The organism is Desulfitibacter sp. BRH_c19, from assembly GCA_001515945.1.
GTDB lineage: Bacteria > Bacillota > DSM-16504 > Desulfitibacterales > Desulfitibacteraceae > Desulfitibacter.
On record LOER01000011.1, the window covers coordinates 1 to 57671 of the forward strand.

The 57671-nt window shown below is 35.8% G+C and carries 56 protein-coding genes, 1 tRNA gene, 2 rRNA genes and 2 pseudogenes (1 of these 61 running past the window's edge); 54 read left to right on the forward strand and 7 right to left on the reverse strand.

Annotated features, from left to right (window positions below; all coding sequences use genetic code 11):
* From APF76_14510 to APF76_14520, 3 genes are all read left to right on the forward strand, one after another.
* Positions 1 to 333, forward strand: a 23S ribosomal RNA gene (locus APF76_14510); the annotation flags it as partial.
* A 167-nt stretch (positions 334 to 500) separates the two neighbouring features.
* Positions 501 to 611 (forward strand): 5S ribosomal RNA (locus APF76_14515).
* Positions 612 to 662: 51 nt separating this feature from the next.
* Positions 663 to 737: transfer RNA gene (locus APF76_14520), tRNA-Asn, on the forward strand.
* A 184-nt stretch (positions 738 to 921) separates the two neighbouring features.
* On the opposite strand, the gene APF76_14525 is transcribed toward APF76_14520, so the two are convergent.
* Positions 922 to 1821 carry a diaminopimelate dehydrogenase gene (locus tag APF76_14525; protein KUO52839.1) on the reverse strand — a complete coding sequence of 300 codons (900 nt, stop codon included), beginning with the start codon at positions 1819 to 1821 and terminating at the stop codon, positions 922 to 924.
* A gap of 269 nt (positions 1822 to 2090) precedes the next feature.
* Here APF76_14525 and APF76_14530 point away from each other — a divergent pair, with 269 nt between their 5' ends.
* The 12 genes and pseudogenes from APF76_14530 (at position 2091) to APF76_14585 (ending at position 10653) form a co-directional block, all read left to right on the forward strand.
* Positions 2091 to 2339 (forward strand): hypothetical protein, encoded by a 249-nt coding sequence (locus APF76_14530; GenBank protein ID KUO52840.1) that lies wholly within the window; start codon positions 2091 to 2093, stop codon positions 2337 to 2339.
* Between the two features lie 55 nt (positions 2340 to 2394).
* A complete protein-coding gene (locus APF76_14535) occupies positions 2395 to 3120 on the forward strand; it encodes a PhoP family transcriptional regulator (protein KUO52841.1) in 726 nt (241 codons plus the stop codon).
* 6 nt (positions 3121 to 3126) lie between these two features.
* On the forward strand, positions 3127 to 4530 hold the full coding sequence (locus tag APF76_14540) for a hypothetical protein (GenBank protein KUO52842.1): 1404 nt from the start codon (positions 3127 to 3129) through the stop codon (positions 4528 to 4530).
* 111 nt (positions 4531 to 4641) lie between these two features.
* Positions 4642 to 5472 carry a hypothetical protein gene (locus tag APF76_14545; protein KUO52843.1) on the forward strand — a complete coding sequence of 277 codons (831 nt, stop codon included), beginning with the start codon at positions 4642 to 4644 and terminating at the stop codon, positions 5470 to 5472.
* A 181-nt stretch (positions 5473 to 5653) separates the two neighbouring features.
* Positions 5654 to 6097, forward strand: a complete 444-nt coding sequence (locus tag APF76_14550) for a hypothetical protein (protein ID KUO52844.1) — start codon at positions 5654 to 5656, stop codon at positions 6095 to 6097.
* Complete coding sequence (locus tag APF76_14555) at positions 6055 to 6234, forward strand: hypothetical protein (protein KUO52845.1); 180 nt, start codon at positions 6055 to 6057, stop codon at positions 6232 to 6234. The genes APF76_14550 and APF76_14555 overlap by 43 nt, the downstream gene beginning before the upstream one ends.
* Positions 6231 to 7004, forward strand: a complete 774-nt coding sequence (locus tag APF76_14560; protein KUO52846.1) for a hypothetical protein — start codon at positions 6231 to 6233, stop codon at positions 7002 to 7004. The genes APF76_14555 and APF76_14560 overlap by 4 nt, the downstream gene beginning before the upstream one ends.
* 162 nt (positions 7005 to 7166) lie before the next feature.
* A complete protein-coding gene (locus APF76_14565; GenBank protein ID KUO52847.1) occupies positions 7167 to 7403 on the forward strand; it encodes a hypothetical protein in 237 nt (78 codons plus the stop codon).
* 344 nt (positions 7404 to 7747) lie between these two features.
* The gene (locus APF76_14570; protein ID KUO52848.1) at positions 7748 to 8215 is read left to right on the forward strand and encodes a hypothetical protein; all 468 of its coding nucleotides are present in this window, start codon (positions 7748 to 7750) and stop codon (positions 8213 to 8215) included.
* A gap of 28 nt (positions 8216 to 8243) precedes the next feature.
* Positions 8244 to 9146, forward strand: coding sequence for a hypothetical protein (locus APF76_14575; protein ID KUO52849.1), 903 nt, complete (start codon positions 8244 to 8246; stop codon positions 9144 to 9146).
* Positions 9109 to 9534, forward strand: a pseudogene (locus APF76_14580). Before APF76_14575 ends, APF76_14580 begins: the two are co-directional and overlap by 38 nt.
* Before the next feature lie 369 nt (positions 9535 to 9903).
* Entirely contained in the window at positions 9904 to 10653 is a 750-nt protein-coding gene (locus APF76_14585) for a hypothetical protein (protein KUO52850.1), read from the forward strand.
* Positions 10654 to 10872: 219 nt separating this feature from the next.
* On the opposite strand, the gene APF76_14590 is transcribed toward APF76_14585, so the two are convergent.
* A complete protein-coding gene (locus APF76_14590; GenBank protein ID KUO52851.1) occupies positions 10873 to 12450 on the reverse strand; it encodes an MBL fold metallo-hydrolase in 1578 nt (525 codons plus the stop codon).
* 664 nt (positions 12451 to 13114) lie between these two features.
* Here APF76_14590 and APF76_14595 point away from each other — a divergent pair.
* From APF76_14595 to APF76_14630, 8 genes are all read left to right on the forward strand, one after another.
* Positions 13115 to 13318: a hypothetical protein gene (locus tag APF76_14595; protein ID KUO52852.1), complete on the forward strand. Its 204-nt coding sequence runs from the start codon at positions 13115 to 13117 to the stop codon at positions 13316 to 13318.
* Positions 13319 to 13417: 99 nt separating this feature from the next.
* The gene (locus APF76_14600; GenBank protein ID KUO52853.1) at positions 13418 to 14818 is read left to right on the forward strand and encodes a hypothetical protein; all 1401 of its coding nucleotides are present in this window, start codon (positions 13418 to 13420) and stop codon (positions 14816 to 14818) included.
* Positions 14819 to 14829: 11 nt separating this feature from the next.
* Positions 14830 to 15459 carry a hypothetical protein gene (locus APF76_14605; GenBank protein KUO52854.1) on the forward strand — a complete coding sequence of 210 codons (630 nt, stop codon included), beginning with the start codon at positions 14830 to 14832 and terminating at the stop codon, positions 15457 to 15459.
* A complete protein-coding gene (locus APF76_14610; protein KUO52855.1) occupies positions 15460 to 16305 on the forward strand; it encodes a hypothetical protein in 846 nt (281 codons plus the stop codon). It abuts the gene before it with no gap.
* Between the two features lie 43 nt (positions 16306 to 16348).
* Positions 16349 to 17158 carry a stage 0 sporulation protein gene (locus tag APF76_14615; protein KUO52856.1) on the forward strand — a complete coding sequence of 270 codons (810 nt, stop codon included), beginning with the start codon at positions 16349 to 16351 and terminating at the stop codon, positions 17156 to 17158.
* A 16-nt stretch (positions 17159 to 17174) separates the two neighbouring features.
* Positions 17175 to 17480, forward strand: a complete 306-nt coding sequence (locus APF76_14620) for a hypothetical protein (GenBank protein ID KUO52857.1) — start codon at positions 17175 to 17177, stop codon at positions 17478 to 17480.
* Positions 17477 to 18115 (forward strand): hypothetical protein, encoded by a 639-nt coding sequence (locus APF76_14625; GenBank protein KUO52858.1) that lies wholly within the window; start codon positions 17477 to 17479, stop codon positions 18113 to 18115. Before APF76_14620 ends, APF76_14625 begins: the two co-directional genes overlap by 4 nt.
* Before the next feature lie 29 nt (positions 18116 to 18144).
* Positions 18145 to 18984 (forward strand): hypothetical protein, encoded by an 840-nt coding sequence (locus tag APF76_14630; protein KUO52859.1) that lies wholly within the window; start codon positions 18145 to 18147, stop codon positions 18982 to 18984.
* 143 nt (positions 18985 to 19127) lie between these two features.
* Here APF76_14630 and APF76_14635 read toward each other — a convergent pair whose 3' ends face one another.
* Positions 19128 to 19379, reverse strand: a complete 252-nt coding sequence (locus tag APF76_14635; protein ID KUO52860.1) for an AbrB family transcriptional regulator — start codon at positions 19377 to 19379, stop codon at positions 19128 to 19130.
* 280 nt (positions 19380 to 19659) lie between these two features.
* Here APF76_14635 and APF76_14640 point away from each other — a divergent pair, with 280 nt between their 5' ends.
* The 6 genes from APF76_14640 to APF76_14665 all read left to right on the forward strand — a co-directional run bounded on the left by APF76_14640 (position 19660) and on the right by APF76_14665 (position 26185).
* Positions 19660 to 21603 (forward strand): methionine--tRNA ligase, encoded by a 1944-nt coding sequence (locus APF76_14640; protein KUO52861.1) that lies wholly within the window; start codon positions 19660 to 19662, stop codon positions 21601 to 21603.
* Positions 21600 to 22373 (forward strand): hydrolase TatD, encoded by a 774-nt coding sequence (locus APF76_14645; GenBank protein ID KUO52862.1) that lies wholly within the window; start codon positions 21600 to 21602, stop codon positions 22371 to 22373. Before APF76_14640 ends, APF76_14645 begins: the two co-directional genes overlap by 4 nt.
* A gap of 152 nt (positions 22374 to 22525) precedes the next feature.
* A complete protein-coding gene (locus APF76_14650; GenBank protein ID KUO52863.1) occupies positions 22526 to 23536 on the forward strand; it encodes a hypothetical protein in 1011 nt (336 codons plus the stop codon).
* A 216-nt stretch (positions 23537 to 23752) separates the two neighbouring features.
* The gene (locus APF76_14655) at positions 23753 to 24715 is read left to right on the forward strand and encodes a hypothetical protein (GenBank protein ID KUO52864.1); all 963 of its coding nucleotides are present in this window, start codon (positions 23753 to 23755) and stop codon (positions 24713 to 24715) included.
* 132 nt (positions 24716 to 24847) lie between these two features.
* Positions 24848 to 25696 (forward strand): hypothetical protein, encoded by an 849-nt coding sequence (locus tag APF76_14660; protein ID KUO52865.1) that lies wholly within the window; start codon positions 24848 to 24850, stop codon positions 25694 to 25696.
* Between the two features lie 15 nt (positions 25697 to 25711).
* Entirely contained in the window at positions 25712 to 26185 is a 474-nt protein-coding gene (locus APF76_14665; protein ID KUO52903.1) for a hypothetical protein, read from the forward strand.
* A 262-nt stretch (positions 26186 to 26447) separates the two neighbouring features.
* Here APF76_14665 and APF76_14670 read toward each other — a convergent pair whose 3' ends face one another.
* Positions 26448 to 27203 (reverse strand): hypothetical protein, encoded by a 756-nt coding sequence (locus APF76_14670; GenBank protein ID KUO52866.1) that lies wholly within the window; start codon positions 27201 to 27203, stop codon positions 26448 to 26450.
* Positions 27204 to 27399: 196 nt separating this feature from the next.
* Here APF76_14670 and APF76_14675 point away from each other — a divergent pair, with 196 nt between their 5' ends.
* The 7 genes from APF76_14675 (at position 27400) to APF76_14705 (ending at position 36803) form a co-directional block, all read left to right on the forward strand.
* Positions 27400 to 28275: a hypothetical protein gene (locus tag APF76_14675; protein KUO52867.1), complete on the forward strand. Its 876-nt coding sequence runs from the start codon at positions 27400 to 27402 to the stop codon at positions 28273 to 28275.
* 117 nt (positions 28276 to 28392) lie between these two features.
* Positions 28393 to 28668: a Veg protein gene (locus APF76_14680; protein KUO52868.1), complete on the forward strand. Its 276-nt coding sequence runs from the start codon at positions 28393 to 28395 to the stop codon at positions 28666 to 28668.
* Positions 28669 to 29109: 441 nt separating this feature from the next.
* A complete protein-coding gene (locus tag APF76_14685; GenBank protein KUO52869.1) occupies positions 29110 to 30594 on the forward strand; it encodes a trimethylamine methyltransferase in 1485 nt (494 codons plus the stop codon).
* A 29-nt stretch (positions 30595 to 30623) separates the two neighbouring features.
* Positions 30624 to 32084 (forward strand): trimethylamine methyltransferase, encoded by a 1461-nt coding sequence (locus APF76_14690; protein ID KUO52870.1) that lies wholly within the window; start codon positions 30624 to 30626, stop codon positions 32082 to 32084.
* A 166-nt stretch (positions 32085 to 32250) separates the two neighbouring features.
* Complete coding sequence (locus APF76_14695) at positions 32251 to 34221, forward strand: hypothetical protein (protein KUO52871.1); 1971 nt, start codon at positions 32251 to 32253, stop codon at positions 34219 to 34221.
* Entirely contained in the window at positions 34214 to 34879 is a 666-nt protein-coding gene (locus tag APF76_14700) for a hypothetical protein (protein ID KUO52872.1), read from the forward strand. The genes APF76_14695 and APF76_14700 overlap by 8 nt, the downstream gene beginning before the upstream one ends.
* Before the next feature lie 358 nt (positions 34880 to 35237).
* Entirely contained in the window at positions 35238 to 36803 is a 1566-nt protein-coding gene (locus tag APF76_14705; protein ID KUO52873.1) for a glycine/betaine ABC transporter permease, read from the forward strand.
* Positions 36804 to 36897: 94 nt separating this feature from the next.
* Here the strand turns inward: APF76_14705 and APF76_14710 are convergent, their stop codons facing one another.
* On the reverse strand, positions 36898 to 37458 hold the full coding sequence (locus APF76_14710) for a hypothetical protein (GenBank protein ID KUO52874.1): 561 nt from the start codon (positions 37456 to 37458) through the stop codon (positions 36898 to 36900).
* Between the two features lie 160 nt (positions 37459 to 37618).
* Between APF76_14710 and APF76_14715 the strand changes: the two genes are divergently transcribed.
* The 13 genes from APF76_14715 (at position 37619) to APF76_14775 (ending at position 50068) form a co-directional block, all read left to right on the forward strand.
* Positions 37619 to 37798 carry a hypothetical protein gene (locus tag APF76_14715; GenBank protein KUO52875.1) on the forward strand — a complete coding sequence of 60 codons (180 nt, stop codon included), beginning with the start codon at positions 37619 to 37621 and terminating at the stop codon, positions 37796 to 37798.
* 80 nt (positions 37799 to 37878) lie between these two features.
* Entirely contained in the window at positions 37879 to 38205 is a 327-nt protein-coding gene (locus tag APF76_14720; protein KUO52876.1) for a hypothetical protein, read from the forward strand.
* 17 nt (positions 38206 to 38222) lie between these two features.
* On the forward strand, positions 38223 to 38609 hold the full coding sequence (locus APF76_14725) for a hypothetical protein (GenBank protein KUO52877.1): 387 nt from the start codon (positions 38223 to 38225) through the stop codon (positions 38607 to 38609).
* Positions 38610 to 38734: 125 nt separating this feature from the next.
* On the forward strand, positions 38735 to 39736 hold the full coding sequence (locus APF76_14730) for a hypothetical protein (GenBank protein KUO52878.1): 1002 nt from the start codon (positions 38735 to 38737) through the stop codon (positions 39734 to 39736).
* A 150-nt stretch (positions 39737 to 39886) separates the two neighbouring features.
* Positions 39887 to 40750, forward strand: coding sequence for a hypothetical protein (locus APF76_14735; GenBank protein ID KUO52879.1), 864 nt, complete (start codon positions 39887 to 39889; stop codon positions 40748 to 40750).
* 143 nt (positions 40751 to 40893) lie between these two features.
* Complete coding sequence (locus APF76_14740) at positions 40894 to 41811, forward strand: hypothetical protein (protein KUO52880.1); 918 nt, start codon at positions 40894 to 40896, stop codon at positions 41809 to 41811.
* A 187-nt stretch (positions 41812 to 41998) separates the two neighbouring features.
* Positions 41999 to 43720 (forward strand): hypothetical protein, encoded by a 1722-nt coding sequence (locus APF76_14745; protein ID KUO52881.1) that lies wholly within the window; start codon positions 41999 to 42001, stop codon positions 43718 to 43720.
* A gap of 257 nt (positions 43721 to 43977) precedes the next feature.
* Positions 43978 to 44796, forward strand: coding sequence for an electron transfer flavoprotein subunit beta (locus APF76_14750; protein ID KUO52882.1), 819 nt, complete (start codon positions 43978 to 43980; stop codon positions 44794 to 44796).
* A gap of 13 nt (positions 44797 to 44809) precedes the next feature.
* Positions 44810 to 46075 (forward strand): electron transfer flavoprotein subunit alpha, encoded by a 1266-nt coding sequence (locus APF76_14755; GenBank protein KUO52883.1) that lies wholly within the window; start codon positions 44810 to 44812, stop codon positions 46073 to 46075.
* A complete protein-coding gene (locus APF76_14760) occupies positions 46072 to 47370 on the forward strand; it encodes a nitrogen fixation protein FixC (GenBank protein KUO52884.1) in 1299 nt (432 codons plus the stop codon). The genes APF76_14755 and APF76_14760 overlap by 4 nt, the downstream gene beginning before the upstream one ends.
* Positions 47367 to 47648, forward strand: coding sequence for a 4Fe-4S ferredoxin (locus APF76_14765; GenBank protein ID KUO52885.1), 282 nt, complete (start codon positions 47367 to 47369; stop codon positions 47646 to 47648). Before APF76_14760 ends, APF76_14765 begins: the two co-directional genes overlap by 4 nt.
* A gap of 458 nt (positions 47649 to 48106) precedes the next feature.
* Complete coding sequence (locus tag APF76_14770) at positions 48107 to 48856, forward strand: prolipoprotein diacylglyceryl transferase (GenBank protein ID KUO52886.1); 750 nt, start codon at positions 48107 to 48109, stop codon at positions 48854 to 48856.
* A gap of 408 nt (positions 48857 to 49264) precedes the next feature.
* The gene (locus APF76_14775) at positions 49265 to 50068 is read left to right on the forward strand and encodes a hypothetical protein (GenBank protein ID KUO52887.1); all 804 of its coding nucleotides are present in this window, start codon (positions 49265 to 49267) and stop codon (positions 50066 to 50068) included.
* A gap of 201 nt (positions 50069 to 50269) precedes the next feature.
* Here the strand turns inward: APF76_14775 and APF76_14780 are convergent.
* Positions 50270 to 51256: pseudogene (locus APF76_14780) on the reverse strand.
* Positions 51257 to 51397: 141 nt separating this feature from the next.
* Here APF76_14780 and APF76_14785 point away from each other — a divergent pair.
* From APF76_14785 to APF76_14795, 3 genes are all read left to right on the forward strand, one after another.
* Positions 51398 to 51748 (forward strand): hypothetical protein, encoded by a 351-nt coding sequence (locus APF76_14785; protein ID KUO52888.1) that lies wholly within the window; start codon positions 51398 to 51400, stop codon positions 51746 to 51748.
* Positions 51749 to 51933: 185 nt separating this feature from the next.
* Positions 51934 to 52320 (forward strand): hypothetical protein, encoded by a 387-nt coding sequence (locus APF76_14790; GenBank protein KUO52889.1) that lies wholly within the window; start codon positions 51934 to 51936, stop codon positions 52318 to 52320.
* A gap of 337 nt (positions 52321 to 52657) precedes the next feature.
* Positions 52658 to 53908 carry a hypothetical protein gene (locus APF76_14795; protein KUO52890.1) on the forward strand — a complete coding sequence of 417 codons (1251 nt, stop codon included), beginning with the start codon at positions 52658 to 52660 and terminating at the stop codon, positions 53906 to 53908.
* 10 nt (positions 53909 to 53918) lie between these two features.
* On the opposite strand, the gene APF76_14800 is transcribed toward APF76_14795, so the two are convergent.
* Complete coding sequence (locus APF76_14800) at positions 53919 to 55547, reverse strand: peptide chain release factor 3 (GenBank protein KUO52891.1); 1629 nt, start codon at positions 55545 to 55547, stop codon at positions 53919 to 53921.
* A gap of 262 nt (positions 55548 to 55809) precedes the next feature.
* Between APF76_14800 and APF76_14805 the strand changes: the two genes are divergently transcribed.
* Positions 55810 to 55992, forward strand: coding sequence for a DNA-binding protein (locus APF76_14805; protein KUO52892.1), 183 nt, complete (start codon positions 55810 to 55812; stop codon positions 55990 to 55992).
* Positions 55993 to 56348: 356 nt separating this feature from the next.
* Positions 56349 to 57671, forward strand: the 5' portion of a protein-coding gene (locus tag APF76_14810) for a hypothetical protein (protein ID KUO52893.1). 915 nt of this gene lie beyond the right edge of the window; 1323 of the gene's 2238 nt are visible here — the first part of the coding sequence; it begins with the start codon at positions 56349 to 56351; its stop codon lies off the right edge, out of view.

The following is a 57671-nucleotide window of genomic DNA, read 5'->3' on the forward strand; positions in this document are numbered from 1 at the left end:
GTACGTGAGCTGGGTTCAGAACGTCGTGAGACAGTTCGGTCCCTATCCGCCGCAGGCGCAGGAAATTTGAGAGGAGTTGTCCCTAGTACGAGAGGACCGGGGTGAACAAACCTCTGGTGCACCAGTTGTCGTGCCAACGGCATAGCTGGGTAGCTAAGTTTGGCAGGGATAAGTGCTGAAAGCATCTAAGCACGAAGCCCCCCTCAAGATAAGATTTCCCACTGGGTAACCAGGTAAGACACCTGAGAGAACATCAGGTAGATAGGCCGGAGGTGTAAGGGCAGTAATGTCTGTAGCCGACCGGTACTAATAAGTCGAGGGCTTGATCTAAAATAACAGAAGTCAGAATTCAGAAGTCAGGAGTCAGAATAAAATCGGACTTCGGACATCTGATATCAGACATCTAGTATTGCAGGTAGAATACGCTGTGTAGTTTTGAGAGAATAACGCAAGTTTTTAAATTCTAACGAATTTTAAAACTGCTAAAAACTCTATAGATTTTCGGTGGCGATGGCGGAGGGGTAACACCCGTTCCCATACCGAACACGGAAGTAAAGTCCTCCAGCGCCGATGGTACTAGGTTTTCCTGGGAGAGTAGGTCGTTGCCGAATTAATTTTTAAAAGCGAAGCTTAAATCTTAAATGATTTAGGCTTTACCATATTCCCTGGTAGCTCAATGGTAGAGCACTCGGCTGTTAACCGAGTTGTTGCTGGTTCGAGTCCAGCCCGGGGAGCCATTTGAATTTTAACTAGCTATGAGAGCTAGTTTTTTTGATTCTATAGCAGAAAGGGAACACATCGTCTAAGGTATGGGTGCGTACCTCAATTACAGATCAAATCTTTGAAGCTGAGGAATGTCCCAAAACTGATAAGAAAGGGTCTTACCTAAAAATTGAATTTAGGTAAGACCCTTCTGATTTTCTATACTAGTTTTGCAATTAATTCTTCTTTATTGCCATATAAATAATCAATTATAGGCATTTCTATCATTGTATAAGCACCAGGTTTTTGTTGAAAGCTAGCCCTTGCTGATGCAACCATAATTTGAGCAGTAAGGGCTGGATTGTTTATTCTCATTTCAAATGTAAATAATTGATTATGAGTATATCCTGAAACACCCTTACGTTCCATTAAAACACCATGACCCATATCTATAAGCTTGTTAACATCATTAACAAAGAAAACCTTTGTTTCATCATTTATAAAGTAAGGGTCATTTAAGATTGCTTCTTCTACAGCTTTTGAATCTGCATTGCTTTCTAACTCAACATAAACGAGTCTTCTATGAATGCCTGTCCCAACAGGAATTGTCATTGATAAAGCATCTTTAACACCGGAAATAGCTTTAACTACTACTGAGTGACCCATACTCATTCCTGGCCCGAAATTTGTATATGTAATTCCCTTGGGTGCTATGAATTCAAACATAGATCGTATCATGGAATCGCTCCCCGGGTCCCATCCTGCTGAAATAACTGCTACTGAATTACCTGTTTTTGCACTTTTTTGGAATGATGTGCGAAGATCAACAATTTTTTCGTGGATATCAAAACTATCCACAGTATTAATACCCAGTTCTAAAATGTCTTTACCATATTCCTCTACAGAACGTGTTGGTGTGCATAAAAGAGCTACATCTACTTCTTTAAGGTCTCTTATATCACTAACAATTGGAACGTTATTTAACTCTGGGGGAACAGGCTTTCCCACAGAACCAGATCTCCTTACTACACCAACTAATTGCATGTCTGGTGCAGCTTCAATTGCCTCATAAGCAAACTTACCAATATTTCCATAGCCTACTATAGCTACTTTGAACATAAATATTTTTCCTCCTTTATAATATACAAACTAATTCTTTAATAAGTTAACATTAGATGGTTTACAAGTCAATACTAAGATTGATTATTATTATCCTTCGGAATATGGGTAGAATATACATAAATAATAAAAAATACAATATTATAGGGTTTCTAACATAAAATATTAAAAAACTATCATAAAAATCTAAAGAAATTAACCGAGTACATTTATCTAGTATGTACATAATTTGCTTATAAAAGAAAATAATTATTGGGGAGTTGAAAAAAGTGAAAGTCTTAAAAAGTATATTCCGGATTAATAAAATGAGCAGAATATGTGATCAAGATGATCTTTCTAGATTGTTATATGAAATCAATGAGGCAAAGGATCAGTTTAACTATGCACAACAAAACTTAAATAATGCTGAGGAAATCTTTATTGATGTAGCTGCTAAAGAAGTAGATTATAGCAAAAGCAGGTTAAATGCACTTTTAAAAAAGTACAAGGAGGAGAGAATTAAAATGGATCAGGCATGAAGTTGTTCTTTCAATATGATAAAATAAGGTAAACTAATGATCTATGGGATGTGACATGGTGACTGATAAGATAGAGAAAATTCTTGTGATAGATGATGAGGTAACTTTTGTAAAAGGATTAAAGTTACAATTAGAAAATCATGGACTAAGTGTTGAAACTTCTCATAATGGTTTAGATGGATTAGATAAAATCAAAGAAAATGAATATAGTTTAGTTGTACTTGACCTAATGCTACCAGGAATGGATGGTATTGAAGTGTGCCGCAGAATAAGAGATTTTTCAGTAGTGCCTATCATAATGTTAACAGCTAAAGAAGATGAAATAGAGAAGATATTAGGGTTAGAAGTTGGGGCAGATGATTATTTAAATAAACCTTTTAATTTTAGAGAACTTTTAGCTAGAATAAAAGCATTGTTAAGAAGGGTATCTTGGGATGATACCGATAAGGAAGAAAAACAACAAATTAAAAAGTATACAACCCCTATAGGAAATCTGTCCATCCAATTGGATACAAGAAAAACCTTCCTAGATAGTAAAGAAATTATATTGAGTACAAAAGAATTTGAAATATTTACCCTGTTATCCCATTTCCCTGGCAAGATTTTTAGTAGGGATGAATTACTTGATAAGGTTTGGGGATATGATTACTATGGCAGTCCAAGGACTGTGGATGTCCATATGAGAAGACTTAGAGCTAAAATAGAGGCTGAGCCCGAAGAACCACAAATAATCTGTACTAAATGGGGAATGGGTTATTATTTTAATGGACAGCGCAGGTGATAGCATATGAAGTTTAGCTTAAGGGTTCGGCTTGTTTTAAGTTACCTACTGCTTATAGGTTTTCTTGCTTTGGCTTCAGGACTTTTGTTGTTCAATTATTTTAAAAGTGAATATGAAAGCCAATACAGAGTTAATACATTTACTCAAGGAAGCATAGTTTCTAATGCTATTAGATATCATTTAGACAGGCCTTCCATAGTAATTGAAGAGATAAAAGAATTGAGCAGACAATTCTCTTTACGAATTTTAATCATAGGCATGGAAAACAGGGTGATATTAGATTCTCAAAGTGGACAGGCTAATGATCTTACAGGTGAGATAATAAATCATGGTGAAATTATTACGGCACTTCAAGGTAATAGTTCTGCACAAATTTATTCAACACCAGATTATGGTGAAGTAATGTATAGCGCAATACCTATCTTTAGAGAAGAGCAAGTAATTGGAGCAGTATTTCTTTCTAAATCTTTAAATGAATTCTCCATTTTAAAGAATCAAATTTTAAATAGAATACTATTAAGTACAGGTTTAGGAAGCTTGATTACTGTTATCTTTAGTGTTATATTTGCTAGTTACCTGACTAAACCATTAAATAAACTAACACGTGCATCTGGGAAGTTAGCTGAGGGTAATCTGGCATATCGCGTAGATTATAAATCAAAGGATGAGTTTGGACAATTAGCGGATACATTTAACAAAATGGCCGAAGAGTTGGAGAACCAGGACATTATAAAAAGAAGATTTATTGCGGATGCTTCCCATGAAATAAGAACACCCCTTAGCACAATAAAAATTCTTGTTCAGTCACTACAAAATTCCAAGGATCTTGATAAGGATAAAGTCAATGAATTTTTAGCTGATATGAATATGGAAATTGATAGACTTTCAACCCTAGTAAATAACCTATTGGAGTTAACAAGACTGGAATCACAAAAGGAAAAAATAATTAATTTTGAGGTAGTTGAACTCGACTCACTAATAAGAAAGATTTGTCATAGGTTTAACATACTTGCACAGGAGAAGAACATTAAAGTGTTGGTTGATGTACCTAAGATAAAAGTAAGTAGTGAATATACTTCTCTGTTTAGGATAATTCATAACCTAGTGGAAAATGCCATTAAATATACTCCAAGTGGAGGAATTGTAGAAATAATACTGCTTGAAAGTGATGACAGAATTACATTAACTATTAAGGATTCCGGAGTTGGAATAACGCATGAGAATTTGCAAAAAGTTTTTGATAGGTTTTATAGGGTTGATGGTGCTAGAACTGGTGCACAGGGCGGCTTTGGTCTGGGGTTATCACTAGTGAAAGAATTAAGCTCAAGGCTGAATATAGATATTTCTGTGGAAAGCCAATTGGGAAAGGGAACAAAGTTCACTTTATATTTACCCAAAGCGAATTACTAGGTATTAATGCTTTTTAATATTTGTGTAACAATTTTAAATTATATGTAACAGATGTTAAAAAGATTTGTAATAATATAGAGTTATCGTAGTAGGTGAAAGGAGTGATACCTAGTGAAAAAATTATCACTATTGTTTCTAGTTATTTTAATTGGTCTATTGATAAGTGCTTGTGGTAATGGAGCGCTATATGGTCAATCGCCTCCACTAAAGCCTTCAGATGATGCCCCTGTAGTTGAACCTGATGTGGCAACTGAAACTGCTGAAGTTGCTATATACTTCTCAGACTGGCAAGCCCAACATGTAATACCTGAATTTAGGGAATTGGAGAGTGGCGAAACTAATCTAGCAAAAAGAGTAGTTCTAGAGTTTTTGAAGGGACCTGAACAACCCCATCTTCATAGGACATTTCCTGAAGATACAGAGCTTATAGGAGTGGAGATAAAAGAGGAAATAGCATATGTGAATTTCAAAAGTGGGATAAGTATTCCTGGAACGGCAGGTGAGGCTGCTGCAATTAGATCACTATTTTTAACACTTACTGATTTACCAGGAGTGGAAATGGTACAGGTCCTAGTGGAAGGGAGAAGTGATGTGAGCTTTGGAGGACATTATTTATTATCAGAACCATGGGAAAGACCTGAAATTGTCACTTATCCAGTATTCATGGATGAAGAGCGTGCTAAGTGGCTGCAGGACAGAGCAGAAGATGGGTTTGAAACATGGAGATTTAATCCAGAGGAGGTTGCTGCTAAAGAAGGAAGAATGCTAGGTTTTAGTTCAGAAACAGAATTTGAGCTAATTGGAATCATTCAAGATACTGTACCCACAGCATCAGTTAAAGCCATTCATATGGGCGAAGAATATATCATTGAAATGATTCAACCTCTTGAAAAGGGTGAAGCAGGTGTATGGATGATTATTGAGTGTAGTATAGGTAGTTAACCTAAAAATTAAAAGGTGCAAAAAGTTTTACCCTTACTCGTAAAAGTAAGGGTTTTATTTTTATGCTTAACTTTCCGTTTATTCCCAGATATATAGTTGTAGGATTAGGGAAAAATCTGAATATAGATGTTGATATAGTGATGTTCTTACTACTTGGTGCCATATCAAAGGAGTTTTTGTATTGAAAAGGGATATAATAGTTTTTGGCGCATTGGCTGGAATAATAGGGAATTTGGTTAAATTAGGTGTTGCTCTACCATTATACTATGTGGGATTAATTAAAACAACATATCTACATATAGCAAGCGGATATCATGGTAACCATACATTAGGCAGCATCTTTTCTATTATAAATGGAGTTTTTTCAGATTTTGTCTATGCTGCTTTTTTAGGAGTACTCTTTTATATAATTCTAAGGTATACTGATATGAAATATGTTGGATTAAAAGGAATTTTTTTAGGTGGTTTTATACACGTTATTAATAATGGGGTTCTATTATTTGGTGATTTTAATAAAATTTCAATAGATGATCAAACTTCGGTTTTACTAATAATACCCACCATTATTTTTGGGTTTTCAGCATGTTGGATAATAAAAAGAATAGAAAAAGGCCATATGAAATAGCAGAATTGAGCATTAGCCTTGCGGAAAAGCAAGGTTTTTTTGGTTTAAAATATGAAAGATTTAGCAGTTATTTTTATTTTGAGGATCAATATATTTATAGTGGAGGTGAATGGAGAATATTAGGAGGGGTTTTATGAGGCTTTACTATATTGGCAGAAGGGAAAAATTCATTGCTTGTATTGTGAGTATATGCATTTTACTTGTAGCCCTGAGTTTCTATTTAAAACCATGGGAGGCAGTTACTAGTAGTAGGAGTAATAGGTTATTACCTATTTATAAGGTAGCAAGTGAGGAGAAAAACCTGGCTATTAGCTTTGATGCTAGCTGGGGTGCCACTAGAACGGACAGGATATTGGATATTCTAGATGAGTATGAAGTAAAAACAACCTTCTTTTTAGTTAATATTTGGCTTGAGGATTATCCAGATAAGGCAAAAAAGATTATTTCCAGGGGACATGAAATTGGTATGCATTCAGTAAGCCATCCGGATTTCACAAAGCTAAGTGAAGAGCAAATAAAAAAGGAACTACTTAACAACCAAAAAATGATCAAGGATATAACAAGTTTTGAGGCAAATCTGTTTAGACCACCCTTTGGAGCATACAATAATCGGCTCATCCAAATATGTAGCGAGCTTAATATTTATCCTATCCAGTGGAGTGTTGATTCTCTTGATTGGAAAAACATCACATCAGGTGCCATGGTTGAAAGGGTCATAAAAGCGGATGCAGGCGATATAATCTTATTTCATAACGATGGGGAAAATACTCCAGATGCTTTGATTGAGATACTAAAAGATTTCAAAGAAAGAGGGTTACAGGTAGTACCTATCTCAGAGCTGATATATAAAGATGACTATTATATTGATGTTAATGGTGTGCAGCATACAAGAAAAGGAATGGATTAAACGTCAACCATATCAGGTTAATATTTGAAGCTTTGGCTGGAAGATTTCAATAGGCAGATAAACCCTGCCTATTTTATTTTGTACCATCAGAAGACAAGTTTTGTTTTACTAAATATAGACATCCAAAACGAAGTTTCAGACATAAAAAGCGAGGATTGAGACATGAGACAAAGGAATAAAAGTAAATTTATGGAAGTTAATTTTAAAGGAGAGATTAACGCTGGAGGAGGTGGTGAAATGAATGGGATCAATGAATGGCTTAACGCTATTGGAAATGTTGGCTTCCCTATTGCTATAGCCATATATCTTCTAATGAGGTTTGAAAAGAAAATTGATGTTCTAAAACAAAGGGTTGATCAACTAGGACAAGCAATCCGAGATCATACAATTGGCAGGTGATAATAATTATATTTAATTGCATAAAATTAGAAGGAAATCCCATAAACGTCACGAATTGTATATAATAACAATATTTAAATAGGGCAAAGCCATCGAAAGGTGGTGACGCAAAGCTATGGGTCTAAAGCTATAAGCTATGACTGCCAGGTTGCATTAATAAAAGGTTGTTCATCAGGAGTACCTGGAACAGCCTTTTTATTTTTTAATCTCTATTTTACACATTAAATATCCTATACGAAATTTCAGACATTGAAAAGGAGGTTTTAGACATTAAAAGCGAGGATTCAGACATGACAGAAAGGAATGGGTTGAGGAATATCAAATAATTAGGGGGTGAGATAAAAGTGGATAAAATGCCATTAGTAGCTGTATTGTTAATATCTATACCAGAAGAAATTATGATTTCGGCTCTTGGACTTATGCTGTTTGGAATTAAACCACCCATTGGAAAGTTGGTGCTAATAGGTGTAGTACAAGCAACAATTTCATATTTTGTTAGAATGCTACCTATTATTTTTGGGGTTCACACTTTGCTGCAAGGACTATTATTTACAGTAGTTATCTGGTTAGTTTTACGTGTACCCTTTAGATTTGTCTTAGCAGCAATGCTGGTAAGCATATCAATTTATACAGTAATTGATGCAACTTTTGTACCAATGCTTTTAGATATCACGGGCATACCTTTAGAAGTTATTTTAAATAATGCAAGATTGCGGATACTCTTCTTTTTACCCCAGGGGGTAACCATGTTACTTGTTGTTTTACTTGTTTACTTTTTTGACTTCAGGCTTATAAATTATAAGTTTCTATGAAGTATTATAATTAATGAGGAAGGTGAAAATGGATACTATTAATAGAGCATTTCCTATAATTATTATCATTACATTTCAACTGATGATATTAGCACTTCTAAATTTAAGTAGTTTTATTTCAGCACAGGGAGTATTTATCGCAGGGACACTAACTAGTTTTATGTACCCCATGAACATTATAATTGGCATTTTGACAATAATTTCAATTGTACTAGTTCGTCGGGTACTGGAGGTGACAGAAGAAGAGGTAAGAAAGCAGGTACAGTTAGAAAATATTGAAAATCTTGAAAGTTTAATTACTACCATGAGGGTACAGCGTCATAACTTCAATCACGAGCTACAAACTGTTTATGGACTTTTGGCAGTAGATGAATATACTGAAGCAAAAAAATATCTAGAAGAAACCATGTCAGAAGTAGTTGTAACCAATAATCTTATTAGATTAGATGATCTTGGTGTGAGTGCACTCCTACATGTCAAGAGCAGTCAAATGGAAAGCATGGGTATTAAATTTGACATAAATATACAAACAAAAATACAGAAATTCCCCCTAAAAACCCATGAAATTAATCTTATTCTATCAAACCTTTTGGATAATGCCATTGAAGCATTAAAATCAAGAAAACTTTCACAACAACCTACCATAAGTCTAGACCTTGCCAGAGGAGAAAACAATTATGTTTTATCTGTTGCCAATGATGGACCAAGTATTCATGTTAAAGTAAAAGAAAAACTCTTTTTACCAGGCTTTTCTACAAAAACTAAGAACAGAGGCATGGGACTATATATTGTCAAGCAAATTATAGAAAAGTATAATGGCACAGTTGTTGTTAATTCTAATTCCAACTGGACCATGTTTATTATACAAATTCCCACAGCAGGGAGGAGAGATAATGAATCTTCGTTTGCTATCTCTAAAGCTAGCACATAATCTTGGTAATAAACTAGATTATGACCAGGACTCTGTAGATGTGTTAAGGTACGGTTTTGAAGTAATAATAACAGGTTTAATAAAAGTGGTTATTCTTTTTTCATTGGCAAGTTTACTAGGTATTCTCCCTCATGTTTTAGTTATCTTTGTAACTTCAGGTATTTACCGCTTACTGTCAGGGGGAGTACATTTAGCTACATATAGTCGTTGTTTGATTTTTGGTCTGATAATTTTTATTGCTATGGGAAAGATATCCCAAAACTTTACCCTGATAGCTTTACCTACTATTATTACCTTACTAGTTTTTGTAACTTTAATCAGCCTCCTTATAAGTTTGAAATGGGCTCCTGCGGAAACAGAAAACAAACCCCTTTCCGATGATGAACAACCTAAACTTAAAAGGCTCACGATTATCTGGATTTTTATATGGTCAAGTCTAGTGAGTATATGTCTTTTAATATTTCCAATAAGCCAGATTAATTCACTCATAATAGGCAGTATCTTTGCCCATGTAACCCAGGCCTTTAGCCTAACCCCTGCAGGATATAGGGTTGTCGGCTTTATAGATAGATTAATGGGCAAAATTTTAGCGAAAGGAGGAGAAGTAAATGTTTAGTAAAATGAACAGAGCTATTTTAACTCAATGTGCTGCTACTGTGATGCTTATTGCAGGATGGGTAGTACAACCAGCTAGTTTCGTAACCTGGTATCAGCCGGAAGTTCCAAAAATGCTAAGGAAATAGAGTGAGGTTTTTAGATGAAGGTCTTAATAGTAGAAGATGATCCCAAGATGAGGCTAATCCTAAAAAAAAGCCTAACAAATATCCCTGGAACAGAGGTTATTGGTGAGGCTGTTAATGGTACTGAGGCTGTGGAAATGACAGAAGCTTTAAGTCCACAGGTAATATTTATGGATATTGACTTGCCTGAAAAAGATGGATTTAAAGCTTCACGAGAAATTCTAGACATCAATCCCGAGATTTTTCTAGTTTATGCAACAGGTTTCAGTAACTATATGCAAGAAGCTTTTGAACTGTATGCCTTTGATTACCTCCTAAAGCCTTATAAAATTGAACGAATAAAGGAAACCATTGAGAAAATAAATTATCTGTTGAAACTCAAAGAAAGGGCAAGATCCAGGGATGTAAAACCTGAGCATCAAATCACAAATTCTAGAAAAGTAGCGCTTAAGGTTGACCGTAATCTGGTGTTTGTTGATGTCGAAAAGATAATTTTAGTGGGGAGGGAGAAAAGAAAGACGATAATAGTTACTAGCGATACTAAACAGATGAGCACTTATGAAGCATTAGATACGCTAGACAAAAGAATTGATAAAAACAACTTTTTCCGTGCTCATCAAAGTTTTCTAATCAACCTGGATATGGTAGCCGAAATCCAACCTTGGTCCAGAAGTACCTACCTGGTGATCTTCAACAATACCAAAAAAACGGCATTTATGACAGAAGTGAAATACAAGATTCTACAACAAAGATTTAAACTAGAGTAAATGATTTGAAGATGAAAAAGTTGACATGAAACGATAATTTTAGACTTAAAATGAGGACTCAGATATGATAGAAGGGAATATGAGAAGATTGTGTTAAGGAAAATGCATAATAATAAAATGGAGTTCAAACTAAACGCCAGTTTGAACTCCATTTTATTATTAATATATCAATTTTGCACCTAAAACCATACCCGTTATTTCACGGGGTGTCCTTCTCATTTAGCTAATCAATTTTTTCTTAATCTCCTTAATGAGCTCTTCAGTTTCCTGGTATTTTTTATCTGAGATTAGATTTTTGCCAACAGAATAAAACTGCCTCATCAAACTATCTAACTGTTCATCTAAATCTACTTCTTTATCGCGAACTTCATGGGATAGACATAAAGGTTTAGCCTCTGTTGATAGAGGATATTCTTCAAGGTAACAAGGAATATGGGTTTCGATTTGGTAATCCTGTTCAATTAGTGATTTAAGTGTAGAGCTTTCTTCTAGTTCTCCATGAACTAAGAAAACCAAATCTGGCTTATTAGTAATATTACCTATCCACTTTAGAAGGTCCTCCTGGTCCGCATGGGAAGAATATCCTTTGATGCTTTCTATTCTGGCGTTAACAGTAACGTCTTCACCATGAATTTTTACCTTAGAAGCTCCTTCAAGAATATTTCTTCCTAGGGTACCTTTAGCTTGGTAGCCAATAAACAAAACAGTAGAATTACTTCGCCATAGGTTATGCTTTAAATGGTGCTTAATACGACCTGCGTCGCACATACCACTAGCAGAGATGATAATTGCTCCACTTCTAATTTTATTGATAGCTTTGGATTCCTCTGCCGTTCTGGTAAATCTTAAATTATTAATTAATAAAGGGCATTTTCCAGAGGTGCGACCAAAGTCTTGAGTTTCTTCATCGCAACTATCAATATTCTTGCAAAAGATTTCTGTTATGGCAATAGCTAAGGGGCTGTCCACAAAAATGCTGCTCGGACTTATCTTTCCTGCTTCAACAAGCTTGTTCAAGTCAAAAAGTAAATCTTGAGTTCTTTCTACTGCAAAGGAAGGGATAACTAGGTTCCCACCACTTTTAAATGTCTCTTCTATTATTGCTTCGAGTTTACCTGCCCTTGTCATGTCCTCATCATGACTTCTAGAACCATAGGTGGATTCAATAAGAAGATAATCAGTCTCCTCTAGAAACTCTGGATCATTGACCAAAGGTTTCTCGTAACCACCCAAATCACCTGTAAAAGTTATTTTTTTAGAACCTTGGGCATTTTTAACCCATACTTCTATGATGGCTGAGCCGAGAATGTGTCCTGCATCTTTGAAGCGGATGCTAATGTTATCGTTAAGCTTGATCAGTTCATTATATTGCTTACCATCAAAATGTTTTATGCAATCCTCTGCATCTGCGGCGGTATAAATGGGCTCAAGTAGAGGCTTGCCAGCCCTGAGATTCTTTCTGTTTTTTCGCTCTATTTCCATTTCCTGAATGTGGCCGCTATCAGGAAGCATAACGGAGCACATTTCTTTGGTAATATTAGTGGTAATAACAGGGCCTTTATAACCCTTCTTGTAGAGTTTAGGTATACGTCCGCTATGATCGATGTGAGCATGTGTTAAAAGCACCCAATCTATTTCAGCGGGATTAAAAGGAAAGTCTCCGTAGTTTCTTTCCTTTACCGTTTTATTTCCCTGAAAAAGACCACAATCAACAAGAATTTTTTCCTTAGTATCAGTTGTTACGAGATAACAGGAGCCAGTAACAGTTTCAGCACCACCGTAAAAGGTAATTTTCATTATTATATTCTCCTCTCAATTAGTATTCATATTGTTTAACTATTAAGGTTCACTTGTCCCATTTTATTACAATTTACTCAGGCCTTGTCGAAAAGTCATAGATTAGCATTAAGCCTGTCATAAACTAGTTTATCATATAAATTACTAGGAAATGTGATTTTTAAGTGAATTCATAAATTCTCCATTTGAATTAAGGTGAATTCATAGATTCTAAAAGGAATGCAGTATACTAATGGAGAAATAAAAGGTTACAAAGCATCCATTAAAATTTTAGGAAGGGGTGGCATCAATGAAGTACATAGAGGTTCTTTTTTGTGCTGGCTGAGGCTATCAACCTCAGGCTGCTAGTGTAGCAGAAGAAATCGAAAAGGAATATCCTCAAGTAGAGGTTGAATGTGAGCCTGGTTCTGGAGGAGTTTTTGATGTAATTATTGATAATAAGGTTATCTTTACTAAAAAAAATACTGGGCGCTTTCCTGAAAGAGGAGAGATTGTGAAGTTAATTAAGGAGACACAAAAATAAAGATCCAATATAAGGTAGAATTTAATAAAAAGCTGGTAATACTAAGGATAAGTGATGCTTATCCTTTTTTTCCAGTGTTTCTCTTGCAACTTTATAAATGGTGAGCATACAATGAACTATCTTTAATAGTAGGTGATGAGCATGGATAGCCTTTATAAAGACAATTTAACTCCAACCTGTATTATATGTAAAACAAAACCCTTTAATGGACTCGATGGTGGCCTGTTAATCAGATCCAAATTAATATGTTCCGCTTGTGAAAAACGTATAATTCAAACGCCTGTGGATGATCAATATTATTTTAATTTTAAAGAACAATTGAAGGCACTTTGGTATTGTGGCTAGGGTACAAAGTTTGTATTCTAGCTAATTTTTTTTATTTATGCTAAAATTGGACAAAGTATTGATTTCTTTGAATATAAGGAGCATATAGTGAGATAGCTTATGAGAACACCCATTTTAGACAGCCTAAATAACTACATTATAGAAAATAACGTGCGTTTGCATATGCCTGGCCATAAAGGAAAACCTATACTGCCAGGACATAACCTAATAGAATCTAATGTATATGGAATAGATGTTACTGAATTACCGGGTATAGATGATCTACATAATCCTACAGGAGCCATAGAAGAATCTGAAAAACTAGTTGCCGGATTGTTTGGGGCGAGTTCTTCTTATTTTTTAATAAATGGAGCTACAGCTGGAATCCAGGCTGCCTTTCTAACATCTGTGATTCCCAAAAAAGAAGTGCTGATACCAAGAAATAGTCACAAGTCGGTGCTCTCTTCGTTGTTTTTTACTGGAGCCAAACCAGTTTATGTTCCCATAGAGTTTCATGAAGAATATGGGGTTCCCCTTGGAGTGAACTTGGATCTGCTCAAACAGGATATTAAAGAGAATATTGAAATCGTATTTAATGTTAGACCTACCTATGAAGGTATAGTGCAACCATTACTTATGATTGATAAAAAATGTACTCAAATAGTAGATGAGGCCCATGGTGCTCATTTCAAGTTTAACAGATTCTTGCCAAAAAGCTCAATTGATTTAGGAGGAGATTATGTGGTTCATGGAACTCATAAGACCCTTGGTTCACTCACACAGACAGGACTTTTACATGTTAGCAATAATGTTGATAAGGCAAAACTAAGACTGTCACTTTCTCTAGTTCAGTCTACAAGTCCGTCCTATATTTTATTAGCTTCTTTGGAGCTTATGAGATACAATATTGAAAGAAACGGAGAAAAGCTTTTAGCAAACTGCCTTGAAGTGGCTAATTATATTAGAGAAAAGGTTAATGAGGTAAGTGGTTTCCACTGCCTAATTCCCGAAGATGTACATCCTAGGGAATTGGATCCAACGAAAATAGTTGTTATCTATAACCGATTAACTGGTTATAGATTAGCCCAAATACTAAGGGAGGATTATGGAATTCAAGTTGAGATGGCCCTTGACAAGTATCTGGTTGCAATAGTTACACTATATGATGATCTAGATATAGGTAAAAGATTTGTAAAGGCAATAAAGGATATAAGTGAAAAATTTAAAGGCGAAAGTATTCAGAGCAATTGTCCAGTAGTAATGCCCCCAATACCACCTCAAAAAAAATTACCACGGGAGGCATTGTTTGCTAGTAAAAGGAAAGTTAGAATAGAAGAGGCACATGGATTGATATCAGGCGAAACCTTTTGTCCATATCCACCAGGAATACCTATTATTTGTCCTGGAGAACTAATTACACATGAAGTAATTGAGTTCATCAAATATATTAAGTTATCGGATGGACACTGGCAAGGCTTTAGTGACAGAAACTTAAATGCTATTTTAATAGTTGATGAATAAGGAGAAATACTATGCGAGGGATATTTATCACAATTGAAGGCCCAGACGGGTCTGGAAAGTCTACCCAGGCGGTACGATTAGGTGAGTATTTAAAAGCAAAGGGTCATGCTATCGTTTTAACAAGAGAGCCAGGTGGAACTTCTGTTGGGGAACAAATTAGAAGTACACTCTTAAATCCAGAGAATAGAGAATTAGGATTTAAAACAGAGGTCCTTTTATATGCTGCTAGTCGGGCCCAGCATCTTGAAGAAATTATAATTCCTGCTTTAAAAGAAGGGAAAACTGTAATTAGTGACCGGTTTGTAGATTCAAGTATAGCATATCAGGGCTATGGAAGGAATCTCAACCTGCCACTAGTTGTTGAAATAAATAAGCTTGTTGTAGAGGATTTTATCCCTAACTTGACAATATTTTTAGATTTACCTGTTGAAGCTGGTTTAACAAGGATTCGTAACAAACAAAAGTCCATGGATCGTCTTGAACAAGAGGCTATAAGTTTCCATGAGCAGGTATACCAGGGATTTAAAGAATTAGCTTTGAAGGAAAAACGAATAAAAACTATTTCAGCTAATCGCAATCAAGACTTGATTTTTGCCGAGATAGTAAAATTGGTTGAGGAAAAGCTTAAAGGGGGTCTTTAATTGTTAAACAGCAACCCAATGAGCTTATTAAAACAAAAGGTAGAAAAGGACCATGTGGTCCATGCTTATCTTTTCCTAGGATCTAATGACCTTAGAAATCATGCTACTCAATTGGCAATGTCATTAAACTGCCTGGACTTGAAAGCTGGGGGCGAAGCCTGTGGTGTCTGTGCAAACTGCTATAAAATCAGCACGGATTCTCATCCGGATATTTATACATTAAAGCCAGATGGTAGCAGTATAAAAATAAAACAAATAAGAGACTTACAAAAGCATCTATCCTTTAAAATATATGAAGGAAGATATAAGATAATTATTTTTGAGGAGGCTGACAAGCTAACCTTACAGGCAGCAAATAGTTTATTAAAGACCTTGGAGGACCCATTACCTCAAACTGTGTTTATTTTACTAGCCGACAGTCAGAGGGAGATGCCTGATACAATTTTATCTCGATGTCAAAAGATATATTTTGGTGAGGAATTTTATGATAGAGACTATCTAGAGATAATCTCTATCATGGAAGATGTATTAAATCAAGATATTGAGAAAACCATTTTAATTATAGATAAATTGGAAAAAGAAGATAAAGAAAACATCAAGTTAAAAATTAATGGTTTAATGGTAATAGTCAGAGATTTAATAGTCTTGAAATCGACACAAGAAAACACACTAATAAATGCAACTGAATTACCTAATAGTAATTTGAATAAAATTGCTGTAAACTATGAGCAACTGGTAAAGATACTGGAAAAACTATATACTAGCTTAAAAAATGTAGATCGAAATGTAAATAAAAGATTGTTGCTGGAGAATCTATTTTTTACTATCAAGAAATGTAACCTGTAAAGGTAGATATTAAGACAGTAGTCTCGAAGAGGAGGCATTTATAATGTATAAGGTAATAGGTATACGATTTAAAAAAGCAGGCAAAATATATTATTTTGATCCTGGTAAATTTGATCTCTCTGTGGGCAATAATGTAGTTGTGGAGACTGCTAGAGGGCTTGAATATGGGGAAGTAGTGATTGGAATAAAAGAGGTGACAGAAGAAGAAGTAGTTTTACCTCTTAAAAATGTGGTTAGAAAAGCAACAGAAGAAGATGAAAAACAGGCAGAAGACAATCTTCAGAAGGAACAAGAGGCCTTTGAAGCATGTCAGAATAAAATTGATGAGCATCAATTGCCAATGAAACTAGTAGATGTGGAATATACTTTTGATGTAAGTAAAATAATATTTTATTTTACTGCTGAGGGTAGGGTTGATTTCAGAGAGTTGGTTAAAGACCTTGCAAGTATTTTTAGAACTAGAATAGAGCTTAGACAAATTGGAGTAAGGGACGAAGCAAAAATGCTTGGTGGTTTGGGCTCTTGCGGTCGGGTTTTATGTTGTCATTCTTTTTTAGGGGATTTTGAACCAGTTTCAATAAGAATGGCAAAGGACCAGAACTTATCTTTAAGTCCTAGTAAAATATCTGGCATATGTGGACGACTCATGTGTTGCTTAAAATATGAAAATGACTTTTATCAAGAGGAAAGAAAAAATGCACCGAATGTAGGAAAGATAGTTAAGACTCCACAGGGAACTGGAAAAATCATAGATGTTAACATTCTTAAGTCCACAGTAAAGGTGGAAATGACTGAAGATGTCCAGATTCTAGATTTTGGGTTTGGGGAAATTGAAGAAGTCCAAACCAAGTAGATTGGAGTTGGTCTAAATGAAACTTACAGAATCCATAATGGAAATGGAACAAAAACTTGAGGGCATGCTTAAGGAAATTAGAGATCTAAAAATGCACGTTTATGCCTTGGAACAACAAAACGAATTACTACTTGCACGTATTTATAATGATGACACAGAAGATAGAGGTTATGCGAATTTACAGAAGTTATATAAGGAAGGCTTTCATATTTGTCCAGCACAATTTGGGGGTATTAGATCTGAAGGAAAGGACTGCCTTTTTTGTCTAGGATTTTTTAAAAAACAGTTTTCCGCGGATTCCCCTAAAGAAGGCTTAAAATGATCTTGCTTGAAGGTGAGAGGCTTGAAGATATAGGTTCAGGTCTAAAAATAATTCAGAATAAGGAATATTATAGGTTTTCCGAGGATAGTGTTTTGCTAGTGCATTTTATAGGGTTTCATCCAGGGGATAGTATACTAGATCTGGGGACAGGATCGGGGATAATACCCCTATTATTGATTCAAAGAGAAAATAATTTGAAGATAACTGGCATTGAAATTCAAAAAGAACTTGCTTATATGGCACAAAGAAGTATTGAATATAATAATTTTGAAAAAAGTATAAGTATTATCCAAGGGGATTTAAGAGATTCAGCAAGACTATTTGGCAACAAAAAATGGGACCGGGTTGTCACTAACCCACCGTATTTTCGTGTAAATGAAGGAAGGGTTAGTCCCAAGGAAAATATAGCAATAGCACGACATGAAATAAAGTGTACCCTAGAAGAGATTATAGAAACTGCAAGCTCACTTCTAAAAGCACAGGGCAGTTTTTATATTGTCCATAGATATGATAGATTACTGGAGATATTATTATTATGCAGAAAAAATGGCCTTTTCCCTACCAGGGAACAGCCTATTTCTGCACAAGTAAAAAAGAGTCCGCATTTGATCCTGGTTGAATGCCGTAAAACATAGTTCAAAATTAACGGAAAAGGATTTTGCCCATGGAAACTGGAAACCTATATCTATGTGCTACTCCAATTGGCAATTTAGAAGACATAACATATAGAGCTGTACGTATTCTAAATGAGGTTGATTTGGTAGCAGCAGAAGATACCAGACAAAGTCTTAAATTATTTAACTATTATGAAATAAAAACGGCTATTACTAGCTATCATAAATTCAATATTAAACAAAAGACTCCCTTTCTTATTACAAAACTACAGGAGGGGCTTAATATTGCGGTAGTTTCCGATGCTGGCTTACCTGGAATTTCAGATCCTGGTGTTGAGTTGGTAGCAGAGGCAATTGAAAATAATATTAAAGTAATACCAATCCCAGGGCCTTCGGCTGTGACTACGGCTTTGGTAGCTTCAGGTTTAGATACAAATTCTTTTTCCTTCTATGGCTTTATGCCCTCAAAAAAATCGGGGAGAAAGAAGTTTTTGAAAAGACTTGCTAAGGAAGAAAATACTCTAATTTTCTATGAATCTCCCCATAGAATTATTGATACACTAGAAATCATCTATGATGTTTTTGGAGAACGTAATGCCTGTGTTTCTAGGGAGCTTACAAAAAAGTTTGAAGAGTTTCGTAGGGGAACTATACCAGATTTGATAAATTATTATAAACAAGCTGGAGTGAAGGGTGAGATAACTTTGGTGGTTTCGGGAGCAGATACTAACGAAACTGATGATCCAATAGAAACTAGTGTGCTTTTAGGTAAAGTGGATGAATTAATTGAGGATGGGATTCCAAAAAAAGAGGCTCTTAAAACTATTGCTAAAGAGTATAATGTTTCTAAGAGGGAACTATACCAAGAGTATGAAAGTAAGCCAAAATAAAAGACCGTGCATGTGCACGGTTTTTTAGATAAGTTGTATTTACACTATCAGAAACTATAACCAAAACTTGGCGTCCCACATGGACTGGTGTCTACGATTATAAAATACACAATCTTAGAGCTGCTAGCGCAAACCAAGATTTTTTAGGAAGCCTGGGAACTCATTGTTTTAGCACATTCGCTACAAACATTTTTCCCTTTGAAGTTAGTAATGTTTTCAGCATTGCCACAGAACACACAGGCTGGTTCATACTTTTTAAGGATGATTTTTTCGCTATCGACATAAATCTCTAAAGCGTCTTTTTCATCAATGCCTAGGGTTCTTCGAAGTTCAATTGGTATTACTACTCTCCCAAGTTCGTCTACCTTACGTACTATACCTGTAGATTTTAACATATTTTTTCCCCTCCTCTTTTTCAACAATCTTCGACATCTTATCTAAATGGTACCAATGATGGTATTAAAAGTCAATACATAATTTTACTTATTCCTACATTATTTTCATGTTTTTAGGGCACACTTGACAGGAAACCATATATTACCTATAATATGGTTGTCGTATGTGTGATTTTGTAGGTCTTTCACCTGCTTTAGGTGGGGCCTTTTCTTATATGTAACTAGTTTGCAAAAAGGTGGCACAGGAATGTCCCACAACTATAGATAGGAGGAATTATAAATGAGTAATAAAGAAAGGTTTTATGTAACGACTCCCATATACTATCCAAGTGACAGGTTACACATTGGCCACGCACTCACTACTACAATGGCCGATACCCTAGCCCGTTATAACAGACTTAAAGGTAAGGAAGTTTGGTTTCTGACAGGATCAGATGAGCATGGCCAGAAAATACAAAGAAAAGCTGAAGAAGTGGGCGTCACCCCTATTCAATATGTGGATAAGATTGTAGCGACTTTTCAACACTTGTGGGAACAGTTAGATATTCAGTATGATGATTTTATTAGAACTTCAGAAGATAGACATAAAGAGGTTGTACAGTACATATTTAAGAAGATATATGATAGTGGGGATATCTATAAATCAGAATATGAAGGTTGGTATTGTACTCCATGTGAAACCTTTTGGGGTAAGCGCCAGGTTGGTGACGAAAAACTTTGCCCAGATTGTTCAAGACCAGTAGAGTTGCTAAAAGAAGAAAGTTACTTTTTTAAGATGAGCAAGTATGCAGATAGACTTTTGGAATTTATAGAAAATAATCCTGACTTTATACAACCAGTTACCCGGCGGAATGAAATGGTTAATTTTATTAAACAGGGCCTAGAAGATTTATGCGTTTCTAGAACTACATTTAAATGGGGCATTCCTGTTCCCATTGATGATAAACACGTAATTTATGTATGGTTTGATGCTTTGACAAACTATATATCCGCTTTAGGCTACTCGACGGATGATGATGAGAAGTTTCAGAAGTTCTGGCCAAGTGCAGTACATCTTGTTGGCAAGGACATTGTAAGATTTCATACAATAATCTGGCCAATAATCCTTATGGCTGCAGACATACCACTACCTCAAAAGGTTTTTGGCCATGGATGGTTGCTTGTTGGTGGAGGAAAAATGTCAAAGTCAAAGGGCAATGTTGTAGATCCTCTTGTACTTGTAGATAAGTATGGTAGTGATGCAATTCGTTATTTCCTTCTAAGAGAAATGCCTTTTGGTTCTGATGGATACTATTCTGAAGAAATCTTAATTGAGAGAATTAATACTGACTTGGCAAATGATTTTGGTAATCTCTTGAGTAGAAGTACTGCAATGGTAAATAAATTCTGTAATGGTGAAGTTCCACTGTTAGGGGAACTTGAAGCAATAGATGAGGAATTAAAGAAGATGGCACTAGAGCTACCTGGAAAAGTGGATAAGCTCCTAGATACCCTCCAGTTTAATGCCGCTTTGGATGAAATCTGGAAGTTAGTTAATAGAGCCAATAAGTATATTGATGAAACAGCTCCTTGGGCTCTTGCTAAAAATGCTGATACCAGGGATAGGCTAAGTACAGTCCTTCATACTTTGGTAGAAGTAATTAGATTTGTTACTATTTTGACTAGCCCATTTATGCCGAAAACACCAGCTAAGGTTTGGGATCAATTAGGAATTACCCATAAAGAGAATATTCAAAATTGGGATAGCCTAACTAAATGGGGAGTTGTTCCTGCAGGGACAAAAATAAATAGAGGAGATCCTCTGTTCCCAAGGCTTGATAAGGAACAAATGCTTCTAGCAACTGAAGAAGTTGAAAATCCAGCTGCAAAAGAAGTAGAGGAAAAGAAAATTGAAATACTTTCTGAAATATCAATTGAAGACTTTATGAAAGTAGACTTAAGAATAGCAGAGGTTTTAGAAGCAGAAAAAGTAGAAAAGGCAGATAAACTACTAAAGCTCAAACTAAAAATGGGTTCAGAAGAAAGAACAGTTGTGGCTGGAATTGCAAAATACTATGAACCTGAAAAACTAGTGGGTAAAAAGGTTGCTTTTGTCGCAAATCTAAAGCCAGCTAAGCTGAGGGGTATTATGTCTCAGGGTATGATTTTAGCAGCCTCTGATGATGATAATTTGGCCCTTTTAACACCTGAAAAAGACTTGCCTAGTGGGGCAAAGATAAAATGATAGAGTTATTTGATTCCCATGCCCACTTAAACAATGAAAAATTTATAGATGATTTAGATGAGGTCATTTTAAGAGCAGCTACAAATCAAGTGTCTTTTATTCTTAATGTTGGTTGGGATATAGAATCTAGTAAGAAGGCAGTTGAGCTAGCAGAAAAATATCCTAATCAATACGCAGCAGTTGGAATACATCCCCATGATGCGGAAGACTACGGTGAAATGGAGGAAAGAATTCTCGAACACCTTGCTGCAAACAAAAAGGTTGTTGCAATAGGTGAGACTGGTCTTGATTATTATAGAAACCTTTCACCAAAGGAAGTACAAAGAGATGCATTTAAAAGGCAGATTGCTCTAGCCAAAAGAGTTAAAAAACCATTAATAATCCATGATAGGGATGCCCATCAAGAAGTTATGGAAATTCTAAAGGAAGAGAAAGCTTCTGAAGTAGGAATAGTATTACATTGTTTCTCTGGAAGTTCCCAGATGGCACTTGAGTGTATAAAAATGGGATGGTTTATATCTCTTGCAGGGCCTGTAACCTATCCAAATGCTGTCAAACCTGTCCAGGTAGCGGAAGTAGTACCCATTGACAAGTTATTCATAGAAACTGACTGCCCATATCTTGGTCCCCAATCAGTAAGGGGTAAAAGAAATGAACCAGCCAATGTAAAACATGTGGCAGAAAAAATTGCCCAGGTAAGAAAAAAAACCATAGAAGAAATAGCATATCATACGACTGAAAACGCAAAAAAGTTTTTTAAGATATCTTAAAAAGAAACGAAAAGCAAAGCAACCTATCATTAAGGTAGGTTGTTTTTTTTTGCCCTTAAAACCATACCTGACTAAAAATGGAAGACTATGGAAACAATAGGAAGGCAAATTAATTACCCCTATTAAAAATCAAGGAGGCAGGGGTTTTAGAGGTGAGAGATATGAAAGACTTAAAAGAAAGAATTGAAAGATTTATTAGTAAGGAAACAATTGTTACTACACTTGTTTTTGTGAGTTTAATACTGATGATTGCATTAGGTGCAGCCTTAGCGCCTAAAGAAGTAATTATATATCATCAAAATAATATGGAAAAAGTATATACTACATCCCAAACTGTTGGAGAAGTGATAAATGAAGTAGGAATAGATAAAACACAGGAAATATTTGTAGTGCCAAACTTAGATGCAAAAATTATAGCAGGAATGGAAGTTCATATATTTGAAACTGAAGTACTAAATGTCTATGTAGATCAAAAAGAAGAAAAAATTTCCATGCCAATTGTGAATATGGGGTATCTTCTGCAGAGACAAGGAATAGTCTTAGAAGAGAATGATAAACTTGAAAGCAATATTTTTGTGGATGAAGAGGTAAAGTACGTTAATGTTATTCGAGTTAAGACAGAAACCCTTGAAAGAGATGTAGAAATAGCTTTTAATACAGCGCTACAGCCTAATCATGAGCTATTTAGAGGAGAGAGAAACATAATAAGTCCTGGAGAAAAAGGATTAAAGAAGGAATTTGTACAAGTAACCTATGAAAACAATGTGCCAATAAAGGAAGAAGTTTTAAATGAAGAAATAATTAAGCAGCCTCAAAACCAAATAATGGAGTTTGGAACCAAAGAAAGGATCCAAAACGCATCAAGATATGGTGGACTAGCTGAAACTCAAAGAGTTGCAAAGGAAATGGTTGTTGAGTCAACAGCCTATACACATACGGGAAATACGACATATACTGGAATATGGCCTTATGAAGGTATTGTTGCAGTTGATCCTAAAGTCATTCCATTAGGTACTAAAATGTATGTGGAAGGTTACGGATATGCAACTGCCGCTGATACGGGTGGTCTGATTAAAGGAAATATAATAGATGTGTTTATGGATACCCATGACAAGGCAGTTACCTGGGGCAGGCGTGAGGTAAAAATTTACATTTTAGAGTGAACTCGTTCAGGCAAAGCTGAACATCGGGGAATCAGATGGAGACTCTACTCCACCTGATTTAGCCATATTGGGGACATTCCTGGTTCTAGTCACAGGTGTGTCCCCTTTCCTTTAGAGAAGATCCGGTCTTAACCCATATAAAATATTCTGGATAAAATTGGAATTGCCTAATTGATCAACTAAGGATAAAATATAGGTATGCAAGGTGGTGAAGCTATGAGCGGTTTGAAGGGCTGGAAGGGCAAAATTTATCTTAGCCTTGCTTTAATAGCTCTTGTAATAATACTGGGATTAACAATGGACTATAAAAATATAGTTTTAAAGGTTGATGGACAGGAGATCAGTTCTATCACTACCAAGAGGTCTGTTGGAGAATTTTTGGAACATAAAAGGATTGATTTAGGCACCCATGATTATATATCAGAAGACCTGGATACCCCTATTACTTCGGGGATGACCGTGGAAATTGTGAGAGCATTTCCTGTTAATGTTAAGGTGGACTCTACTAATATTACGATACATACAACACCAAAGACTGTAGCTAAGATATTAGCTGATGCAAGCATACAAATAGGCGAATTTGATGAGGTCTCGCCCCAACCTGATACTAAAATAACTGCGACGGAAAGCATAAAAATAACGCGTATTATTCAAAAAACTGAGACTGTTAATGAAATATTAGAATATGAAACAGAATATCAGGAAGATCCTAGTTTAGATAATGGAGTTACTAAGGTAGTTAAAGAAGGAAAAAAAGGCGAAATGGAGCTAATATATAAAGTAACTTTAGTTGATGGGGAAGAAACTGAGCGTATATTAACTGAGGAAAGATTACTTGCAGAACCCATAAATAGGTTGGTTGCCAAGGGGAGTAGAGATAGAGTAAATGTTGGGTCTGTATCACGTAGTTATAATACTTCAATCACAATGGTTGCTACTGCATATACCCATACTGGTAGCCCTACCTCTACAGGAGTTATGCCAAAAAGAGGTACAATAGCAGTTGATCCTAGTATAATACCATTGGGAAGGGAAGTCTTCGTTGAAGGGTATGGCTTGGCCATTGCCCAGGATATAGGAGGCTCCATTAAAGGAAATAGAATTGATGTATTTGTTGATACAAACGAGGAAGCACGTAAATGGGGAATAAAAACTGTTAAAGTATATTTATTAGATTAAGAGCTAAAAGAGTATCTGGTGATGACATCAGATACTCTTTTTAATAATCTTAGGAATATTTGTAGGGCAACAAAAAGTAGGTTATACTTATACTAAATTTGTATATACTTGTGAAATAGAAAAGAGGATGAAATGGAATTAATGAATGTGGGCAAACTTATGTATCTAATGGATAAGTACGATATAAAGCCCAAAAAGAGAATGGGACAGAATTTCTTAATAGATAATAATATAATACAAAAAATTATAAGAGAAGCTGACGTTAATGGAGCAAATGTAGTTGAAATAGGACCAGGCATAGGGTCCTTAACCGTTGGATTAGCTCAGGTTGCAAAAAAAGTTATAGCTATTGAATTAGATAAAAAGTTAATTCCTGCACTTGAAGAAACCGTTGGACAGTATCCTAATGTTGAGATTATTAATGAGGATGCCCTGTCAGTAGATTTTGATGCAATAATGAAAGAGCGGGGAATTGAAGAAGAGTACAGTATTGTGGCTAATCTGCCTTATTATATAACTACCCCTATAATTATGTATTTATTAGAAAGTGGATTTAAGGTTGATAAGCTAATATTTATGATACAAAAAGAAGTGGCTGCTAGGATGGTAGCAAAACCAGCAACAAAGGACTATGGAGCGCTGACTTTAGGCGTACAGTACCATACAGAAGTCTCTCAAGTAGCCAAAATTCCTCCAACGGTTTTCATCCCTAAGCCAAAAGTTGATTCTGCAGTAATAAAGCTTGTTAAGAGAACCAAACCTTTGGTAGATGTCAAGGATGAACGATTTTTATTTCAAATAATCAAGGCTGGCTTTGGTAAAAGACGAAAAACCCTACTTAACAGTTTGTCCAACTCTCCACTAGGGTTAACAAGAGAAGCTATTACAGAGGCATGTTTAATTAGTGACATTAGTCCTCAGAAAAGAATGGAAGAGTTATCTTTGCAAGAGATAGCTAATTTAGCTGTTCACCTTGCTTAAAAGAGGGTGGTTAAAATTAATTTTATCAGTCCAAGTAAAGGCCCCATGCCTCTTCAAGGTGTTCTGGAAGATATCCTTGATTTCATGGAGACAAAACCGGATGAAAAATTTAACCTCATAATAGGGACTGACTCCCATACTAAAACCTATGCTTGCTTTGTCACAGCGATTATTATTCACCAGGTAGGTAAAGGTGCCAGGTATTATTACCATAAGAAAAGGCAAAGAAAAATAGCAAGCCTTAGGCAAAAGCTTTTTTATGAAGCTGCAATTAGTTTAGAAACTGCCAGTAAGGTTGCTGATTTTCTAGCAAAGAGAGGCCAAGAGAAACTTAATGTAGAAATCCATCTTGATATGGGAAATCAAGGAGAGACACGTTCTTTAATTAAGGAGATTGTTGGCATGGTTTCGGGAAGTGGTTTTAATGCAAAAATAAAACCAGATTCATGTGGTGCTTCGACAGTAGCAGATAAACATACAAAATTTTGAGTGAAGTGATTGATTCCTCTTTCTATGGCAATAATATTTATAGACAGAAGACAGAAGACAGAATTGTATCCTGAATTCTATAGAACTGGCTCCTGCATCTTAGAAGGATGAGAGATGAGAACTATGCCAAAGAGAGAAATAAAAGAAGAATATAAACGAAGGAAAATGTTTGACCTTTTTATCCAGGCTTCAGAAAGAATACTGCATAATAAATATAAAGAAAAGGACCGGTAGCTCGGTCCTTTTCTTTAATGTATATCTTTTAGAATCCAAATACATGTTTTCCAAGTTGATGGGTTACAGTTCTTGACCATATCCACTTACTGGTTGCTGTTACGGGATTCCAGTAGTATAGGGCACCATTTGATGGATCCCAACCTTCTAGAGCATCATTAGCGGCATTGTAAGCAGCTTGGTTAGGTTGTAACCAAAATTGACCATCTGCTACAGCTGAAAAAGCCAAAGGTTCAAAAATGACACCTCTAACATTGTTGGGGAAATCCGAATGTTTTATTCGGTTGAGTACTACAGCAGCTACTGCAACCTGTCCTTCATAGGGTTCTCCCCTTGCTTCACTATATACAGTACGTGCTAAAAGAGTTACTTCTTCTCGGGAAAAACTATGCGCTGATCCACCACGTGATGCGGTAGTAGCTACCCGAGTTTTTGCTACACTATTACTGGGTATAGTTAGAGTTTGCCCAGGTTCAATATAACTACTTGTTAAACCGTTGTGGCTCATTAGTTGCTGCGATGAAATGCCATATTTTTTAGCTATTAAGTAGAAAGTGTCTCCTCTTACAACCGTGTAAGAATTATTTGCAGGAATGCTTAATACCTGTCCTGGAACAATTTCTGTTCCAGTTAAGCCATTTGCTGATTGAATTTGCTGAGGTGTTAAGCCGTATTTTTCCCCAATAAGAAATAGGCTGTCGCCTGGTTTAACTGTGTAATTAGCAGCTAAAATAGCCGTGCTGATGCTAAGAATAAGAAATAATCCCAACATCATAATCTTCATTGCCTTAAATGCTAAATTATTTGTAGTGAAGACTATCCCCTCCTTTGCATAAAAGTATAACCTAATTTTGTATGTGAAAGCATTAACAAATGAATGGTATACATAGAAACAATTACCACGGCAAATAACAAGATAATTAATCCTATTTGACACGAAAACCTAGTCATTAATCATAAAATATTAAAAGCATGACAAAATGGAGGGTATTAATGTGAGCCAAAGAATAAAAGTTAATGATTATGTGAAAAGAAAATCCTATGGTGGGGATATAAAATTTAAAGTTATATATTTATCGATGGAAGAGGGGAAAACAATCTGTTCTTTAAAGGGAATGAACGTTAGGTTATTGGCAGATTCCAAAATAGAGGATTTAGAATTATTGAAACCTGAAGAAATTTTAGAAGAAAGACATCAAAATATAGTTCTTAATCGGCAGGTATTAAAGAAAATAGATCAAGATAGAAGTAAAAGGGCCAATTTTGTGAGAAATAATGGAGTAATGCAATATTATTATGAAATTCCAGGGAAGGTTCTTCATCTTGATGGGGATGAGGATTATTTGCAAAAATGTATCAATGCTTATAATATGTTGGAGGTACCTGTGGTTGGGATGCATGTACCAGAAAAAGACTTACCTAAGAAGTCTATTGATTTAATTAAAACCTACTCACCAGATATTGTGGTTCTTACGGGGCACGATGCATTAAGGAAAAACATAAAAGACTATGACGAGGTAACTAATTATAAAACCTCTAAATATTTTGTTGAAGCCGTCAGGAAAATAAGATCAATTGAACCATCCAGAGATGCCCTTGTAATTATTGCAGGAGCTTGCCAGTCTTTCTATGAGGCTATTGTTGAAGCAGGAGCTAATTTTGCTACTTCGCCCAAGAGAATATTAGTTCATGCATTTGATCCAGTTTATATCGCAGAAAAAATTGCATATACATCTATTTATCAAAAAGTTGACATAGAAGAAGCCGTTGACAATACTATCACAGGAAAAGATGGAATTGGAGGAGTAGATACTTGGGGGCATTACAGGGTGGGTTTTCCAAAATCCAACTATTAACGACAAAATTATTAATTGACAGCTATCAAAATAATAAAGTATAATGTAGTTTATGCCTTGACACCTTCTATTAATTATAGTATTATATTGTAGTATAGGAAAGAAGGTGGTATTTTGGTGGCAAAAAAAGTACTAGCTGACATTAAACAAGATTTAGATGGATATGTTGGAAAGAGGATCCGCCTAAAGGCCAATCGTGGTAGAAGGAAAGTAATCGAAAGAGTTGGTATTTTAGAACAAACGTACCCCAATATTTTTGTAATTAAATTGGATGAAAAGAAATGCTTAGGACGAAGAGTTTCTTTTAGTTATAGTGATGTTTTAACAGAAACAGTAGAGCTATCGCTTTGTAGAGAAGACGGAGATAAGAAAATTGTTTGTGGAGAAAGATAATAAACGCCGGGTCTATTGACCCGGTTTTTTCGTACTATCAGAAAATATAAGTTGGGGAAACCAAATTACTGGTTTCTTTTTTGTATTTTGAGAGCAAATATGCCACTAGTTCATCAAGCAATTAAGTAATTTGTCAGTAAATTAAATTAAATTCAGAAAATTAAATATAATGTGATTTTAATAAATACCAAAAATGACTGAATATTACCAAGGTAATATTCAGATAATATAGAAAAGTATATTAAAAATACATTTAAAAAACACGAGGTATCTCAGTAGTAAAAAATAATATTTTTAACTTTTAAACAAACTATAAGGATTAAATAAAGGAGGGGTTGGAAAACTAAACAAGAAATGATTTTGCAAATTAAATTCTGTCAACATGTAGGTTAATGATATCAATAAAGTTTGATATCCAAATATTATAAAAAGGAGTGACTAATTGTGAAAAGCAATTACGTAAGAGCCAACTATCAGGTTAATCAAGCAGTAAATTTTAGTGTCTTAAGTAAAGATCAGTGTCAAGAAGTGTACTATGCAGCCTTGGAGTGCCTTGAAAGAACAGGGGCTGACTTTTATAGTGATGAAGCACTAGAAATTTACAAGAAAGCTGGTTGCTGGGTAGATGGTAATCGTGTTCGTTTTCCTTCGAGGGTTGTGGAAAAAGCAGTTCGGAGTGCACCATCAAGGATAACTATTTGCGATAGAGATGGTAATAGAAGCATGTATTTAGAGGGTAAGAGTACACATTGGGGCCCAGGACCAACAAACACATACACTTTAGATCCATTTACTGGGGAAAGAAGAAGGCCTAAAAAATCAGATGCTGCAAAAGCTGGGATAGTTTGTGATGCATTACCAAATATATCATATGCTATGGATAACGGGACAGTAATGGACGTTACCCCAACTTTGTCAGACGTTCACTCCTTTGATGCACTTGTTCGTAACACAACAAAGCCAATTATTCACTGGGGTTTTGGAATTGATCAGTATAATGACATTATTGAAATGGCATCAGCAGTAGCTGGCGGCCTAGATGAATTACAAAAAAGACCATTTATTATTCTATATTCAGAATCTAGTCCTCCATTAAGACATTCTGCAGAGGCGATTGATAAAGCTATATTTGCAGCTGAAAAGGACATCCCAGTTATTTATACTCCATGTACTTTTGCAGGTGGTGTTGCTCCAGCTACAATGGCAGGATCATTAGTAATTTCTGTTGCAGATAGTTTAGTTGGTTTAGTTGCGAACCAAGCAGTAAGAGAAGGATCAGGTTTTATAATGGGTGGTTTAATTTCTACCATGGATATGGCAAGCTCAATCCTTGCTTATGGAGCACCTGAATTAAGTTTGCTTTCTGCTGGTTTAACTGATGTAGCTAATTATATTGGATTACCAATGTTTAGTACTGGCGGTTGTACAGATTCTAAGTGTATAGATGCTCAGTGGGCTGCAGAAGCCGCTTTCTCAAATCTTATGGCTGGATTAAGTGGAGCTAATATTATTCATGATTGTAACTATATGGAATATGGAAACTGCGGTTCTCTAGAACTATTGGTAGCTAATGATGAGATAATTGGTATGGTTAAAAGAATAATGAAAGGTATTAAGGTTGACGATTACCACCTTGCAGTTGATATTGTAGATAAAGTTGGCCCTGGAGGACACTTCTTGGGTGAAGAGCATACAATTGAAAACTTTAGAAAAGAAACATGGTGGCCAACCCTAATCAGTCGCCTTCGTTATGATGAGTGGAAAATGCAAGGCGGATTGTCATTTGGTGACAGAGTGAAGCAAAAGACTCAAGATATTATTAACAACCATAAAACTGAACCTCTATCTAATGACGTTTGTGATAAAATTGATGCTATTATTGAAAAGGCTGAAGCAAGAGAAGCTGGAAAGTCCAAGAAAGCATAATAAAATAATTAATGAAAGGAGAGTTCAATATGAGAGCAAGGAGTAATTATGTAGCAAATGCTAGTACAATGTTAAATGTACTTTCACCAAGTCAGTGCGAAGAGGTGTTGTTAGCAGCTCAAGAAATCCTTATGAGAACTGGTGTAACCTTCCATGACGATGAAGCCATAGAGATTATGAAAAAGGCAGGTTGTCATGTTGATGGAATTAACGTGAAAATTCCATCATATATAGTTGATAAAGCTTTAAGAACTGTTCCTCATAGAGTAACTTTGTGTAACAGCCGTACTGGAAGTAGAGATGTACTTTTAGAGGGGAATAATGCATATTTTGGTACTGGTTCAGATACACCATACTATATTGATCCATTTACAGGAGAAAGAAAGAGGTCTTCTACTGAATCGGTAAGCTGGGCATGTAAGGTAATTGATGCGCTGCCTAACTTGGACTTTGTTATGTCCTTAGGAATAGTGCAGGATGTACCCCTTTTAATATCAGACAGACACCAATTTGAAGCACAAATATTAAATACTTCTAAGCCAATTGTTACAACAGCACATGACATTTACGGATTTGCTGATATAATAGAGATGTGTGAAATAGTTGTTGGTGGAGAAGAAGAGTTAAGAAAAAATCCTATTATGACTTTATATGCTGAGCCAATTTCACCATTACAGCATGCATGGGAAGCAGCTACCAAGCTGATACTTGCTGCTAAGAAGTCATTGCCTGTTGTTTATACTCCATGTGTTATGGCAGGTGGAACTGTTCCAGCAACTATGGCAGGAGTTTTGGCTAATGGTCTTGCCGAAAGTTTAAGTGGATTAGTACTACATCAAAACACAAAAGAAGGTTCCCCCTTTATTATGGGTGGGGTATTTACTATAATGGATATGAAGAGTACAATATTTGCATATGGTTCACCAGAATTTAATTTATTAATGTCAGCTTTGGCAGACATGGCTCACTATTTGAAACTACCTATGTTTGGAACCGCTGGATGTTCTGACAGTTGTATTCCTGATGGGCAAGCTGGAATTGAAGCTGCACTAAGTATTGCAATGACAGCTATGTCAGGACCAAACTTAAACCACGATGTTGGTTATGTTGAATATGGTTCAACTGCCAGTTTAGATTTACTTTGTATAGCCAATGATATAATTGGTATGGCTAGAAGAATGACTCGTGGTATTGAAATCAATGAAGAAACATTGGCAATTGATATTATTGACAAGGTAGGTCCTGGAGGTCACTTCTTATCAGAAGACCATACATTCCGTCACTTTAAGACAGAGAGCTGGTTCCCATCACTAATTAACCGTCAACGTTATGAAATGTGGGAAGCTTCTGGATCTAAAACGTTAACCCAGGTTGCAAATGAAAAGTCTAGAGATATAATTGAAAATTACGAGCCAGATCCCCTGCCAAAGGATGTTCAGAAAAAAATTAGAGCAATAGTTGAACGTGCAGAATCTAAATTAAATGCATAAATAACATCAATCAAGAAGCAAAATGTTCTCAAGATGCAAGTTTTACATGATGCAGGATGCAAGATTTTGAATATTGTTGGCTTCATACCAATTACTTCTGTTTCTTGCTTCTGCTTCTTGCATCTTGATGTTTGTCTCTTGATATTAGCTAAGGGGAGTGAGTAAAGTGGCGATAGCTCTAGGGATTGATACAGGGGGAACTTATACTGATGGAGTTATTGTAGAATTTTCTAAGCAAAAAGTTGTAAATAAGGCAAAGGCAAGAACAACAAGAGAAAATTTAACTATAGGAATAGGAAAATGTATAGAAAGGCTTACATTTGATAAGAACGAAATAAAAATGATAGCCTTATCTACGACTTTGGCAACAAATGCAATTGTAGAAGGTCGTGGGGGTAGAGTTGGTGTTATCCTAATTGGGCATGAACCTCTAGGTGAATTACCTGTATCCAATTTTGTCGTGGTTCCAGGAGGACATGATATCAAGGGTAAGGAAAAGGAACCATTCGATGAAGAAAAAGTAATATCGGCAATAAAATCATTATCTAAAGAGGTTGAAGCTATTGCTATCTCAGGGTATTTATGTGTTAGAAACCCAGAGCATGAATTACTTGCAGCTAGTTTAGTACGTAAGCATTGTGGTTTGCCAGTAGTGTGTGCACATCAGCTTACAACTACTTTAGGATTTCAGGAAAGAACAGTTACAGCTGCATTAAATGCGCGATTAATACCTATAATTACAGAATTAATTCATTCGGTTAAGGATGTGTTACAAAAACAAGGTGTAAACGCGCCCCTGATGATTGTTAAAGGTGACGGTAGTTTGATGAGTGAAGGTGTTGCCATAGAAAAACCTATAGAAACAATTCTATCAGGTCCTGCGGCTAGTATTGTTGGTGCAACTTTTTTAACTGATATTGAGGATGCAATTGTTTTTGATATGGGAGGAACTACCACGGATATAGCGCTTCTGGAAAATGGATCGCCCAAATTAAATTCGGAAGGTGCTACAGTTGGAGGTTGGCTAACAAGGGTTTTAGCAGCTGACATTAATACTTTCGGACTTGGTGGGGACAGTTATATACAGTTAAAGACGAAGGACCGGAAAATTATAATTGGACCAAGAAGAGTATGGCCACTAAGCTATGCTGCTGAAAGATTTCCATATTTAAAACAAGAGCTGTCCATGGTATTAAATGATAGAAGGGAATTATTATACAATCAGGTCACCGATTGCTTCATTTTTTTGAGAGAACCTAATAAAAATGTTAATCTATCACTTCCTGAGAAAGAACTGCTTAAGATTCTTAGAGGAGGGCCGCATAGTTTGCATTATCTCTCTAGAATAATGGAAAAGGATCCAAATTTTTTACCTGTACAAACCCTTGAAACTCAGGGAATAATTGCTCGTATTTCATTAACACCTACTGATATTCTTCATGTACTCGGGCATTTTAACCAATGGGATACAGAGGCTGCTAAATTAGGGGTACAAATGCTTGCTAATCAGATTAGTATAGATATAAATGAGATGGCACAGGAATTTATGAAAGCAATTATAAGAAATCTTACCATGACCATCTTACAGACGTTAGCTAAAACGGAAGGCTATAAACCGCTGGATGAAACAAAGGGTACAAATATTTTTTTAGATAAAATTCTTAATCAGGGGAAAAATGCTTTTCAATGTCAGGTTACCGTTCCAATACCTGTTGTTGCAATAGGAGCTCCGGTAAACTCCTATTTACCTGAAGTGTCAAAAATCTTAAACTGTCCACTTGTCATTCCAGAAAATGCTGAAGTTGCAAATGCTGTAGGTGCGGCCACAGGAAAAGTTATGGAAACCATTCATTGTTTAATAAAACCGGGTAGTGAAGGTGGCTTTATAGTTCACTTGCCTTGGCAAAGAAAAGGGTTTATTGATTTAGATGATGCATGCGAATATGGGATGGATGAAGCATTAAAATATGCAAAAATAAATGCTAAGAAAGCAGGAGCAGGGGAAATAGAGGTTTTTTCTGAAAGAAAGGACGTATATGGTAAAGTCGCTGCTAACTGGGCAGATGAGGTATACGTTGAAACTAAAATATTAGTAACTGCTGTTGGAAGACCCAACTGGGAAGAAAACAATGGTTAAACAAGACAAAAGCAAATGGTTAATAGTTGCCTGCAAAACTCTAGAGGATGAAATTAAGGCAGTTAATAAAGATAATATTGACTGCAAGATGATAGAATATGCATTACACAGAGTTCCAGATAAATTACGCGAGGAATTGAAAAAGACAGTAAAGGAAGATGCTAGGGGATACGATACTATTCTTTTTGGATACGGGTTATGCTCTAATGGAGCGGCTAATTTAGGCTCTCACGAGCATACGCTAGTTATTCCAAAGGTTCATGACTGTATAAGTATATTGCTTGGGTCAAGAAATATATATGACAAAGAATTTGCTGGCTTTCCAGCGACTTACTATTTAAGTAAAGGTTGGATTGATCAAAAAGCAGGACCTTTAGACAGTTATAGAGAATATATAGATAAATACGATGAAAGTACTGCAAAATGGCTTATTGATACAGAATATGCAAACTATAAAAGAATTGTATATGTTCATACAGTAGATTCGCCACCTGAATATGTGGAACATGCTAAGGAAGTAGCAGATTTTTTAGGGGTGGCTTTTGAGGAAAAGGAAGGTTCACTTAGACTTTTAGAAAAACTTGTTTCAGGAGAATGGGATAGGGAATTTATTGTCACTCCACCTGGGCAAATGGTTATGTCAAGGAGCTTTCTATAATACAAAAAAATTGAAAATCAGGCCTTTTGAGTAATAATAAAGTGAACTTCTAAAAGGTTCTGATTAAATAATATTTTAGTGAAAAACTTAAGGTATTGCATTAATATTTCATAGGGACCTCAAAGATTGTAACAGTATTACTTTTACTGATACTAGAAGACTTTTCTGTGTACAATTTATAGAAAATTCTTATAAGTATAATTTTAAAAATATTTCGTAAAAGGTATATTCTGATAATAATCATGGTCTAATAATGTGATTTATCAAGGGGGGTGTATAGTGGCCATTATTTATGAAAGGTGCTTGTTGTGATTCATGGTAATTATGGAAGCAAGGAAAAAAATGTGGAGGTGTACAAATGTTTAAGAAAATTGACAAGGAAATATTTGGGATTTCTATTGTAATTTCTGCTATCTTTGTTATTTGGACTATCTTAATGCCAGAGCAAGCTGGTGGCATATTTTCAACAGTAAACAGCTTTATTACTGATTATTTTGGTTGGTCTTATGCTCTTGGTATGACGCTATTCTTAGTATTCTGTTTATTTGTTGCATTTAGTAAATTCGGAAATATAAAATTAGGTAAGGATGAAGATAAGCCTGAATATAGTACAATGACATGGTTTTTCATGTTATTTAGTGCTAGTATGGGTATTGGACTTGTTTTTTGGAGTATTGCAGAACCAATGTCATTCCTTGGAACTCCTCCGTGGGGTGGAGCTGGTACAGCGGCTGGTGCAGAACAAGCAATGAGATATACATTTTTTCATTGGGGACTTCACCCATGGGGAGTATATGCACTTGTTGGTATGGCGCTAGCTTACTTTTCTTTCAGAAAAGATATGCCATTCTTAGTAAGTTCAACTTTTGCTCCTATTCTAGGTGAAAAAGGAACTAGAGGTGGACTTGGAAAAGCAATTGATATTCTTGCAGTTTTTGCTACTATTTTTGGTGTAGCTACATCTTTAGGTCTTGGTGCGATGCAGATCACAACTGGACTAAGTTTCGCCTATGGAACTCCTGATACTTTAGCAGTAACGATGGTTGTAATTGCTGTCATTACTGTATTGTTTACAGTATCTGTTGTTTCCGGTATTAATAAAGGAATTAAGTATTTGAGCTATGTAAATATGGCATTAGCCTTTACATTCATAGCGTTCTTCCTATTCATTGGTCCATTTAGATACATCATGGATACATTTGTTACAACTGTCGGGTATTATCTCTTTAATCTTCCATGGATGAGTCTTTTCGTGGATCCATATAACGTTGTAGCTGATAATGTTGGTTATGATTGGGTAGGCGGTTGGACTATCTTCTACTGGGCTTGGTGGATTGCTTGGTCACCATTTGTTGGTTCTTTTATTGCCCGTATTTCTAGAGGACGTACAGTTAGAGAACTAGTAATGGGTGTTTTAATTGCTCCAGTATTATTAAGCTTTATTTGGTTAAGTGCATTTGGTGGATCAGCAATGAATATTGAATTGTTTGGTATAGGAGGAATAGCTGATGCTGTTGCTGCCAACGTGTCTTCAGCTTTCTTCGTAACGCTAAGCCATTTTCCACTAGCTGGATTGACTACATTATTAGCAACATTAATGATCACAACTTTCTTTGTTACATCAGCTGACTCGGCCACTTTAGTTACTGCAATGTTAACTTCTGGTGGGGATCCTGAACCTGATGCTTCATTAAGAATTACATGGGGTGTAATTAAAGGGGCTACTGCAGCAGTTCTGTTGTTAGCAGGTGGACTGGGAGCATTGCAGACGGCATCCATTGTAGCTGCCTTTCCATTCATGATAGTCTTATGCTTTATGATGTATACCTTGTATAAGGCCTTTTCACAAGAAAGAGGAAGTTTAGTATTTGAAAGTGCAAAAGAGGCAAAAGCAGCAGCCGCTGAGCTTAAGGAAAGTAAATAAGTATAATTAGCTTAAAAAACCGGGGTAAATCCCCGGTTTTTTGATTCGTAACAAAGTATTAATGTAATATCAGTATATAGTCAAGTCTATAAGTTTAAGGCTTACATGAAGGTTTTGGACAGTACTTATTTAGAAGTTTTCTAAATATGGCAAGGTGGAGTTGTTCGTCTTTTATTATGCGCTGTAGCATCGCTTGAACATAAGGATCATCAATGGCAATAATCTGCTGTCGATACTGAGTAATGGCAGCGCTTTCTGCCCGGATATCTGCGTGTATCTGTAAACAGGGTTCCCCAGTTAAATAGTCTACATATCTTCCTGACCACCATGCTCCATCGGATCCATGATATCTAGGGTCACCACCCAACAATATGATTAATTTAGCCAATATTTCTAAATGATGCATCTCCACAATAGCAACTGCTTCAACTATATCAGCAAATTCTGGCAACTCATCGTCTGAATCGTAGTGGTGATAGAGGTAAAGGTTAATAGCAGTCATTTCACTAACGTTTCCTGCATAGCTTTCTAAAAGAATTCTTGCATACCTAGGGTTTGCTTCCATAACTTTTATAGGTGGATAAGGCTCATTAACATGAGGAACATTAACAGGCCCATGAAGCTGATTTAATAGTTCTTTTTTTTCATAGTCCATTTAAACAAACCTCCCTTTATTAACATAATATTCCAATGAATTAAAAAATGTTACTAAACATGAAGAATAAAACGGGCAAAATTTAAAATCAGTAACAATTGTATTAAAAATCTCATAGTATAACAGGGAAGTAATTACAAATTGAAAGGGGGATTTTTTCATGGGTCACAAACCACCTAAACCAGCTAATAATAACTTTCTACTAATAATTTTAGTACTGTTTTTGTTCATGGATGACGGCTTAGATGATATTTTTGACAATGGGTTTTTAATCATTATTCTATTGTTGTTCCTGGCGCCAAACTTCCTTGGCGATTTTGGAACTGCTTTTGCAGAATAATAATGGAGTTCAAATTGCTGCATAGTTACTCATTGGAGTAACTATGTAGCACATTTATTAAATATAGGGGAGGGAAAATTGTGGAGAATAAGAATAAAGTGGATATCAATCAACTACTTTCAATGTTAGATAGTGACGACCTTATGGAAAATATTAACCGGTTAGGACTAATGATGGGTAGCCCTGATAAGGGTGAGAACATAAAGAATATGGTAAGTGGTCTTTTAAAGGAGAAAATGCAAGAAGTTAATTCCGTCAGATCTAAAATGGCTCATGTTGACCCGGCAATTAATCTATTGCTAGCAATTAAACCATATTTGTCTGAGAACAGACAGCGAATGATGGATGAGTCAATTAAAACTTTGAACATGACATTTTTTATTAAGCAAATAAAGGAAATGAGTTAAAGAGAGGAGGAATTTTTTTGAGGAGAAATTTTAGGTTTGATAGAGGATACCAGGCTAACAAGGTCAAAGAAGCACCACCTAAAACGGAGGATAATAATTTACAAGATGATGGTTTTGGAGAATCAGATGCAGAGGCAGAAGCCTCCGTCGATATTTTGGAAGAAGATATTCATGAACATGAAGAGGCTAAACAAGAAGGCATAGATTCTACAGAGGAACATTCTGATAATGAAGCTTTTGAGTCAGAAGAACAATTCTCATTTCTACCTGCAAAGCTTCCCGGACCACTAGGATTCATTGATGAAGACACACTATTACTTATTGTACTGGTTATACTTCTGCAAAGTCCGAGAAGAGACTTTAGTTTAATCCTTATATTATTAGTGCTTTTTATTAATAAATAATGCTAGAAAAAACTTTCTTCCTAGCCTCATTTGAAGCTAGGAAGTTTTATTATTTTCCGAACATTGTAGAGTTAATGTAGCAGTTATGCTCCTAATTCATATTATGTATTGGGGGTGTGTGATATATGAACAGCATATATAAGACTTTACAAAAAAATAAAAAAAGGATACTTAATATTGATAATGTCGTGGGTGTAGGTGTTGGTTACAAGGAAAAGAAAGGAAAAGCAACAAGTGACGAATCTGTCGTTGTATTTGTAAAGAAAAAGGTGAATAAAGGGGATTTAAGGGCTCACCAAATGATACCCGAAAAGGTAGAGGAGACCAAAACAGATGTTATTGAAATAGGAGAAATTAAACTCCTGACAAACAAAGGGCGATATAGACCAGTTAGGCCGGGGTGCAGTATAGGTCATTATGCAATTTCAGCAGGAACACTAGGTGCTGTTGTTAGAGACAGGAAAACAGGGGAGAAGCTATTTCTTTCCAATAATCATGTCTTAGCTAATGTGACTAACGGAAGAGATGGAAGATCTAAAGTAGGGGACTCCATTTTACAACCTGGGGCTTATGATGGAGGTAAAATAGATAAGGATGTGGTTGCAAATCTTTATAAGTTTGCCCCCATAGCAAAGCTAATGTCTGAAAGTGAGTGCCCCGTTGCATCAGCAGCAGTTTCAACTGTCAATAATATATTCAGATTTGTGAAGCCCTCCTATTCAGTAAAATTAATGAAAAGCACCAATCAGAACAATATAGTAGATGCTGCACTAGCTAAACCGACTAATCTGGAAATTAATGAAGAAATACTAGGAATTGGCAAAATAAATGGTACAGCGGAGCCAATACTCGGTGATAAGATTAAAAAGAGTGGTAGAACCACAGGATACACAGAAGGAAATATCAAAGCTGTGGATGTTACAATGAAGGTCTCTCTGGGAGAGGACAGTTATGCTGTGTTTACTGAGCAGGTTTTGAGTGACATTAAGTCAGGACCTGGTGATAGCGGATCTTTAATACTAGACAGTAATAATAGGGCAGTTGGACTCTTGTTTGCAGGATCAGACAGTGTAACACTATTTAATAAAATAACAAATGTAATGGATGAATTGGAGATTGACTTTTAAAGTTTTTCTAAGGTGCCTAGGCACCTTATTTTTATAAAATCTCAGGGAATCCTACTTAGCTGTGGGAATTTTCACATCTGTGCTGGTGTTATAAAAAACACTTTTTACATATACATTGAATAAGTAATCTACCGAAAGGGGAGAGTTATAATGCTAGTTTCAATAATTATACCTTGTAAAAATGAAGGACAGAACATAGTAATGACTCTTAATTCTCTAATAACTTTCCGGAATAAGTTAGAGTACGAAATAATTGTTGTTGATGACGGTTCAACAGATGGTTGTTGTGAAGGTATAGACAAAGCATATTCAAGAATACAGTTGTACAAAACTAATGGCTTAGGAGCCGCTAGAGCAAGGAATTACGGAGCAGAAAAAGCTAAAGGGATGGTGTTAATCTTTTGTGATGCACATCTAACATTTGGCGAATACTGGATAGATAAACTAGTTAATGTTTTGGAAGAAAAATATGATGCAGTATCACCTGGTATAGGCGTAATGGGAAATCCTAACTTAGCAGGTTATGGTCTAACATGGAATAGTTCCTTGAAAACCAACTGGTTTGTTGATAAGCCAAATAGACTGGAGGTAGTTCCTTTGCTACCTGGGGGCTGCCTCGCTATTAAAAGTAGTGTTTTTGAGGATATTGGAGGATTTGATAAAGGTTTTATTGTGTGGGGACATGAAGATGAAGAAATTTCCTTAAAGCTTTGGTTGTTTGGATATACATGCTGTATTTATCCTGAAGCCTTAGTTTTACACAAGTTTAGGTCACAACATCCATACAGGGTAACCTTTGAGCATGTACACTATAATTTCTTAAGGATGGCAACCAGCCATTTTAATAAACCAAGACTTGAAAAAGTTAATAACATGTTAAAAGGTAGCTATGGCTATAACGAGGCAGTAATAAACCTCGTGAAAAGTGATGTGAATATACAAAAGGACAAATATCTAAAAAGACGATGCTATGACGATGACTGGTTTTTTAATAAATTCCAAATAGACTTCTAATGAGAGATGGAAGAATAATACTTGTTTTCAAAATATTATTATTTAACTTTTTTTGTAAGTACTCCTAAAAACTATGTGTTTTAGCGTAATAAAGTATAAGAGGGGAAGGAAACATTTATTAATATCATCTAAGGGGGAATATTATGCGTAAATACATTTCAAAATTTAAAAGAATACTAGGTGTTTTTCTGGTAGTAGGATTGTTATTAGGGCTTTCTGGCCCCATCTATGCACAAACTGAAATCAAGGTACAACCTTCCTCAAGTAAGGATCTATATGAGCTAAAAATTAACGATGAAGTGGTAATTCGGTTTAGAAGTTTGCCTCAAAGCTTATCGGCAGGAGATCGAAGTAAGATTATTCTTGAAAGAATTAGCTTACTAAATAGTAAAGGCATATTTAACTCTAATGAAATCAAAGTGCAAGAAATTAATGGGATGCCTACAATTGCTGTAGGGGGACAAGTTCTAGCTACAGTAACAAGCGTAGACTTGAAGGCAAATAATTCAACCTCCTGGGGTTTGATACAAGTCTGGCAAAACAATTTCAAAAGGGCTTTAGAAAAGAAGGAGCAAGCACCTACCGCTCCAAAAAAATCACAAAAACAACCGATACCAAGCAAACCAACACCACAACCAAGTCAGCCAGCACCAAGCCAGCCTGAGCAAAGTTCAATATTAAGTGTTGATGAACAAAAGATGCTGAATTTAGTTAATCAAGAAAGAGCAAAGGCAGGATTAGCACCTCTAAAGGTACATAGTGAATTGGTGAAGCTAGCAAGGTTAAAATCTCAAGATATGATTAGTAACAAGTATTTTTCTCATCAATCACCTAGGTACGGTTCACCCTTTGACATGATGAAGTCAGCAGGAGTATCTTATACAAGAGCTGGAGAAAATTTAGCTGGTGCCCCAACGGTGGAAAGTGCCCATACTAATCTGATGAATTCACCAGGCCATAGGGCTAATATTTTAAATAAAGATTTCACACATATCGGCATAGGTATTATTGATGGAGGACAATATGGGAAAATGTTTACACAAATGTTTATAAGACCTTAAACTATCCTAGTTGGAAGAAAGTGGCACATAAATAGTGCCACTTTTTTGTGTTTATTTGTAACCATCTGAGAAATGGGACATACAATGTATAAAAATAAATATTGAATTATGCAGGAAAATAGTCAATATTTTTTCACTACTGCATATATTATGGTGAGAGTTTATGGAAAGGAGGTATAAATTAATAATGCCAATGGACCTAATTGATGTTCGAAGACGACTGTTAAAGGTTCAAAACGTGGTTGGTGAAGATACACAGCAGGTAAAGGTATTAAATGAAATAGCTTTTCCCGTTCAAATTAAGAAGATTTGGGATACAATGGCCGAAGTCAGAGATGTAGAATTAAATGTCATCAGGGATAAGGTTATTGTGGAAGGTATCATCCACAAACAAATATTCTATGTTGCGGATGAAGATAGAGTAGTAGATGGTGTTAAGTATCAAAGGGGAGAAGTTTTTGAGTTATCAGTTGATGAACCATTTATTGCCCATGTAGATATTCCTGGGACTAGACCTGATCACCACGTTCAGGTATCTACAAGAATTGAGTTTATAGGATATGATGATCTCCAGCCAGAGTCAGATGCTGTACCAGATATTTGGAGACAAACCCTTATTCTTGAAGTGTTTGTTAAAGTTACAGAAACTGTTCAAATGGAAGTAGTTGTTGATGTAGTAGCCCCTTCATTAGATATTGATGTAATTAAGGAGCTTCTAAAAGTTCAAAGTGTAGTTGGAGAAGATGTAAACCAGGTATCTATAGTAAGAGACATTGATTTTGAAAGACGTGTCAAGAAGATTAGAAACATCCAAACAAAGATTGAAAATGTAGAAACAACTATTGCACCTGATAAGATAATTGTTGAGGGAACCCTTCATAAACAAATATTCTATGTTGAACAAGGAACAAATAGAGTATTTGAGCAAACTGTAAGGGAAAACTTCACAGCATTCGTAGACATTCCTGGTGCACGTCCTGGTCAAAATGTTCAAGTTACTACAGAAGTTGAGTTTGTAGATATTGACTTGCGTAATGGAAATGACCAGGAAGGGTTTGAAAGGGGAAGACAGACTGCAGTTCTTGCTGTATTTGCTAAGGTTACAGAGGAATTACAAATTGATGTAGTCGTAGATGTCATAGGAGATGTAGAGGTATTTAAAGAACTCTTAAAGGTTGAAAGTGTTATTTCTGAAGATAGCAAGCAGGTTACTGTAAGAAATGATGTAGCATTAGTCCGTCCTGCCAAAAAGATAGCTGAAACTGATGCTGAAGTTAATATTAATTTTACTGAAACTAAGATAATTGATGATAAGGTTATAGTTGTAGGTGAGGTTAAGAAGCAAATATTCTATGTGGACCTTTGTACAGGAGGACTTTTTGAACAGGGAGTCATTGAACAGTTTACAACCTTTGTTGATTTACCTGGTGCTCGTCCAGATATGAACTTACAGATTACTGGGGAAGTAGAGTTTGTAGAATTTACTCCTCCAAAGTATCCTGAGGATGTATGTAAGCTTTTCGAATGGCACAAATTTGACCCTGAGAAGTTTCCATGGAAACAAACAGCTGTTGTTCAGATCTTTGTAAAAGTGACTGAAACGTTACAGTTGGATGTTGTAACAGATGTAGTGGCAGTTACGCCAACACCAACACCAACACCAACACCAACACCAACGCCAACGCCAACGCCAACACCAACACCAACACCAAAGCCAACAGAATGCCCGCCTGGTTCAACTATTAAGATTGTGTATATCCAGAGCGGAGATACTCTCTGGAAACTTGCTCAGAAGTATCACACAACTGTAGATACACTTCTTAGATTGAACCCTGGTATTGACCCACAGAACCTACAAATAGGTCAAAAGATTAGGGTCCCATGTGTACCCGACAGGCCTTTAGGTTAAAAAAAGCAAAATACAAAAATATTGAGAGTAGACCATGCAACTATGGTCTACTCTATTTGTGTGCTGAAGATCAATAAATTGTGAAGAAAAAAGCAAATATGGGTTATATAGCTTATCTCCATATTTAGATATGTTACACTATCAATAGAAATTTCCTTTCATACTGAAGTTATTTCTATAATCTATCTATCCCATACATAAAAAGTACTACTTAGAAAAAACTAAACATATGAATTGTTGATTAAGAGGTGAGATTATTGCATATTGTTGTTTGTGTAAAACAGGTGCCAGATACTACTGAGGTAAGAGTTGATCCAGAAACAAACACCTTGATTCGAGAAGGTGTTCCATCAATAATTAATCCATATGATGCCCATGCTGTGGAGGCCGCAGTTAGCTTAAAGGAAAAGTATGGTGGTAAAGTTACTGTCATATCAATGGGACCACCCCAAGCTGAAGAAGTAATGCGGCGAAGTATAGCAATTGGTGCAGATGAAGGAATATTATTAAGTGACAGAAATTTTGCTGGTTCAGATACTCTGGCAACTAGTTATATATTAGCCCAAGGAATACAGAGAGTCTCAGATAAGGAGCCAGTTGACCTGGTTTTATGTGGTAAGCAGGCAATAGACGGAGACACCGCTCAGGTAGGGCCAGGAATAGCTGTGCGGCTTAATATTCCTCAATTAACCTACGTTATGGAAATTGAAGAGGTAGATTTAGAGTCTAAGGAAATTATTGTACATCGTAAGTTAGAAGATAAAAAAGTACGTGTGGCATGTAGGTTTCCAGCATTATTAACAGTTGTTAGGGATATTAATGAAATTAGGTATTCAAGTCTACCAGATTTAATAAAATCCGCTCGCTATAAACCTAAATTATGGACTCAGAAAGAGTTAGGTTTAGATTTACAACAGATTGGTTTGAAGGGTTCGCCAACATCGGTAAGCAAAATATTTGCACCACCACAAAGAAGTGAAGGTGAAATCATCCCAGGTGGACAGGATAATCCAAACGAAGCTGCTAAAGTACTTGTACAAAAGTTATTGAGCACTAAAATAATTGCTAATAAATAGGGAAGTGGTTTAAATGACTGTAAGGGTAATTGAAAAAAATTGTATTGCATGTGGATTATGCGTTCAAGCTTGCCCCTTTGAAGCTCTCGAAGTTAAGGGTGATGTGGCTGTTGTAGACCCAGATAAATGTACTAATTGTGGTGACTGTGTAGAAATTTGCCCAGCTGATGCCTTAGCATTAGATGAGCCTCCCAAGGAAATGACTAAAAAAGAGATTAAATCAGTTGAAGACAATGAAGCTGCAGCAAAGGAAATTAAAAAAGAGCTTAAGGAATACAACGGTATCTGGATATTTATTGAGCAAATGGACGGAAAGCCCGCTCCAGTTTCCTGGGAATTACTCGGTGAAGGTGCAAGGCTTGCAAAGCAAATAGATACTGAATTAGTAGGGGTATTAATTGGGGATAAGGTTGCATCCTTGGCTGGGGAAGCTTTTTCTTATGGGGCTGATAAAGTTTACTTGGTAGAAAATCCTTTACTAAAGAATTATGTCACAGAACCTTATACCAAGGTATTAGTAAATCTATGCAAAAAATATAAACCAGAAATTTTTCTCTTTGGAGCCACCTCATTAGGAAGAGATATAGCAGGGGCTGTAGCAACTCAACTGCAAACTGGTCTTACTGCAGATTGCACTGAACTTACTGTGGATGAAAGTTCAAGGTATCTTATGCAAACCAGACCTGCCTTTGGGGGAAACATTATGGCTACAATTGTTTGCAGGCATCGTCGCCCACAAATGGCAACAGTAAGACCTAGGGTCATGAGTATGCCAGAGAGGCAGGATGGGCGTACAGGGGAAATAATTCGTGAAGATATGGATTTAAAACAAGAGGAAATCTTGACAAGAATAATAGAAGTAATAGAAGAGAAAGGTTCCGCAGTTTATTTAGATAAAGCAGAAATAATAGTAGCTGCAGGAAGAGGGATAGGCTCTAAGACCAACTTAAAAGTAATAGAGGAATTATCAGAAGTTTTAGGAGGAACTGTTGCTGCTTCAAGGGCAGCAGTAGAAGCGGGTTGGTTCGAACATACTTATCAAGTTGGACAAACAGGGGTTACCGTAAGACCAAAAGTATATTTTGCGGTTGGTATTTCAGGGGCAATTCAGCACTTGGTGGGGATGCAGACATCAGATGTGATTGTAGCTATCAATAATGATCCTGATGCACCAATTTTTAAATTTGCTACATTTGGTATAGTAGGAGATTATGCTACAGTAGTACCTGCATTAACTGGGGAGTTCAAAAAACGTCTTAATGAGGAGGGCTTGAGGTGACAGAAAAATTTGATGTAATTGTGGTGGGAGCCGGCCCTGCAGGTATTTCCACAGCTTTAACTACTACTAAAGCAGGACTTAACACTATCCTAATAGAAAGAGGAGATTTTCCAGGGTCAAAAAATGTTATGGGAGGTGTCTTATACAGACATCCAACTGAACAAATAGTTCCTGAGTTTTATAAAGTTGCCCCTTTGGAGAGACATATAATAGAACAAAGAATGTGGATCTTAGATGAAGATTCTGCTGTTACACTAGGCTATAAAGCTAGTAGGTATGGCGCTGAACCATATAATGCTTTTACAGTACTACGAGCTAGGTTTGATAGATGGCTGGCTACACAAGCTGTGGAAGCAGGAGTTCTATTGATAACGGAAACTGTGGTGGAGGATTTATTAATTGAAAATGACAGGGTCGTAGGTGTTAGAACAGGGAGACCAGATGGTGATGTCTATGGAAATGTAGTGGTTTTAGCTGAAGGTGTAAATTCAATCCTCACGCAAAAAGCAGGTTTAAAAAAGGATGGATTAAAGACAACAGAATTAGCAGTAGCGGTCAAAGAGGTAATTGGTTTACCTAAAGAAAAAATTGAGGACAGGTTTAACCTGGAACAAGGTCAGGGGGTAACAATTGAACTAGTTGGGGATTCCACAAAAGGAATGGTGGGAACAGGTTTTATCTATACTAATACTGACTCTATATCTGTAGGTGTAGGTGCACTTCTTTCACAAATGGTTAGGAAAGAAATAAATCCGAATGAGCTACTCGAGCATCTTAAGAATCATCCTATGGTTAGACCCCTTTTAGAAGGTGGAGAAACAAAGGAGTATTTAGGACACATGATACCAGAAGGAGGATATCATTCTATACCTAAGCTATATAGAGATGGGTTATTAGTTGTGGGTGATGCCGCCCAGTTTGTAAATGGCATCCATCGGGAAGGATCTAATATGGCGATGTTGTCAGGAAAAATGGCAGCAGAAACTATTATAGATGCTCATAAAATGGGTGAGTTTGATGAAAGAGCCTTATCTCATTACGAAAAAACCCTTGAGAACAGCTTCATATTAAAAGATTTACAAAAGTATCAAAATGCATCAGAACTTTTTGAAACACATGATCATTTTTTCTCTCTATATCCCCAAATGATTAACAAAGCAGCCCATGAATTTACAACGATAGATAGTATACCTAAAAAAGAAAAACAAAATAAAATCCTTAAAGACATTACTGCACAAAGGTCAAAGTTTAAGCTAATAAAAGATATGTATCGAGGATGGAGGGTTATGGGATGAAATCTTTAGAAGATAAACTATTTTTAAATAGATATCAACCTGATAAGGAAAGTCATTTAAAAGTAATAAATAGAGATAAGTGTTTGGAATGTGAAGGAAAACCATGTACATTTATTTGTCCTGCAAAGGTTTATAGTTGGAATCCTAAAGAGAAGATAATAGAGACAGCCTATGAAGGATGTGTTGAATGTGGTACTTGTAGGTATGGATGTGCCCATGATAATATAGAATGGAAGAATCCACGTGGAGGATTTGGAATTATGTATAAATATGGGTAATCAGGAAAATAATTTTAAAAAAAAAGAAAAAATTAAGCAAAAAATAAAGGAATACGCAATATTTTTGTCGAATAAAAATAATAATTTATGAGAGGGGGGTGAATCCCAATAGTGGGAGATTTAAAAGTTGAATTGGAGAATAAGAAAAAGGAACTAGACAAACTAGTTGACAAAAAACAAGATCTTCTCGATATGGAAGTTTATAATAAGAGCTGTGAATTGGACAAGTTAGTTGTAAAAGTAATGCGAGGCTTTTAATTATTTTCAATATTATGGAGCTAACTTTTACATTTTAATGTTGTAGGGTATTTGTCTCCTTTTTTATATTAAAGGAGTTAAGATAAAAGCTGGGAAACGAAATATAGAACCCAAATATGTGAATAACCACATATTGTTTTTTTATTTTTAGCCAATACTAATTAATACAAAGAGACTGTTTAGAAAGGGGTTGTGGTTTTATGGATCCAATAGCCTTTGAAATAGGTCCGTTATCAGTTAGATGGTACGGAATTTTAATAAGTACAGGTGTTGCACTAGGGATTTTATTAGCATATAAAGAGAGTATACGGCAAAGAATTGATCCTGATCATATACTTACAATTGCCATCTTTGCTTTGCCAGCAGCTTTTATTGGAGCAAGACTTTACTATGTGATTTTTCGATGGAGTGAGTATTTTCAATTTCACCCGAATGAGATTCTAGCAGTATGGCATGGAGGTTTGGCAATACATGGAGGTATAATAGGTGGGGTCCTGGCGGGCTATCTGGTTGTTAGAAAATACAATCTTAACTTTTGGAAGATGGCTGATATAATGGCTCCTAGTCTTATCTTAGGCCAAGCTATTGGTCGGTGGGGCAATTTTTTTAACCAAGAAGCTTACGGTTATCCTACTGATTTACCATGGGCAATGTTTATAGATGGTGCATATAGGCATCCAACCTTTTTATATGAATTCATATGGAATGTTGGTGTTTTTGCATATTTAATTTATAGGAGATATCAACCTAATGTAAAACAAGGAGAATTATTTATAAGCTATTTAGTATTTTACTCTGCAGGAAGGGTAATTATAGAATCTTTTAGAACAGACAGCTTAATGCTAGGGCCTCTAAGGGTAGCCCAAGTGATTAGTATAGGGTTAATCATTCTTGGGTTAATCATTTATTATCTTAAAGTTAAGAAAGCTCCTAAATATAATATTAACTAGCCCAGATTATGGGCTAGTTATATTTACCCGATGGCTAACTACCACTAAGACTCCCACCTCTTTAGGTGGGAGATAAGTGCTACTAAGCCCCTGGATAACGGTTTCTAATATTCAGATGGAGTCATTCAGTGAAACTTAGTTCAGGTACTTTTCCCTGAACTCTAGTTGAACTAATCCTGGGAAACTCCACCTGAATAAAGAATCCTGTTTATGGTATATGAAGAAGAATACTTAGATGTTGCAATTTGTCGAAATTTAGTAGAATTTGAATGAAGGATGTAGAAAAATTAACAAGAATATTTAATTATTAGGCAAGGGGCCATCATAAGTAACTGTGAGTTAGCTAAGTATTTAGTGCCACTTAGGAAAATTGTGTCATAGTAGTACCCCTAAGGAGAGTGTCACGCGTTGAGTTACATTATTGCACTAGCTTTTTTATTGCTTAAAAGCAAATATGAAAATGAAGAGTTTAAAGATATTATGGATATATCTAAAGAAGCATTAAAACTGGCTAATACTAGTGAGTTAACCAAAGAAGTAGAAGAACTTTTAAAAAAATCTCAGGATAAGTATAATGAAATGTCATCATACATAAAGCTTGAGGAAGCAGATGCTGAGCAAAAGCAAAAGCAAGAACAAAAGCAAGAACAAAAGCAAGAGCAAGAACAAAAGCAAGAGCAAGAGCAAAAAGAAAAGCAAGAGGAAGAAGAAAAAAGTGCAATAAAAAAGACAGTAGTTGAAAAGGTTGAACCTGTTGAAAATAAAACAGTTATCATACCACCTGTAGTAAAAGAAAAACAAAAGTCTGTTAAAAAGCCACCTAAAGCAAAAGTACCAATTCAAAAAAAACAAGCTATTGAAAACGAGCTTGATGAACAACAGTCCGTTACAAAGATTGTTGATAAAAAAAATGCTTATGAAAATATGCTTAAAGATGTATTAAAGGGTTTAGCAACAAACGCATATTTTAATAAAGAAAATGATTTAATAATAACCTTTGATACACAATCATGGGATGCTCTGTCCAATACCGAACAAGATGAAATAGTTAATGTTTTAAAATATCAGGTAGGTAAACTCAAAAGAGATATGAAGGGTAGTAAAGTGAGCGGCCATGTTTCTTTAGTGGACTCTGATGGCCAATCACTAAACACATTCTATGTGCAGACACTTTCTGATGGTCAAAATGGTTGTACAACTGTAGTTTATTAAAAAGCAAATTTTAGACAATTTTGAAAGCGATTTTTAGAGCGCCCTAGCTTTTTGAAAACTAGGTGCTTTTTATTTTTGTTCTTCTTGACCATCTTTCTTATTTTCGCTATTGTGTTTTTCATTACCTAAAAATAATTTTTTGTATCCAACACCGGGTAGACGCCAGAAATAAAATTTTTCCTTGATGTCAACTTTAAAATCTTTAACTAACACATAAGTCAGAGATCCTATTAACAACAGTCCTGCATACCCTACAGCTGGGAAAAGTATGCCCACCAAAGACGAGAAGCCAAGCCTTGACAAAAAAAATGCCATAATACTAGCACCTATTACTATAGTTCGAAATCCTTTATCCTCCGGATTTGTAATTCTTGCTGCAAAACCATATAAACATGCAACAGCAGTAGTATATACCCCAGCTAAAAGTGCTAAGGTATATATTATTCTAAAGACTGGTGAAACCTGTCCGGCAATCAATAGCATTGGAACTTCTACATTTAAGACCTGAGGTATGTTTGCAAGAATAGCCATGGTGATAATTCCAGCACCAAGGCCCAGTCCAATCCCTGACAATATTGACGCGGATTTCAATTGTTTATGATCTGCCAGCCCACCTAGTGGGGCTAAAACTGCAACAGCTATTACAATATTATAGGATGTGTATACTATAGCTGATAAGAACCATACTGGGACAGGAGCTTCTGCTGGCAATGTCCAGGTTAAATTAGCAATGAAAATACCCCAATTATTATAAAGGCTTGTTATACTTATTGTAAAGACTGCTAGCATTAGGATGGGAACTAGTACACTTAATGTGGACAATACTCCTCTAATGCCAAATAGAACTGTAACCATGGTAAACAGTAATAGAGCTGAACTACCAAAGGTACTAGCTAGACCAAATTCCTGGGTAAAGATAGCACCCATTCCAGCTGCCATGGTAACTACTGCTCCATATAAAAAAGCTGTTATAACTAGATCGATTAAATAACCTATTTTGGCCCCACTTACCTTCTTAATTACCGGCAAGTGGGATTGTGCCTTTATATTCTTGGCAACCTTCATAATTGTATAACCATAAACACTAAATAAAATTGTTGTAAGTAAAACTCCAGACAATCCAAATATACCAAAGAGACCAAAAAACTGCAGTACCTCCTGTCCTGAGGCAAAACCTGCCCCCACTATTGTACCTATATATGCAGCAGCAATTTTAAAAACAGTAATTTGACTAGTGTTAATATTTTCTGTCATAATACTTATAGTTTTTCCTAGTCAATCTAACCAACTCAATGAAAATAAAGACAAAAGAGTAAAAAATTAATTTATTTGGAGTGTGATAGCATTTTTATAATTGATATTTTAACAGCAGTATTTATTGGAGCGCTAATCGTAAATGCAGGGTTAAACTATAAAGCGAAGAAGCTTAGGGATATACCCAGTTCATTAATGATCGCATATTTTTTATTGTTAAGACTATTCCTAGAATATATACCACTACAGGAAAATATCAAGGGCCCATTTATATATTCAGGGTTAGTAATTGCCATTTTGGCTTCCTTGTTAGCTTCTAGATTTTATCGAAAAAGAGGTGACAGAATTAGATACTGGTTTAATCTAATTCTTGCAGGATTTTTAGGTATTGCAATGATCCTTGGTATTCTTGGAATAATTCAATAAATACCTTAGTCCCAAAATTTACACCTAAACATTTACTTATATTTCGCATTCATAGTGAACTCGTTCAGCTAAAGATAAATAAATCTTTTCAGTAACACTATATTCTGCCAAGCATAATATATAAGAAGAAAATATAAGTAGGTGATGGCTTGGAAACAGGGGGAATAGGGTTATTTGAATGTTGCATGATATTATTTAGAACTGCCAATGTACCCATTGGTGCTGAAGCCGAGGCACGGGGTGTTGCTCTAGTGTTTCAATCGCCAACAAGAGGAGGCAATGTGCTGATAGCTGCTATCGGGCTTCCTGATCCACAAACATTAGGTGGTGAGACCTACGTTGCATGGATCCGTGATACCCTTAGCGGCCAAACTATTCCAGTACAGTTGCTTCAAACTGGTCCTGTAGTAATTGAACCGGGAGTTTGGGTTGGTGCCTTTGTTTTTGGCCCTGGGGAACCAATAGCTCCATTTAGAGATATTGTCGTAACTGCTGAACTCGCACCGCCATTTATAAGACCTTCATTAGATCGTATAGCTTTAATAGGATTGTTTAATCAATGTAGGCCATAGATAAAAAACAAATAGATGCTAGTGAACTCGTTCAGTCAAAGCTGAACATCGGGGAATCAGATGGAGACTCTACTCCACCTGATATAGCCAAATTGGGGACATTCCTGGTTCTACTCACAGGTGTGTCCCCTTTCCTTATAAAGAAGTTGGGGTCTTAACCCATATAAAATATTTTGGATAAATCTAAAGGTGAACAGCACCCTGTCAAGCTGACAGTAGAAATAATTAAAATTGACTTAAGCGGCGACTATGACAGGGGGTTTCTATTTATTTTTAATGCTATATGTCAATACTAAAGAGAGAAAGTATTAACCATTGGTTAGGAGGATACAACTAAATGATTGCCCCATGGGAGTGGATTTTGCTTTTAAGTCTATTGTTGATGTCGTCTTTTTTCTCCGGTTCTGAAACTGCTCTTATGTCATTAAACCAATTAAGAGTGCACCATTTAGTTGAAAAAGGAACTAAAAATGCTTATTTAGTTGATAAACTACTATCCAATCCAAATAAGTTATTATCAACTATCTTGGTGGGTAATAACCTTGTTAATATAGGAGCCTCTGCATTAGCTACTTCTATCTCATTACGTCTTTTTGGCCAGGCGGGAGTTGGGATAGCTATAGGTATATTAACAGTCTTTATATTGATTTTTAGTGAAGTAACTCCTAAGACCTATGCTGCTACCAATAATGAGAAATTTGCACTAAAAATTGCGCCGGCAATTAATATTGCCCAAATAATTTTTTACCCTGTTGTTAAGTTGCTTGGCATAATTACAAGTATTCTTTTAAAAGTTTTAAGAGTTAAATCCGAGAGTAATGGAATTACAATTACTGAAGAAGAAATAATGACACTTGTGAACTTAGGCAAGAACCAAGGTTCAATAGAACCGGCAGAAGAAGAAATGATTACGAGTATTTTTGATCTTAATGATACTGTTGTTCGAGAAGTGATGATTCCGCGAGTCGATATTATTGGAATACCAATCAAAGCAAGCTTAAAAGAAGCTTGGGATACTATTGTTGAAACCGACCACTCTAGGGTACCGGTTTACAAGGATAGCTTAGATAATATCATAGGTGTCCTCTATTCTAAGGATTTAATTAAATACGTTTATAACTTCGAAACTGGTAACATAAAGGATATTATGCGCCAGCCTTTCTTTGTGCCAGAAACAAAAAAAATTAGCAAATTACTAAAAGAACTTCGAAGAGAGAGGATCCACATTGCCATTGTTTTAGATGAATATGGTGGCACAGCTGGGTTGGCATTCTTAGAAGATCTTATCGAAACCATAATTGGACCAATAGGCGATGAATATGATGATTTACTACTATTAATAGAGGAAACACAAAAAGGAGAATATATTGTAGACTCAAAGGTATCCTTAGACGAAATCAACCAACTTATGAATATAGACCTACCGCAAGAAGAACATGATACTATTGGTGGCCTAATTTTTCATTTGTTTGGGTATATTCCATCAAAAGGTGAAACGCTGGAGTTTTCAGATGTATTATTTACTATAGATGAAGTTGAACAAAATAGAATTAAAAGGATTATCATTAGGATCAACCCTAAAACATAACTAAGTAGCTCTAACCTCTAATATACGTTACATCATTACTAACATCTTCTCTATTAATAGTTAGAAAATGTACCTTAGGGTTTTTTTCCATCATCCATTCCAAATGGAAATCACTTTCAAATAAGGCTACCAAGTTTTTATCCTGGTCTTTTACAAAGAGACTATTAAAACTCTTTAGCTTCAATGGGTCTATCTTTTCCTCGCTTTTTAACCAACGTGCAAACTGGTAGGGCAATCTTTCTATAACTAGCTCTACACCATATTCCCCTTTAAGCCTGTGTTGAAATACTTCGAACTGGAGTTCACCTACAACCCCTAAAACTATATTTTCCGTCCCCTGCAAAAAAGTTCTATAGATTTGTACAGCTCCTTCTTCAGATAACTGGTACATTCCTTTATAAAATTGCTTATGCTTCATGGCATCTTTGGTAGTTACCTTGGCAAAATGCTCAGGAGTAAATTGGGGCAGCTTTTCAAATTCAAACGAGCCATTTGCTGTGAGGGTATCTCCAATTAAGAAAATTCCCGGGTCAAAGATACCAATAATATCCCCAGGATATGCCTCTTCTATAATATGACGTTCCTGGGCTAAAAATTGCTGAGGTTGAGCTAGCTTAATTTTCTTCCCTAAACGAATATGATTAACAGTCATATTTCGTTCAAACACCCCTGAACAAATTCGTAAAAAGGCAAGCCTATCCCGGTGGGCAGGATTCATATTCGCCTGGATTTTAAAGATAAACCCAGAAAATTCATTTTCTATTGGATCTATTAATCCCACATTGCTTTTTCTTGGTCCAGGAGCTGGAGCAAGTTCTAGAAATTCATCTAAAAAGGTTTGTACACCAAAGTTAGTCAAAGCACTACCGAAAAAGACAGGACTAAGTTTACCTTGGTTTATCTTTTCCAAATCAAATGGATCACCAGCAATATCTAATAGCTCAATGTCATCATTAAGCTGTTTGTAATGCGCCTCGCTTAATAAATCCTTAACGACTGGGTCAGTAATTCCATTATCGCCAAGTTGGATGATTTTGCTCTTATTATCACCATCAAAAAGTTCCAATCTATTATTTTGCCTATCAAAAATACCTACAAAATCAGAGCCCATTCCAATAGGCCAATTAAGTGGACATGAACGAATGCCTAATACTTGTTCTAACTCCTCTAGTAATTCTAGAGGGTCCTTGCCATATCGATCCATTTTATTAATAAAGGTAAAGACAGGGATGTTTTGCATACGACAAACCTGAAAAAGTTTTACTGTTTGTGCTTCCACTCCTTTAGCTACATCTATTAGCATAACTGCGCTATCTGCTGCTGTAAGAGTACGATATGTGTCTTCACTAAAGTCCTGATGTCCAGGTGTATCTAAGATATTAATATCATGCTCTTTATAAGAAAACTGCATTACACTAGAAGTAACTGAGATGCCTCGTTGTTTTTCTATTTCCATCCAGTCTGAGGTAGCAAACTTTTTAGCCTTTCTTCCTTTTACTGTGCCAGCTAACCTGATGGCTCCACCAAAAAGAAGCATCTTTTCTGTCAATGTGGTTTTACCAGCATCAGGGTGAGATATAATAGCGAAAGTACGTCTGTTTTTTACTTTGGTTTTTAGGTCGTGCCTTGTAGTAGTCATGGGTATTACCCTTTCTATAATGAAATCATGTAGTTACAAACAGGAATAAGCTTTTTACATACATAATGGATATGGAATTCTTAATATACACCATAATAATATAGCACAATATAAATAGGTTGTACAATATTTAAGAATAACAATTGGTTATTCAAAGTATTCATTTATAACTGAGCAAAACTAGGACAAAAATTACCCTTTTAAAATAAATTAAATATGCTATAATATAACTTGAAACAACTAGGAAAGGGGTTTAATCCAAATGGAGAAAGATATAATGACTATTACACAAGTGGCTAAGTATCTTCAAATTAGTGAGGTAACAACATATAAATTGGTCAATGAAGGTAAAATGAAAGCCTTTAAAATTGGCCGGCATTGGCGTGTGAAAAGAGATGATTTAGATGAATATATTGAAAAACTAAAAAATGGTGAGCGTTTATAACTATTTAGAAAATGAAAGACCTCCTTGGCTATTTGAGCAGGGATTAGCTATGGTAAAAATCAAGTTAACTGCTATATGTTGCAATGACTAGAGCAATGCATAAACTATTTGTTTATAATATTAATCTAACAGGAAAACGGGATTAAATATAGAATAATATCAATACTGACTAAAAAACAGGTGTGTCCTTCGGCGCTTGTTTTTTGTTATACTATCAGAAAGTATAAGTTCAAACAAGGTAGATAGTATTCACAAAGACTAAGGCTTCCACCCGCGTCTAAGGACTTGGCGGAAGCCAAGTTTTGTTTTATCTAATAGAGAAAATGTTAGTGAATAAGTGGGGAGTATCAAATTTAATGGAAAGTTCAAGTGTTTTATTAATTAAATTAAGGATGGTATTTTCTTGGTTAAAAAACCGAATGGATAAAACACCAGTGAATGATGCGCAATTAAAAATGATGATGCTTTCGTTATGGTTAATGACGTTCATCGCAGCTAGCATCGCTAGTTTGGCTGCACCTACAGGATTTGGTGTATATCTAGATCTTTTCATATTTTTGTTCGTTAATTCAGTTTTGTTCCTATTAACAACCGCTATGATTGGTTTTCTACTTTCGTTATTGTATATTCCTCTACCGCGGTTGTTTATAGGGAGTTTATTTTATACAGTTTTTCTCACTTATTTTATTTTATCAGAAGCAAACTTAGGATCTTTGTTTTCTTGGCTAATTACAGCCGTTTATTTAGTATCTGGCCTTTGCCTGGGGATTATATTAACGATCTATCGATCAAACCGGATGACTCCGATTAAAAAAGTAGTAGGATCTATTTTTCCTGCGTTTTTCATATTATTTGTATTGATTTGGTCTCCATCGATTGGGAATGATCAAGTAGAGAGATCCTTTAAAGAAAATGACTACATTACCCCGTTGGCTGTTGAAAATCCTGCTGAACTAGGGGACTACTCGATTCAAAATTTTACATATGGAAATGGATCAGACAAACAACGTCAAGAATTCGGCAATCATGCAGATGTATTATCTAACTCTGTTGATGGTTCAGATTACATAAAGGAGTGGCATAGTTTCAGAAAATTTTTCTGGGGATTTGATGAAAAGGAACTGCCAGTTAATGGTCGAGTCTGGATGCCTGAAGGTGAAAAACGGTTTCCTCTCGTTTTGATGGTTCACGGAAACCATGTTATGGAAGACTTCTCTGATGCTGGATATGAGTATTTAGGCGAGCTATTAGCAAGTAGAGGCTATATTGCTGTATCTGTAGATCAAAATTTTCTAAACTATTCAAGTTGGACCGGGATTCCCAAAGAGGATATGAAGTTGCGAGCATGGATCTTGATACAACATCTATTACAAATAAATAAGTACAAGGAAATGCCAGAAACACCGTTTTATCAAAAAGTAGATATGCATCGTGTAGCAGTTATGGGTCATTCCCGTGGTGGGCAAGCAGCAGCCATGGTGGGCGATTATCAGAAATGGTTTGATGATATCCCTTCCATAGGTGGAATGGAGGACATTGAAATCCAGGCTGTGATTGGAATTGCTCCTACAGATCGGCAAGTAGATGGTAGGAGGGCTGAATTAAATAGCGTGTCTTATTTGACTCTACATGGAGCCCGTGATGGGGATGTCCATAATTACCACGGTGACCGCCAATTT

Excerpts from the sequence above, each read along its gene's own strand:
- APF76_14590 (KUO52851.1), bottom strand. The coding sequence starts at position 12,450 with ATGAAAATTACCTTTTACGGTGGTGCTGAAACTGTTACTGGCTCCTGT.
- APF76_14690 (KUO52870.1), top strand. The coding sequence starts at position 30,624 with ATGAGAGCAAGGAGTAATTATGTAGCAAATGCTAGTACAATGTTAAAT.
- APF76_14770 (KUO52886.1), top strand. The coding sequence starts at position 48,107 with ATGGATCCAATAGCCTTTGAAATAGGTCCGTTATCAGTTAGATGGTAC.
- APF76_14620 (KUO52857.1), top strand. The coding sequence starts at position 17,175 with ATGAAACTTACAGAATCCATAATGGAAATGGAACAAAAACTTGAGGGC.
- APF76_14730 (KUO52878.1), top strand. The coding sequence starts at position 38,735 with ATGAACAGCATATATAAGACTTTACAAAAAAATAAAAAAAGGATACTT.
- APF76_14755 (KUO52883.1), top strand. The coding sequence starts at position 44,810 with ATGACTGTAAGGGTAATTGAAAAAAATTGTATTGCATGTGGATTATGC.
- APF76_14675 (KUO52867.1), top strand. The coding sequence starts at position 27,400 with ATGGAGGGTATTAATGTGAGCCAAAGAATAAAAGTTAATGATTATGTG.
- APF76_14600 (KUO52853.1), top strand. The coding sequence starts at position 13,418 with ATGAGAACACCCATTTTAGACAGCCTAAATAACTACATTATAGAAAAT.
- APF76_14710 (KUO52874.1), bottom strand. The coding sequence starts at position 37,458 with ATGGACTATGAAAAAAAAGAACTATTAAATCAGCTTCATGGGCCTGTT.
- APF76_14540 (KUO52842.1), top strand. The coding sequence starts at position 3,127 with ATGAAGTTTAGCTTAAGGGTTCGGCTTGTTTTAAGTTACCTACTGCTT.
- APF76_14800 (KUO52891.1), bottom strand. The coding sequence starts at position 55,547 with ATGACTACTACAAGGCACGACCTAAAAACCAAAGTAAAAAACAGACGT.
- APF76_14615 (KUO52856.1), top strand. The coding sequence starts at position 16,349 with ATGTATAAGGTAATAGGTATACGATTTAAAAAAGCAGGCAAAATATAT.
- APF76_14635 (KUO52860.1), bottom strand. The coding sequence starts at position 19,379 with ATGTTAAAATCTACAGGTATAGTACGTAAGGTAGACGAACTTGGGAGA.
- APF76_14535 (KUO52841.1), top strand. The coding sequence starts at position 2,395 with ATGGTGACTGATAAGATAGAGAAAATTCTTGTGATAGATGATGAGGTA.
- APF76_14715 (KUO52875.1), top strand. The coding sequence starts at position 37,619 with ATGGGTCACAAACCACCTAAACCAGCTAATAATAACTTTCTACTAATA.
- APF76_14735 (KUO52879.1), top strand. The coding sequence starts at position 39,887 with ATGCTAGTTTCAATAATTATACCTTGTAAAAATGAAGGACAGAACATA.
- APF76_14660 (KUO52865.1), top strand. The coding sequence starts at position 24,848 with ATGGAATTAATGAATGTGGGCAAACTTATGTATCTAATGGATAAGTAC.
- APF76_14560 (KUO52846.1), top strand. The coding sequence starts at position 6,231 with ATGAGGCTTTACTATATTGGCAGAAGGGAAAAATTCATTGCTTGTATT.
- APF76_14740 (KUO52880.1), top strand. The coding sequence starts at position 40,894 with ATGCGTAAATACATTTCAAAATTTAAAAGAATACTAGGTGTTTTTCTG.
- APF76_14555 (KUO52845.1), top strand. The coding sequence starts at position 6,055 with ATGTTGGATAATAAAAAGAATAGAAAAAGGCCATATGAAATAGCAGAA.
- APF76_14765 (KUO52885.1), top strand. The coding sequence starts at position 47,367 with ATGAAATCTTTAGAAGATAAACTATTTTTAAATAGATATCAACCTGAT.
- APF76_14645 (KUO52862.1), top strand. The coding sequence starts at position 21,600 with ATGATAGAGTTATTTGATTCCCATGCCCACTTAAACAATGAAAAATTT.
- APF76_14790 (KUO52889.1), top strand. The coding sequence starts at position 51,934 with ATGATATTATTTAGAACTGCCAATGTACCCATTGGTGCTGAAGCCGAG.
- APF76_14585 (KUO52850.1), top strand. The coding sequence starts at position 9,904 with ATGAAGGTCTTAATAGTAGAAGATGATCCCAAGATGAGGCTAATCCTA.
- APF76_14795 (KUO52890.1), top strand. The coding sequence starts at position 52,658 with ATGATTGCCCCATGGGAGTGGATTTTGCTTTTAAGTCTATTGTTGATG.
- APF76_14745 (KUO52881.1), top strand. The coding sequence starts at position 41,999 with ATGCCAATGGACCTAATTGATGTTCGAAGACGACTGTTAAAGGTTCAA.
- APF76_14575 (KUO52849.1), top strand. The coding sequence starts at position 8,244 with ATGGATACTATTAATAGAGCATTTCCTATAATTATTATCATTACATTT.
- APF76_14700 (KUO52872.1), top strand. The coding sequence starts at position 34,214 with ATGGTTAAACAAGACAAAAGCAAATGGTTAATAGTTGCCTGCAAAACT.
- APF76_14640 (KUO52861.1), top strand. The coding sequence starts at position 19,660 with ATGAGTAATAAAGAAAGGTTTTATGTAACGACTCCCATATACTATCCA.
- APF76_14605 (KUO52854.1), top strand. The coding sequence starts at position 14,830 with ATGCGAGGGATATTTATCACAATTGAAGGCCCAGACGGGTCTGGAAAG.
- APF76_14705 (KUO52873.1), top strand. The coding sequence starts at position 35,238 with ATGTTTAAGAAAATTGACAAGGAAATATTTGGGATTTCTATTGTAATT.
- APF76_14655 (KUO52864.1), top strand. The coding sequence starts at position 23,753 with ATGAGCGGTTTGAAGGGCTGGAAGGGCAAAATTTATCTTAGCCTTGCT.
- APF76_14670 (KUO52866.1), bottom strand. The coding sequence starts at position 27,203 with ATGAAGATTATGATGTTGGGATTATTTCTTATTCTTAGCATCAGCACG.
- APF76_14565 (KUO52847.1), top strand. The coding sequence starts at position 7,167 with ATGAGACAAAGGAATAAAAGTAAATTTATGGAAGTTAATTTTAAAGGA.
- APF76_14595 (KUO52852.1), top strand. The coding sequence starts at position 13,115 with ATGGATAGCCTTTATAAAGACAATTTAACTCCAACCTGTATTATATGT.
- APF76_14805 (KUO52892.1), top strand. The coding sequence starts at position 55,810 with ATGGAGAAAGATATAATGACTATTACACAAGTGGCTAAGTATCTTCAA.
- APF76_14525 (KUO52839.1), bottom strand. The coding sequence starts at position 1,821 with ATGTTCAAAGTAGCTATAGTAGGCTATGGAAATATTGGTAAGTTTGCT.
- APF76_14625 (KUO52858.1), top strand. The coding sequence starts at position 17,477 with ATGATCTTGCTTGAAGGTGAGAGGCTTGAAGATATAGGTTCAGGTCTA.
- APF76_14630 (KUO52859.1), top strand. The coding sequence starts at position 18,145 with ATGGAAACTGGAAACCTATATCTATGTGCTACTCCAATTGGCAATTTA.